Origin of the sequence: Streptomyces hydrogenans, from assembly GCF_014656075.1 — a bacterium.
Lineage (GTDB): Bacteria > Actinomycetota > Actinomycetes > Streptomycetales > Streptomycetaceae > Streptomyces > Streptomyces hydrogenans.
In genome coordinates, this window is the sequence record NZ_BNBS01000065.1 from 1 (window position 1) to 46418 (window position 46418).

Sequence of the window (46418 nt, forward strand, 5' to 3'; positions counted from 1 at the left end):
GTCGTAGTAGTCGCCGGCCGGGCCGCCGGTGCGGGGCTGAGCGCCGCCGTCGTCGAGGCCGAGGAGGGCGGCGGCGAGTGCTCCTACCGTGCCTGCGTGCCGAGCAAGGCCCTGCTGCGCCCCGGCGCCGTCCGGGCGGAGGCCCGCTCGGTCGACGGGGCCCGGCAGACGGTCACGGCGGACCTCGACCCGGCGCGCGTCCTGGCCCGCCGGGACCGCTTCACCGGGCGGGGTGACGACACCGGCCAGGCCGACTGGCTCGACGGCGCGGGCGTCACGCTCGTCCGGGGACACGGACGGCTCGCCGGCGAGCGCCGGGTCGAGGTGACCGGGGCCGACGGCACCGTCCGTGCCCTGCGGGCCCGGCGCGCGGTCGTGGTCTGCACCGGCACGGAACCCGCGCTTCCACCGGTCGAAGGGCTCGACCGGATCGGTGTGTGGACCAACCGGCAGGCCACCACCGCCGACGCGGTGCCCACCAGGCTCGTCGTCATCGGCGGGGGAGTGGTCGCCTGCGAGATGGCGACCGCCTGGCGCTCGCTCGGCGCCTCCGTCACGCTCCTCGTCCGCGACCAGGCCCTGCTCACCGACTGGGAGCCGTGCGCCGGCGAAGAGGTCACCCGGGGGCTGGGCGATCTGGGCGTCACGATCCGCTTCGGCGTGTCGGCCCTCCGGGTCGCCCGTGACGCGCACACGCGCACCGTCACCGTGGAGACCGACGACGGCACCGCCCTCGTCTGCGACGAGGTCCTCGCCGCCGTGGGCCGCCGCCCGCGCACGGCGGACCTCGGACTGGAGACCGTCGGACTGCCCGTCGGAGACTGGCTTCCGGTCGACGACACCTGCCGGGTCACCGCCGTCGCGGGCGACTGGCTCCACGCCGTCGGCGACGTCAACGGGCGCGCGCCGCTGACCCACATGGCCAAGTACCAGGCCCGTGCCTGCGCCGCCGCGATCGCCGAACGGGCCGCGGGCCGGCCGGCCGATCCCGGAGGCCGACAGCCGTGGAGCATCAGGGCGGGCCACGCGGCCGTGCCCCGTGCCGTCTTCACCCGCCCCGAGGTCGCGAGCGCCGGTCTCACCGAACGCGCGGCGCGCGAAGCCGGTCTCGCCGTCCGCGCGGTGGAGTACCGCACCGACGACGTCGCCGGCGCCGCGCTCCACGCGGACGACTACCGCGGCTTCGCCAAGCTCGTCGTCGACGAGAACCGGGGGGTCGTCGTCGGCTGCACGCTCACCGGTCCGATGGCGACCGAACTCATCCACACGGCCACCGTGGCCATCGTGGGCGAGGTCCCCCTGGACCGCCTCCGGCACGCCGTGCCCGCCTTCCCGACGGTGAGCGAGGTCTGGCTCCGGCTCCTGGAGGCGTACGGCCTCTGAGGCACCGCCCCCTCCCGCGCCCCGCTCGACCGAACCCGCGCGGCCGACCCGCCGACGTCCCACCACCACCCGCACACCCCCGAAGGAGTACCCCTCATGAAGAACCGTCCGGTCCTCGAACCCGCCGCTCAGGCGTTCGCCGACGCCACCGCCCAGCCGCCGTACCTCTACCAGATCCCCGTGGCCGAGGGCCGCAAGGCCGTGGACGACGTCCAGAACGGCGACGGCGTCCCCCTGCCCGACGTCGACGAGGAGTGGATCACCGTCCACGGCGGTCCGACCGGTGACGTCCGTGCCCGGATCGTCCGCCCCCGCGGCGCCACCGGCCCCCTCCCCGTCATCCTCTACCTCCACGGCGCCGGCTGGGTCTTCGGCAACGCCCACACCCACGACCGGCTCGTCCGCGAACTCGCCGTCGGCACCCGGGCGGCCGTGGTCTTCCCCGAGTACGACCTCTCGCCCGAGGCGCGCTACCCCGTCGCGATCGAGCAGAACTACACCGTCGCCCAGTGGGTCGCCCGCGAGGGCCGCCACAAGGACCTCGACGGCACCCGGATCGCCGTCGCGGGCGACTCCGTCGGCGGCAACATGAGCGCCGCCCTCACCCTCATGGTCAAGCAGCGCGGCGACGTCACGCTGCTCCAGCAGGTCCTCTTCTACCCGGTCACGGACGCGAGCTTCGACACCGAGTCGTACCACCGGTTCGCCGAGGGCTACTTCCTGCGCCGCGACGCCATGAAGTGGTTCTGGGACCAGTACACGACCGACGAGGCCGAGCGCGCCCAGATCACCGCCTCCCCGCTGCGCGCCTCCACCGAGCAGCTCACCGGCCTGCCGCCGGCCCTGGTCGTCACGGCCGAGGCGGACGTCCTGCGCGACGAGGGCGAGGCGTACGCGGACAAGCTCCGCGCCGCCGGAGTGCCCGTCACCGCGCTGCGCGTCCAGGGCACCCTCCACGACTTCGTGATGCTGAACGCGCTGCGCGAGACGCGGGCCGCTGAACTCGCCATCGGTCTCGCCGTCGACACCCTCCGCAAGGCCCTCGCATGACCGGGCCGTCGACCAGCATGCCGGTGGCGGGCCTCGTGCCCGCCCCGCGCCGGGAGCACGCGCACGCCGACCTCCTCGTCCGCAACGCCAAGGTCTTCACCGGTGACCCCGACCGCCCCGAGGCCCGCGCCGTCGCCGTCCGCGACGGCCGGATCACCGCCCTCGGCGACGACCACGACCTCGGCCACCTCGTCGGGCCGGGAACGAAGGTCGTCGACGCCCTCGGCCGCCGGGTGGTCCCCGGCCTGAACGACTCGCACCTCCACGTCATCCGGGGCGGCCTGAACTACGTCCTGGAGCTGCGCTGGGACGGCGTGCGCAGCCTCCGCCACGCCCTGGCCATGCTGCGCGAGCAGGCCGGCCGCACCCCGAAGGGGCAGTGGATCCGGGTGGTGGGCGGCTGGACCGCCGAGCAGTTCGCCGAGCGCAGGATGCCGACCGTCGCCGAGCTGAACGCCGCCGCCCCCGACACCCCGGTCTTCGTCCTGCACCTGTACCAGTCGGCCCTGATGAACCGGGCCGCGGTCAAGGCCGCCGGGTTCACCCGGGAGACCCCCGACCCCCGGGGCGGGCAGATCGTCCGGGGCCGGGACGGCGAACCCAACGGCGTCCTCCTCGCGGCGCCGAGCGCCCTCATCCTCTACTCGACCCTGGCCAAGGCGCCCGCCCTCGACGAGGCCGACAAGCGGACGTCGACGCGCCACTTCCTGCGCGAGCTGAACCGCTTCGGACTGACCTCCGCGGTCGACGCCGCCGGCGGGTTCCAGAACTTCCCCGACAACTACGCGACGGTCGTCGACCTCGCCAGGTCGGGGGAGCTGACCCTCCGGATCGCCTACCACCTCTTCCCGCAGACGGCCGGGCAGGAACTCGCCGACCTGAAGCGCTGGACCGAGACGGTCAAGCCCGGGGACGGCGACGAGTGCCTCCGGCTGAACGGCGCCGGGGAGAACCTGACCTGGGCCGCCGCCGACTTCGAGAACTTCTCCGAGCCCCGGCCCGAGCTCGCCGCGGGCTACGAGACCGAGTTCGAGCAGGCCGTCCGGCTCCTGCTGGAGAACGGCTGGGGCTTCCGGCTCCACGCCACGTACGACGAGACGATCCGCCGCGACCTGGCCGTCTTCGAGAAGCTCGCCGCGGAGGGCCTCTTCCCCGGCGGCAACCGGTGGCTGTTCGACCACGCGGAGACCGTCTCGGCCGGCAGCCTCGACCGGATCGCCGCCCTCGGCGGCGCCGTCTCGGTCCAGAACCGGATGTCCTTCCAGGGCACCGCGTTCCTCGGCCGCTACGGTGCCGAGGCCGCCGCCCACACCCCGCCGGTGCGGGCCATGCTCGACCGCGGCCTGACCGTCGCCGCCGGCACCGACGCCACCCGCGTCTCCTCGTACAACCCCTGGGTCGCCCTCCACTGGCTGGTCACCGGGCGCACCGTCGGCGGCACCCGGCTCCACCCGGCCGGGAACCTGATCGACCGGGAGACCGCCCTCGGCCTCTACACCCGGGGCGGAGCGCTCCTCACCGGCGAGCAGGACGTCAAGGGAACCCTCCGGGAGGGCGCGTACGGCGACCTCGCGATCCTGTCCGACGACTACCTCACCGTGCCCGAGGACGTCATCCCCGACATCGAGTCCGTCCTCACCGTCGTCGGCGGCCGCGTCGTCTACGCGACCGCCGAGTACGAGGGTCTCGACGAGGCCGTCCCGCCGGTGAGCCCCGAGTGGAGCCCCGTGGCCCGCTTCGGCGGCTACCAGAGCGGCGCCCACCAGGCATCGGCCGTGGCCGAGGCCGTCGCCGAGTCCGAGCGGCACCGCCGGTGGCGCGTCGCGCGCGGCTCCGTCCCCGAGACGACGCCGTCCTTCGTCGACCCCTGCTTCGACCACTGAGACCACCGAAGGAGAGCCCTCCGATGACTGCCGCCTCCCCGGCCGCCGACGGCGGCGAACCGGACCCGGCCGCGCCCCCGGGACGCCGATTCGAGCCGGACCTCCGGTCGATGACCCGGATCAACCTGCGGCCCATCGCCTCACCCATGCCGCTCGGCTTCTTCACCATCGCCATCGCGTCCGTGATGACGGGCTGCCTCCAGCTCGGGATCCTCGGCGAGGAGGCCCGCACCGCCGTCGCCTTCACGGTGCTGCCGGCCTTCGTCCTCCAACTCCTGGTCAGTTTCCTGGCCTTCGGCGCCCGTGACGTGATCGCGGCGACCCTGATGGCGGTGTTCGCCGGCAGTTGGCTGCCCTACTCCCTCATCATGCTCACCGACGCGGCCGACGGCCTGAAGGTCCTCGGCGTCTTCAACCTGGCGCTCCTCTGCTTCGGCGCGCTGATGACCGCCGTGACCGGGCCCAAGCGGGCGCTGTGGCTCGTCCTCGCGGTCTCCCTGCCCCGCTGGGCGGCCACCGGCCTCGCCGGCGTCACCGGCGCCGAATGGCTGACCCGCACCTCCGGGGCGCTCGGCCTGCTGGTGGCGGCCGTCGCGACGTACACGGCGTTCGCCCTCATGCTCGAGGACATGCGCAGCGAGCAGGTCCTGCCCATCGGCCGCAGCGGCCCCGCCCACCACGCCGTGGAAGGCGACCTGGCCGTCCAGCTCCGCAACCTGGAACGCCAGGCGGGCGTGCGCCGCACGCTCTGACCCCGACCCCCCGCCCCGTGACACGCGACCCCTCAGGAGCATCCATGGAACCCCACGTCAGCGACCGGCCCGAGAAGTCCCGGTACGAGATCCTCGCCGGTGACGACGGCACCGAGACCGCGGGCTTCGCCGAGTACCACCTCTCGGACGGCGAGATCGCCTTCATCCACACCGAGATCGATCCCCGCTTCGGCGGCCAGGGGCTCGGCGGGCTGCTCGCCCGCGGCGCCCTCGACGACGCCCGGGCCCGCGGGCTGCGCGTCCTGCCGTACTGCCCCTTCATCCGGGGCTGGATCGGCAAGCACCCCGAGTACGCCGCGCTGGTGCCCGAGGAGCGCCGCGCCCGCTTCGGCCTGTGAACCGTCCCGCGACCGGCTTCCGCGCCCTCACCGGGTGAACTTCGAACGATTGGTCTATGTCGTTCGAAAGCTGTAGCTTTCCGAAACGCCCGCCGAGCACCTGCGGCGGGCGATCGGAGGAAGCACACCCATGAGGTTCGGCGCGAGGCTCGCGCTCGCCGTCACCACCCTCGCCGTCACCGCCACCGCCTGCGGCGCCCCGCAGGACAGCGGTTCGCGGTCGCGCACCACCGTGGACTGCGCACCGTACGCCCGCTACGGAGAGCACCCCGGCACCACGGTCACCGTCTACGCGGAGAACCGGGACCGGGAGGCCGATCTGTTCGAAGAGACCTGGGCGGACTTCGCGGACTGCACGGGAATCCACGTCTCGTACGAGGGCGACGGCGAGTTCGAGGCGCGGATCCAGGTGCGGGTGGAGGGCGGGAACGCGCCCGACGTGGCGTTCTTCCCCCAACCCGGTCTCCTGGAACGCTTCGCGAGGGACGGGAGGCTCAAGCCCGCGAGCGCCGGCGTCGCCGCCCTCGCGCGGCAGGGCTGGTCGGCCGACTGGAACAGCTACGCGACCGTGGACGGCACCCTCTACGGCACCCCGCTCGTCGCGAACGTGAAGTCGTTCGTCTGGTACTCCCCGACGTTCTTCCGCGACAAGGGACTGGCCGTCCCCCGCACGTGGTCCGAGCTGATGGCCCTGACGGAGAAGGTCGCGGCCTCGGGCGTCAAGCCCTGGTGCGCCGGCATCGAGTCCGCCGAGGCGACCGGCTGGCCCGTCACGGACTGGATCGAGGACGTCCTCCTGCGCCGCCAGGGCACGCGCGTCTACGACCAGTGGGTCGCCCACGAGATCCCGTTCGACGACCCGCGGGTGATCGACGCCATGGACACCGTGGGGTCCCTCCTCAAGAACGACCGGTACGCCAACGGCGGCTTCGGCCCGGCCCGCTCCATGGCGTCGATCTCCTTCCAGGAGGCCGGCACCCCGGTCCTCTCCGGCGACTGCGCCATGCACCGCCAGGCCTCGTTCTACGCCGGCCTCTGGCCGGACGGCACCGAGATCGGACCGGACAAGGACGTCTACGCCTTCCTCCTGCCGGGCGCCGACCCGGCGAGCCGCCCCGTCCTGGGCGGCGGGGTCTTCACGGCGGCGTTCGCCGACCGCCCCGAGGTACGGGCGTTCCAGGAGTACCTCGCCTCCGCGGACTTCGCGAACGCGCGGATGAGGAAGGGCCCGTTCGTCTCGGCGAACAGGGGCGTCGACCCGGCGAACGCCGCGACCCCGGTCGACAGGCTCTCGATCCAGCTCCTCCAGGACCCCAGGACCCAGTTCCGGTTCGACGGCTCGGACCTGATGCCGGCGTCGGTCGGCGCGGGCACGTTCTGGAAGGGAGCCGTCGACTGGATCGGCGGCGCCAGCACCCGGCAGGTCGCCCACTCCATCGAACGGTCCTGGCCGGGCCGCTGATGTCGTTCGACGCCGTCGCCCAGCAGCCCAAGCTGCTGTACCTGCTCCAGGGCCTCGCCGCCTTCGCGGCGGTGATCGCCCTGATCCTGCTCGCGTTGCACCGGGGACCGGCACGGAGGAGGGCCGCGGCCCTCCTCCTGCTGGCCCCGGCGCTGCTGCTGCTCACGGTCGGACTCCTCCTGCCCGGTCTGCGCACCCTGGCGCTGTCCTTCACCGGCGACGGGGGAGAGACGTGGGCCGGCCTCGACAACTACGTGTGGATGTTCACCGACCACCGGGCGCTCGTGGCGCTGCGCAACACCCTGGCGTGGGCGGTGCTCGTCCCGACGGCGTCGACCGCGGTCGGCCTGCTCTACGCGGCGGCCGTCGCGCGGTCGCGGTTCAGGGCGCCCGCGCTGGCGCTCGTCCTGATGCCGATGGCGATCTCCTTCGTCGGCGCGGGCGTCGTCTGGAAGTTCGTCTACGCCTACCGGCCCCCGGAGGCAGGCCAGATCGGACTGCTGAACCAGCTCGTCGTCGCCCTCGGCGGCGCACCGCGGCAATGGCTCGTGGACTCCCCCTGGAACGTCCTCTTCCTCATCGTGGCGATGGTGTGGACGCAGGCGGGCTTCGCGGCCGTCCTGCTGACCGGCGCGATCAGGGCCGTACCCCGGGAGCCGACCGAGGCCGCCCTGCTCGACGGGGCGTCCCCCCGGCAGGTCTTCCGGCACGTCACCCTGCCGTCGATCAGGCCCACCCTGCTCGTCGTGCTCCTCGCCCAGGCGATCGGCACCCTCAAGGCGTTCGACATCGTCAAGACCATGACCGGCGGACAGTTCGACACGGGCGTCCTCGCCCACGAGATGTACGACCAGGCGTTCCGCTACGGCGAGACGGGCCGCGGCGCGGCGCTCGCCGTGCTCCTCTTCCTCCTCGTCACCCCGTTCGTGGCCCACCAGGTCCGGGCGCGGCGGAGGACGGGGTGAACGGCGTCCGGGAGCGCCTGGCCTCCCGCGCCCTCACGACCGTCGCCGTGCTGATCGCGGTCCTCTGGACGACACCGACCCTCGGTCTGCTGCTCTCCTCCTTCCGCCCCGAGGCGGAGGTCAAGACGACGGGCTGGTGGACCGTGTTCGGCGCGCCGCACCTCACGCTCGACAACTACGGCGAGGTGCTGTCCGGCGCGGGCAACGGGTCGGGGCGGCTCGCGGAGCACTTCGTGAACTCCGTCGTCATCACCGTCCCCTCGGTGCTGTTCCCCCTCGTCCTGGCCTTCCTCGCCGCGTACGCCCTGGCCTGGATCGACTTCCGGGGGCGCGACGCGCTCGTCGTCGGCGTCTTCGCGCTCCAGGTCGTGCCGCTCCAGATGGCGCTCGTCCCCCTCCTGAAGCTCTTCTCCGAGGGCTGGCTGTTCCTGCCCGCGTGGCACCTCACCGGCCCCGCGCGGTTCGGCCAGGTCTGGTTCGCCCACACGGCCTTCGCCCTGCCGTTCGGGGTGTTCCTCCTGCACAACTTCCTGGCCGCGCTGCCCCGGGAGCTGATCGAGGCCGCCCGCGTCGACGGCGCGTCGCACCGGACCCTGCTGCTCCGGATCGTGCTGCCACTGGCCCGCCCGGCCCTCGTCGGCTTCGCCGTCATCCAGTTCCTCTGGGTGTGGAACGACCTCCTCGTGGCCCTGACCCTGTCCGGCGGAACCGCCGAGACCGCGCCGATGACGGTCCGGCTGGCGAGCCTGGCCGGGACCTACGGCAACGACTGGCAGCGGCTCACCGCGGGAGCCTTCGTGGCCGCGCTCGTCCCGCTGCTCGTCTTCTTCTCCCTCGGGCGGCACCTCGCCCGCGGACTGCTCGCCGGATCGGTCAAGGGATGAGCCCCCGACGGCCCGAGGAGGAAGGCGTGGCGGCAGGACCGAGCCGGCCCGGTCTGCGAGGCCGCGAAACCGAGCTGAAGCGGCTGCGCGCCCTGGTCGAGGCGGTGCGCGACGGCGAGGGAGGCGCGATCGGGCTGCTCCTGGGCGAGCCCGGGATCGGGAAGACCGCGCTGCTCCAGGAGGCCGTCTCGCTCGCGCGGGCCCACGGATTCGTCGTCAGCCACGGCCACGCCGAGGAACTGCACGAACTGGCACCGCTCGCCTCCCTGGCCTCGGGCCTCCTGCACGGCGACCCGCCGCTGCTCTCCACCACGGACTTCGCGGACCTCGCCGGCCACCACGACCAGCGCATCTGGCTCGTCGAACGACTGGCCCAGCTGATCGAGGAACGCTCGGCGGACACCCCCGTGCTGATCGCCGTCGACGACGTCCAGTGGGCCGACCCGCTGAGCCGCTTCGCCCTGAGCGTCCTGCCGGCACGACTGCTCAGCTCCCCGGTCCTCTGGCTGCTCACCGGCCGGGAGGACCCGGAGCTGTACGGGCAGGGACCGGCCACGACGACCCTCCCGCTGCGACCGCTGTCCGGGACGGCCCTGGCCGAGCTGGCACGCGACGTCCTCGGCGGCGACGTGCCCGCGCGGGTCGAGGAGCTCCTCGACGGGGCGGGCGGCAACCCCTTCCTCGCGGCCGAGATACTCTCCGGCGTCGCGGCGACGGGCGCGGTCGGAACGGAACCGCCCGAGCGGCTGGTCCTCGGCGTCCGCGGCCGACTGGCCGACCTCCGGCCGGACACCCTGCACTTCCTGCGGATCGGCTCCGTCCTCGGCCGCGCGTTCTCCCTCGCCGACGCCGCTGCCCTGAGCGGCCGACCCGCCTCGGGACTCAGCGCCGAGGTCGACGAGGCGATCGCCGCCGCCCTCCTCCACGACGACGGCGAACGCCTCCTGTTCCGCCACGACCTGGTCCGCCAGGCGGTCTACGCCGACCTCGCCCCCTCCGTGCGCCGCGCACTGCACCGGGAGGCCGCGAGCCGGCTCGTCGCGGCCGGCCGGAGCTCCGCCGACGCGGTCCCGCACCTGCTGAAGAGCGCCGAACCGGGCGACCTGGAGGCGATCGGCCTGCTCGGTACGGCCTCCGAGGACGTGAGCACCGTGCTGCCCGACCTCGCCGCCGACCTGGCCGTACGCGCCCTGGAACTCGTCCCGCCCCGAGCGCCCCTGGCGTACGAGGTGGGGGAGCGGGCCATCGTCGCGCTGACCCGCGCGGGCCGGTACACGCGGGCACGGGCCACCGGCGACGCGCTGCTCGCCCGGCAGCCGCCCCTGGACGTCTTCGCCCGCCTGCAGTGCGTCCTCGGCGACACGCTGTGGCACCTCGACGACGTCCACGAGCTGACCCGCCGCACGACGACCGCGCTGGCAGCCGTCACCGACCCGGCGATCCGCGCCCGCCTGACCGCCCGGCAGGCCCTGGCCCGGTCCCGCGGAAGCGACCTCGACGCCGCGCGCGAGACCGGCGAACGGGCGCTCGCCGAGGCGGAGCTGGCCGGCGACCGGGAGGCACGGGTCCTCGCGCTGTGGGGCCTCGGCGAGATCGCCCTCAACGCCGGCGACTGCGCCGCCGCCCTCGCCCACCACACGGCGCTGAGCGTGTTCGACCCGGCCTTCCTCACCGAGGAGGCCGTCGCCCTGATCCACATGGACGACTTCGACGCCGTGCGGCGGCTCCTCCGGACGGCGGGCGACGTGCCCCCGCGCCCCGCCATGCTCAGCTGGACCCAGGGAACCCTCAACATGGGGCTCGGGCGGCTCGACGACGCGGACGCCGACCTCGTCACCGCCGAGCGCCTCGAAGCCGACCTCCAGGTGCCCGGCAACCTGGTCAACATCCGCGTCAACCGCGGCCTCCTCGCGCTGCTGCGCGGCGATCGCGAGGCCGCGCGGGAACACCTGGACGTCATCCGGGCGACCGTGGCCGACCGGCCGAACACGGGCAACCACGCCGCGCACCGGTTCCTCGAGGCCGTCGTCGCCGACGCCGACGGCGACCACCCGGCGGCGGCCGAACACGTTCGGTCGGCGCAGCGCGACCACCCCTTCCTCCGCTGGCGGCTCCTGCGCCCGCACGTCGTCCAGGCCGTGCACATCGCCCTGCGTGGCGGGGACCGGAAACTGGCCGAGGACCTCGCGGCCCAGGCCGCCGCCCACGCCACCCGCAACCCCACCGTGCCGACCGCCCGCGGGACGGCCGCCCACGCGTCCGCCCTGGTGCACGCCGACCCCGCGCTCCTGGAGCGGGCGGTGGACATCCTCCTGGGCGGCCCCCGGCCGCTGGCCCTCGCCGCCGCGTCCGCCGACCTCGGGCGGGCGCTGCTGGCCTCGGGCGACGCCACGGCCGCGACACCCGCCCTGACCAGGGCGCACGACCTCTACACCCGGGCCGGGGCGGACGCGGAGGCCGACCGGGTCCGGACCGCGCCGGAACGGACGACCGGCCGCCCCGGCCGGCGCACCGGACGCCTCCGGCCGCGCACCGAGCAGGGCTGGGACGCGCTCACGGCCTCGGAGCGCAAGGTGGCCCGGCTGATCGCCGCGGGGCACACCAACCGCTCGGCCGCCGAGGCCCTCGTCGTCTCCCCGCACACCGTCAACACCCACCTCGCGTCGATCTTCCGCAAGCTCGCGGTGCGCTCACGGGTCCACCTGGCCCGGATCGTCCTGGCGGAGGACGACGCCGGATCGGCCGACGACGACTGAGCGACCTCTGCGCCCCCGTGCAAGGCACGGTGCGCGGGACGGCAACAGCGGGTGCGGAACCGGTCCTAGCGTGACGGACACACCGCGCCGCTCCGACGCGCGGACCCGTCCACCCGAAACGAGGGAACCCCATGCCGTACATCACCGTGGGCCAGGAGAACACCACCCCCATCGAGCTGTACTTCGAGGACCAGGGCGCCGGCCGGCCCGTCGTCCTCATCCACGGCTTCCCGCTCGACGGCCACTCCTGGGAGCGCCAGAGCGCCGCACTGCTCGACGCCGGCTACCGCGTGATCACGTACGACCGCCGCGGCTTCGGCCGGTCCTCGCAGCCGACCACCGGCTACGACTACGACACCTTCGCCGCCGACCTGAACACCGTGATGGAGACCCTCGACCTGAACGACGCCGTCCTCGTCGGCTTCTCCATGGGCACCGGCGAGGTCGCCCGCTACGTCGCCACCCACGGCTCCGGCCGCGTCGCCAAGGTCGCCTTCCTGGCCTCCCTGGAGCCCTGCCTCCTCAAGAGTGACGACAACCCGGACGGCGTCGCCCCGAAGGAGTTCTTCGACGGCGTCGTCGCCGCCGTCAAGGCCGACCGCTACGCCTACTACACGGCCTTCTTCAACGACTTCTACAACCTCGACGAGAACCTGGGCTCCCGCATCAGCGAGGAGGCCGTCCGCCACAGCTGGGACACCGCGGCCGCCGGCGGCTCCTTCGCCGCGTCCGCCGCGCCGGCGACCTGGTACACCGACTTCCGCGCCGACATCCCCGCCGTCGACGTCCCGGCCCTGATCCTGCACGGCACCGCCGACCGCATCCTCCCCGCCGAGGGCACCGCGCGCCCCTTCCACAAGGCGCTGCCGTCGGCCGACTACGTCGAGATCGAGGGCGCCCCGCACGGCCTGCTGTGGACCCACGCCGAGGAGGTCAACACCGCCCTCCTCGCCTTCCTGGCGAAGTGACGCCGCACCGCTGACCCGCCGGGTGACGCCGGAGCCCCGGCGTCACCCGGCGGGAACCGGACCCCGTCCCCACCACCGTGTTCGCGGCCCCGACCCCCGGGCCGGACGCCGCCGGCCCGGTGCGCGTGGTTCATACTGTTCCGCCGTATGAGCGTGAACCGAGTGACGACAAGGACCGTTCCCGAAGGGCTCGACCGGGCACGGACGCCCCTCCGGGGCAGGGACGCCGAACTGGCGTCCATCGAGGAGCGGCTCGACGCGCTCGGCCGGGGCGAAGGCGGGATCGTCCGCCTGGAGGGCCCCGCCGGAATCGGCAGGTCCAGGATGCTCGCCGAGGCCGCCGCGGCGGCGAGGGGGCGCGGGACCCGGGTGTACGAGGGGGCGGCGGACCCCGACGGACAGTTCGTCCCGCTCGGCCCGCTCCTCGAAGCCGTGCTCTCCGGCGAGGAACCGCTGTCGGGCGCCCAGCGCCTCCGCGACCTCGCCACCGCACCCGGCCAGCGGTTCTGGCTGCTCCAGGAGCTGGGCGACCGCCTGCGGGAGGCGGCGCGGAACGGACCCCTGCTCGTCGTCCTCGACGACCTCCAGTGGTGCGACGACCTGACCCTGCTCACCTTCCACACCCTCGCGGCGGGACTCTCGTCGCACCCGATCCTGTGGCTGGTCGCCGTGCGCGCCGGCAGCGTGCCGTCCGCGGTGCGGACCACCCTGGACAGGATCCGTCGGGCGGGCGCCCACGAGCTGGCCCTCGGACCGCTGGGCGACCGGGCGGTCGCCCGGATCACCGAGGACGTCCTCGGCGCCCCGCCCGGCCCCGACGTCCTCCGTCTCGCCCACCGCGCCGAGGGCGTGCCCCAGCTGCTGGTCGAGCTGCTCGGCTCGCTGCGCGAGGAGGTGGTGACGATCGACGACGGCACGGCCGGGCTGCCGGCAGGACCCCCCGCCCCACGGGAACTCCCCTCCGTCGCGCGCCGCCTCGACCAGCTGTCCGACGAGGCGCGGGAACTGGTGCGGACGGCCGCCGCCGTGGGCGGCACGGTCACCGTCGCGCTCCTCGCCGAACTGCTCGGCAGGTCCTCGGCCGCGCTCATCACCGCCGTGAGGGAAGCCCTCGACGCCGATCTGCTCGCCGAGAGCGGCGACCACCTCGCCTTCCGCCACGACCTGATCCGCGAGGCGGTGGAGGCCGGCCTTCCCCTGCCCGTGCGCCGGGCCCTGGGCCGTCAGGCCGCCGGGCCGCCGCCCGGGAGGGCGCAGGGGGACACGGCGGAGGCCGGGACGACGGCGCCGGGGGGCACCGCGGAGGCCGACCGGCTGCGCGCCGAAGCGGCGGAACTCGCGGCCACCGCCCCCGGACCCGCCGCCGAGCGCAGCCTCAAGGCCCTGGAGCTCACCGCGCCGCACGCCCCGGAGAGGCCGCGGATCGTCGCCGAGACGATCCCGCTGCTCTGGCAGACGGGCCGGGCCGCCCAGGCGCGTGAGCTGGGAGCCGCCGCCCTGGCGGCCGGCGGTCTCGGACCCGAGGACGAGGCGTTCCTCCGCCTCGCCCTGGCACGCCTCGCCGTCCAGTTCGACTTCTCCGAAGCCGTCCGGCAGGCCCGCGCCGGGGCGGAACTGCCCGGGACGTCCCTGGCCGTGCGGGGACGGCTGCTCGCCATGCTCGCCGTCGGCCTGTCGATGTCGGGCGAGCACGCGGCGGCCGAACGGGTCGCCGCGCAGGCATGGGAGACCGCGGCGCGGGTGGGGGACCGCACCGCCGAGGCCACGCTGACGACGGTCCGCTCGGCCGTCGGCTTCCACCGCATGGACCTGGCCGAGGCGTTCCGGCAGGCCGAGCGCTCCGCCGCGCTGGCCGACGCCCTGGGCGTCAGCACCTCCCTGTGGCTGCCGGAGGGCCTGTGGCACGCCCTCCTGGCGAACACCACCGGACGCACCGCCGAAGCCCTCGCCCTCGCGGACGAGGGCATCCGCATCGCCGGGGAGCAGGGCCGGACGGCCGCCACCCGCATGTGGCTCATGACCCGCACCCGCGTCCTCCTGGAGACCGGACGGCTGTCGGACGCCCGGGCCGACGCGGAGGCCGCGTCCCCGGCCGCCGGCGACCCCGGCCCGGGCAACCTCGCCGACGTCACGCTCCGGTACGTGATGCTGCGCGTCGCCCTCCACACCGGCGACCGGCGGACCGCGGAGGCGTACGCGGCGGAGGCGAGGCGGATGCGGAGCGACGCCGCTCCCGTCGTCCGGCACTTCGGCACCTGGATGCTGGCCCTGATGGCCGACTTCGAAGGCCGGCCCGACCGCGCCATGGCCGAACTGGACGCGGTGATGACGTCACCCGCCGCGGACCGACCCGCCTACGCCGGCCTGATCGACCCGGCGGACGCCCCTGCGCTCGTCCGCATGGCGCTGCGGGCGGGCCGCCACGACCGGGCCGCGCAGGCGGTCGCCCTGGCCGAGAGGCGGGCCGTGCTCAACCCCGGCCTCCCGTTCCTCGCCGCCACCGCCTCGCACGCGCGGGGGCTCCTCGACAACGACCTCGGCCCGCTGGTGCGCGCCGTCCGGCTGTACGAGGACTGCCCCCGGGTACTGGCCCGGGCGTCGGCGCTGGAGGACGCCGGACGCAAGCTCGCGGCCACCCGCAAGCCCGAAGCGGTGCCGTACTTCGAGAAGGCGCTCGCGCTCTACGCGCGGGCGGGCGCCGAACGGGACGTCGCACGCGTCCGCCGGCGCCTGCGGGCCGCGGGGGTCCGCAGGCGGCCCTCGCCGGCCCGACTCGACGGCGCATGGCCCGAGTTGACGCCGGCGGAGACACGGGTGGCACGGCTCGTGGCCCGAGGGCTGACCAACCGGCAGGCGGCCGAGCACCTCTCCCTCTCGCCGCACACGGTGGGCACGCAGCTGCGCCGGGCCTTCACCAAGCTGGACGTCTCCTCACGCGCCGAGCTGACCCGGCTGGTGCGGCACCGTGACGACGGAGAGTAACCGCTTCGTATACCCCGTGGGCGTCGTGGCAATGGACGATTCATGCGATGTGCCGACGTCGTCGTTTCCTCAGACTGATCAAGAACCGCGGAATGCCGAAGTCCGCGGGGTGACCGATCGAGAGAGGAACCGCGCATGACCGCAAGGCCCCGGCGAGCCCGCCCCGCCGGCCCCGAGCAGGCCGAGGAGCCGGCGAGAGCGGCGTGAACCCGCGCTCCGCCCTCACGCGTCCACGGCCAGGAATCACCATGAACCCCCCACTGATGTCACCCGCGCCCGAACGGGTGCTCCCGCGGGCGACCGCTCCGGTCCCCCTCCCCTCCCGCTCGGGACGGCTCGTCCAGATGCTCTCCGCGATGCCGGACGCGGACGACCGGAACCACGTCTACCTCGGCGTCCACGTCCGCGGGCCCGTCACCGTCGTCGACCAGCGTGCCGAGACCCCGCTGGAGCCGCACGACCTGGTCTTCTGCGACCCGGCCCGACGGCACCTGCTGCGCTTCGGCGAGGACTGCCGGATGATCTTCTTCCGGGTGCCCCGCTGCTATCTGGGCGCCACGGAGTCGGAGCTTGACCGGGTCCTCGGCGTGCCGGTACGCGGCGGCGAAGGCGTCGGCGCGCTCGTGTCCGGCTTCCTGACCGCGCTCGCCGCCGAGGCGGAGTCCCGCCGGTCCACGCTCGGGGACCGGCGCGCCCGCACGGCCGTCCACCTCCTCTCCGTCCTGGTCGTGGAGCTCCTCGAAGCGGACACGAGGGGCGCGGCCGAGGACGCGCCCGGCGACGAGCTGCTGTCCCGCGTCCACGCCCACATCGAGGAACACCTGATGGATCCGGACCTCTCACCGGAGTCGATCGCCCGCGCCCACCACATCTCCGTCCGGTACCTGCAGAAGCTGTTCCAGAACGACGGCAGCACGGTGAGCCAGTGGGTGCGCCGGCGCAGGCTGGAGTCCTGCCGGTTCGAGCTGGGCCGCTCCACCCGGAGGATCACGATGGCCGCGATGGCGCACCGCTGGGGCTTCAGCAGCCCCTCGCACTTCAGCCGCACGTTCCGCGGCGCCTACGGCATGAGCCCGAGCGCATGGCAGGCGCTGGCGACCTCGGCCTTCGCGCCGGCGACCGACGACGCCCGGAACGGGCACGGGCGTTGAGCCGCGTGCGCGGCGTGACCCCGCCGTCGTCCTCGTACGGGACGACCGGCCGCGGGGACGACAGACGGATGGTTTCCCCGGACGGGGAGGAAAGAGGAGTGGTGCACGGGAAGCAGTCCTTCGGTGCCGTTCTGCGCGGTCTGCGGCAGCGGGGCCGTCTGACGATGGAGGAACTGGCCGAGGCGTCCGGTGTGAGCGTCCGGGCCATCGGCGACATGGAGCGGGGGCGCAGCCTGGTCCCGCAGCGGCGCACGGTGGTGGCGCTGGCGGAGGGGCTGGGGCTCGCGGACGACGAGCGGGAGGCGCTGCTGACCACGGCCCGCGCGGCCCGTCCGGCCCGCACGGGCGCGGTGGCGGGAACGGCCGTGCCGCCGCGCTCGGTGGGGGACTTCACGGGGCGCGGACCGGAGCTGGCCCTCCTGCGGTCGGCCGCGGAACGCGCCCCGGCCGGCCGGGCGGCGTCGGTCTGGGTCGTCTCCGGTCCGCCGGGGTGCGGGAAGACGACGCTGGCGCTGAAGGCGGCGGCTGATCTCGCGGAGGGCTTCCCCGACGGCTGTTTCGTGGTGGACCTGCACGGGGTGGACGGCCCCGTGGACACGGGCGAGGCGCTGCTGAAGCTGCTGAAGGCCCTCGGAGTGCCGGACCGCCGCCTGGCGAAGGAGGACCACCAGGGCCGCGCGGGGCTGCTGCGGGCACTGCTGGGCGAACGCCGGTGCCTGGTGGTGCTGGACAACGCCCGCGACGAGGCGCAGGTCCGTGCCCTGCTGCCGGCAGGTGGGCGGAGTCTGGTGCTGGTCACCAGCCGGCGGCCCCTGACCGGTCTCGAGGACGTCGACCGCCTGACGCTGTCGGAGATGGCGCAGGAGGAGGCGGTCGATCTGCTGCGCCGGATCCTGGGCGAGGAGCGGGCGGACGCGGAAGCGGCGGCCGTGGCGCGGGTGGCGGAGCTGTGCGGGCGCCTGCCGCTGGCCCTGCGGGTGGCGGGGAACTGGCTGACGGTCCGTTCCGGATGGACCGTCGACCACCTGGCCCGGCGCCTGGCCGACGAAGAACGCCGGCTGGGCGCGCTGGCCGCCGGCGACGTGTGCGTGGAGGCGGCGTTCGAACTGTCCTACCGTCAGCTCACCGCCCAGGCTGCGCGCATGCTGCGGTTGCTGAGCCTGGTTCCGGGGCCGGACATGACCGCCGCCCACGGTGCCGCGCTGACCGCCACCGACGTCTTCGAAGCCGAGGACGTGATGGAGGAGCTCACCGAGGCCGGCCTGCTGCGCGCCACCTTCACCGGTCGCTACCAACTGCACGACCTGCTGCGGCTGTTCGCCCGCGCCCGGCTGGCCCGCGAGGGGGGCCCGGGCGAGCGGGAGGCGGCCGACGGCCGGCTGCGCGCCTGGCTCCTGGAGACGGCCGTGGTCGCCGGCCGCTGGTACAAGCCCGAGTACGGGGCGCCGCCTTCCTCCTGGCGGGGCCTCGTCCCGCTGGAGAGCGCCGAGGAGGCCCGCGCCTGGCTCCAGGACGAGGCCCCCTCCTGGCTCCCCGCGCTGCGCGCCGCCGCCGCCGGGGGCGAGCACACCCGGGTCACCGAGACCGTCCATGCCATGGACTGGTTCTGCGACCTGTGGGTGCACTGGGGGCACTGGGTCGAGGTCTTCGGCCTGGCCGCCGAGTCCGCCGCCGCGCTCGACGACCCGTACATGCGCGCCTTCCACCTCAACTGCCTCTCCTGGGCCCTGTGCGTCTGCGAGCAACGTCACCGCGAGGCCGTCGCACGCGCCGACGAAGGGCTGGAACACGCCCGCCGCGCCCAGGACGTCCACCAGGAAGCCTCGGCCCTGATCCTCGCGGCCGGCGCGTACTGGGAACTCGGCGACGCCCGGATGGTCGCGGAGCGGGCCCTGGCCGCCCTCGACCTGTCGGAGGAAGCCGCCCACTACGGGGTCTGGCCCCAGGCCGCGCGCCTCTACGGAACCTCCCTGCGCATGCTCGGCCGTGCCGACGAGGCCCTCACCCAGTACCAGCGCGTCGTCGCCTTCCTCGACGCGCCCGACTCACCGGTGACCGGGCACGTCGCCGACATCTTCCGTACCCACACGACACAGGGACTCGGTCACGTCTACGCCGACCTGGGGCGGTGGAGGGAGGCCGTCGACCAGTTCCGCGAAGCCCGGCTCCGGTCGCGTCGCATCGGGATCGTCCACCGGGAGGCCGAAACGCTGCGGCATCTGGGAGAGGCCCTGATCGCACTGGGCGAGACCGAGGAGGCCCGCTCCTGCCTGCGCCAGCTCCTCGCCCTCGGCGACGGGGCCGACGACAGGGACCTGAAGGCCGCGCGGAAGCTCCTGGACACGCTCGCCGAGCGGGCGGCGCCGACGGCGGAGGGCTCAGCCCCGGTGCCGGTGCAGGGCGACGTGCACGGTGTCGAGCGCCTGGACGAGGGCGGCGCGGGCGGAGTCCGTGTCGCGGAGCGGGTCGAGCACCATGAAGTCGTGGATCGTCCCGTGGTAGCGCATGGACACCACCGGTACGCCGGCCGCGCGTAGCTTCGTCGCGTACGCCTCGCCCTCGTCGCGCACCACGTCGGCCTCGCTGGTGACCACCAGCGCCGGGGGAAGTCCGGCGAGCTGTTCCAGGGACGCCCGCAGGGGCGACGCGGTGACCTGGTTCCGCTGTCGTACGTCGGGCAGGTACTGGTCCCAGAACCAGCGCATGGTCTCACCGCCGAGGAAGTAGCCGGTGGCGAACTCACGGTACGAGGGGGTGTCGCAGCCGGCGTCGGTGACCGGGCAGAGCAGCACCTGCTGGAGCAGCCGCACCCCTCCGCGCTCCTTGGCGAGCAGCGTCAGCGCCGCCACCAGGTTGCCGCCCGTCGAGTCGCCCACGGCGGCCATCCGGCTTCCGTCGAGCCCGATCTCGCCGCCCCGCTCGCAGACCCACCGCGCGACGGCGTAGCACTGCTCGACGGCGATCGGGTACCGCGCCTCGGGGGCTCGCTCGTACGCGACGAACACCACGGCCGCGTCCGCGCCGAGGGCGAAGGCGCGCACCAGACGTCCATGCGTGTCGGCGTCGCCCAGGACCCATCCGAGCCCGTGCAGGAACAGCACGACGGGAAGCTCGCCGGCGCTGTCGGCGGGCCTGACCACCTGCACCCGTACGTGACCGGTCGGCCCGCCCGGCAGGGCGAACCACTCCGTGGAGACGGCTTCCGCGTCGAGGGGGTCGGGGGCGTCGCCCTGGACACGCGCGAGGTCCAGACGGGCCTGTTCCGGATCCTGGTCGCGCGCCGACGGCGGGCAGGCGTGCCGGGCCACGAAGGCCCGCGTCGGGTGGTCCAGGACCGGTCGAGGGGACGAAGGGACGAAGTCGGTCACACACGGTCTCCTGCCGGACGGGCTGAAGCGGAAGGGTGGCTCGGCGCACGGATCCCCGCTCGGGCGGCGGAACGCCGTGGGGCGACTCCCGGCGTTCCGCCGCACGCACGGGGAGAGCCGGGGAGGGACCTTACCCGCCGAACGGCGGGAGGCCGGCCCCGAGCCGGTCGGCGCCGGGCGCCGGGGCTCCTCCGAGGTCTTCCCGGGCGGTCCGCAGGGCGCGCCATTCCCGGGGGGAGACGCCGTAGGCGGCGCGGAAGGACCGACTGAAATGGGCCGGGCTCACGAAGCCCCACCGCTGGGCCACGGCGGACACCGTGGGCGCCGTCCGGCCGCGGCGGGCCAGCTCGCGGCCGCACTCCTCCAGACGCCGTTGCCGGACGAGCTGGCCGACCGTGGTCCCCTCGCCCTCGAACAGCCGGTGCAGGTACCGGACGGAGATCCGTTGCGCCCGGGCGATGCTCTCCGGCGACAGGTCCGGGTCGCCCAGGTTCCGGTTGATGTGGTCACGGACGCGCAGCACCAGATGGCTCGGCGCCTCCGCCTCCGCGCCGCCCGGGTGGGCCCGCTCCGCGATCAGGGTGGCGAACAGCTCGACGACGTTGCCGGCCAGCCGGTCGGCGACGGCCGGCGGGTAGCCGTCGGCGGGGGAGGAGGCCAGGGTGGCCAGGAACGGGAGCAGCATCGCGCCGAAACCGTCCCCGGTGCCGATGGCGTTCCCCGTGACCCGCCGGATGTCGCCGTCCGACACGCCGAGCGCGCGGCGCGGGAGCTGGAAGACGTGCGTGGCGAACCGCCGCGGGTAGTCGAAGGAGTACGGCCGGGTCGTGTCGTACACCACCAGGTCGCCCGCCCCCACCTCGGCCCGCCGGCCGTCCTGGACGAAGGTGGCCGTGCCGGACACCTGGACACCGACCGCCACCAGCGCCTCGGACGACCGGGCGATCAGCTCCGGCGTGCGGCTGACCCGCTCCGCGTCGGCCTCCACGGTGGACACCTGGAGATACCCGAGACGGTCGGTGGCGATCCGGCCGTCGAACGGCCCGTCGCCCCGGGGGGCGACCTCCATCGGGACCAGCGTCCTGCTCACCGCGTCGTTCCAGTACGCGACCTTGTCCTGGTCCGGCACGGAGGCGGTCGTCAACACCACGCTCAATTTCTCTCCGCTCAGGGAAGTGACTCCGGGGCCGCCCCGGGCGGGAACGGGACGCCGCACCACCCGGAAGACGACGGCCGGGGAGGGCTCGTCACGAGGCGGCGACCTCGTCGACGCGCCACCGGACCGCCTCGGCGAGGCCCGGGTTCCCGCCCGCACGAACAGCCAAGCAGCGGACCGTCGCCGTCTCCAGGCAGAACCACAGGCAGGAATCGGCGGAACGCGACCACCGCGTGCCCGGGACCGGTGAGCGACGGAGCGGCGGACGGGGCTTCCCCGAGGCCCTCAGGCGCCGGCTTCCGGGGGCAGCACCTTCCGCAGGGCCTCCACGGCGTGGGCCCGGTGGTCGTCCAGCCGGGCGAGGACGGACGGCCGGTCGGACGCGCGCAGGGCGTCGAGGACGGCGCGGTGCTCCCGGACGGCCTGGGCGCGGTGCTCGGGGTCGGTGTAGTAGAGGGAGCGGTAGGCGTCCGTGGCGTCCCAGAGCGTGGTGATCATGCGCACCAGCCGGGGCATGCCGCAGGCGTCGATGAGGGCGAGGTGGAAGCGGCGGTTGGCCTCGGCCATCGCCGTCACGTCCCCCGCCCCGGCGGCCCGTTCGACCTCGTCCTGGATCGCGGCGAGGGTGTCGGCGAGGCCCTCCGCCCCGAGTTCCATGGCCCGGCCGACCGCCTCGGTCTCCAGCAGGGCGCGGATCCGGTAGATCTCCTCCAGGTCGGCGAAGGACAGCTCGGCGACGAAGTAGCCCCGGTGGACGTGATGAACCACCAGGCCCTCGGCCTCCAGGGTCTTGAGGGCCTCCCGGAGCGGCACCCGGCTGACCTCCAGGCGGGCGGCGAGGGCGTCCTGCCGTATGGGCGCGCCCGGGCGGAGCGCCCCGCTGGTGATGGCGCCCCGCAGCTCCTCCAGGACGAACTGCTGCGCCGTCCGGGGCCGTCGCCTCTCCACCGCTCCGCTCATCGATCCGACCTTCCGCCGCGTGTGCTCGTGGACCGGCGGCCTTCGTCGCCGTCGGTGACCGTCATCTTCCTACGGATCACAGACCCGTGTTCGAGTCGTCCACCGGGGTGACGCCGGCCAGGATCTCGTCGGTGTGCTGGCCGAGTCGCGGGGGCGCGGAGCGGTACGAGGGCGGGGTGGCGCCGAAGCGGACGGGGTGCGCGACCTGCCCCGGCCCGGCCGCGTCGCCGGGGAGCCGGGCGTCGAGCCCGAGCCGGTCGGCGAGCGCGAACGCCCCGGCCAGGTCGTTGATCGGTCCGCAGGGCACGCCGGCGGCGGTCAGCTCCTCGAACCAGTCGTCGGCGGTCCGCGCCGCGAGGGCGCCGGAGAGCTCCGCCGTCAGCGCGTCGCGGTGGGCGACCCGGGCGGTGTTGGTGGCGAACCGCTCGTCCCCGGCCAGCTCCGCCCGGCCGATCCGCTCGCACAGCGCCCGGAACTGCCGGTCGTTGCCCACCGCCAGGACCAGCGGCCGGTCCCGCGCCTCGAAGACCTCGTACGGCGTGATGCTCGGGTGCCGGTTGCCCATCGCGCGCGGCACGACACCGGCGCCGAGGTGGGCGGCGGCCTGGTTGGTGAGGGCGGAGAGCAGCGAGCCGAGCAGCGACACCTCCACGCGCTGGCCCTCGCCGGTCCGCTCCCGGTGGCGCAGCGCCGCGAGGACCCCGAGGCCGGCGTGCAGTCCGGTGATGACGTCCACCAGCGCCACCCCCGCCTTCGTCCCCCGGCCGCCCGGTTCGCCGGTGACGCTCATCAGGCCGCCCATGGCCTGCACGAGCAGGTCGTATCCGGGCAGCGCCGCGCCTCCGTCGGCGCCGAAGCCGGTCACCGAGCAGTAGACGAGGCCCGGATTGGTCCGGCGCACCTCCTCGAAGCCCAGGCCCAGCTTCTCCATCGTGCCCGGCCGGAAGTTCTCCACCAGGACGTCGGCCCGGTCGACGATCGACCGCGCCGCCGCGAGGCCGTCCGGGTCGGCGAGGTCGAGGGCCACGGACCGCTTGTTGCGGTTGACCCCCAGGAAGTAGGTGGCCTGCCCGTCCGCGAACGGAGGGCCCCAGGCCCGTGTGTCGTCCCCGCCGTCCGGCCGCTCGATCTTGATGACGTCGGCGCCGAGGTCCGCCAGGAGCATCGTCATGTACGGCCCGGCGAGGACCCGGCCGAAGTCGGCGACGACGATGCCGGAGAGGGCGCCGGGCGCGGGGAGTTCCTGGGGGTGGTCGGTGGGCATTCCGCGCTCCCTCGTGACGACGTCGGGCCAGGGGCACCGGGGACGGGACCCCCGGGCGGGGCTTCCGGAGGCGGGACCCCGGAGAGCGGATCCCGGGATTGGATCCGATCGGGACCGTAGGGGGCGGAGACCGGATTTTCAATACTGGATCCAAAATCCAATCTGCGGCTACGCTTCGGCTCGCCACGCCGAGCACGACCCTCGTCACAGCCGCCAGGAGGCCGCCCGTGAAGTCCTCGCCGTCCACCGCCACCCACCCCCTCGCCCTCCTCGCCGTCGACGGCCTGCTGAGCGACGAGGAGCGCGCGATCCGCGACACCGTCCGCGCCGCCGCCGACCGCGAGCTGCGCCCGCACGTCGCCGGCTGGTTCGAGAAGGGCGAGATCCCCGCGCGCGAACTGGCGCGCACGCTCGGCGAGCTGGGCGTCCTGGGCATGCACCTGGAGGGCTACGGCTGCGCCGGGACGAGCGCGGTGGCCTACGGCCTCGCCTGCATGGAGCTGGAGGCCGTCGACTCCGGGCTGCGCTCGCTCGTCTCCGTGCAGGGCTCGCTCGCGATGTACGCGATCTGGAAGTACGGCTCCGAGGAGCAGAAGCAGCGGTGGCTGCCCGGGATGGCCGCCGGCGAGTACATCGGCTGCTTCGGCCTCACCGAGCCCGACGCCGGCTCCGACCCGGGCGCCATGCGCACGAACGCCAAGCGGGACGGCTCCGACTGGATCCTCAACGGCACCAAGATGTGGATCACCAACGGCTCCGTCGCCGACGTCGCCGTCGTCTGGGCCCGGACCGAGGAGGGCGTCCGCGGCTTCCTCGTCCCGGCCGGCACGCCCGGCTTCAGCGCCCCCGAGATCACGATGAAGCTGTCGCTGCGGGCCAGCGTCACCGCCGAACTGGTCCTGGAGGACGTCCGGCTCCCCGCCGATGCGATGCTCCCGGAGGCCCGGGGCCTGTCCGGCCCGCTCGGCTGCCTCAACGAGGCCCGTTTCGGCATCGTCTTCGGCGCCCTCGGCGCCGCCCGCGACTGCCTGGAGACCGCGATCTCCTACGCGAAGGACCGGACCGTCTTCGCCCGCCCCCTCGCCTCCTACCAGCTCACGCAGCAGAAGCTCGCGGACATGTCCGTCGAACTCGGCAAGGGCATGCTGCTCGCCCTCCACCTCGGCCGCCTCAAGGACGCCGGCGAGCTGACCCCCGAGCAGATCAGCGTGGGCAAGCTCAACAACGTGCGCGAGGCCATCGCCATCGCCCGCGAGTGCCGCACGATCCTGGGCGCCAACGGCATCACCCTGGAGTACCCGGTGCTGCGCCACGCCAACAACCTGGAGTCCGTCCTCACCTACGAGGGCACCAGCGAGGTCCACTCCCTCGTCATCGGCAAGGCGCTCACCGGCGAGCAGGCCTTCCGCTGACCGTGCGAGGAGCCCGTCGGGGCGGCCCCTCCGGGGCCGCCCCCGCGCGGCTCAGCCCGCGGTCACGCGCGCCAGGAACCCGTCCAGGTTCCCCGTGGCGCGCTCGACGCGCTCCTCGACGGAGAGGGTCTCCTCGTGACGCAGCCCGCGCAGCTTCGGGACGCGCTTGCCGCGCAGGTAGAGCGAGCACGCCAGGTCGGCGCAGATGTAGATGCCGACCGTGTTCCCCTCCCGCCCCCGGGGTCCCGCCAGCGGCGCCGCCAGCAGCGTCACACCCGACGAGGCGTGCGGCGTCAGGCAGATCTGGCACAGGCTCGTCTTCACGGCACTCGTCCGGCCCGCCGCGGGCACCCGCAGGGACACCCCGAGCGGGCCGTCCTCGCGGCGCACCACGAGATGGGCCCGCAGCGGCGCCCCCGGATCCACCCACCCCAGGAAGTCCAGGTCCTCCCAGGGCGTCTCGGCGAAGTCCAGCGGCAGCTTCAGCCGCGCGGCGTCCCCCTTCGTGGCGTTCACGAACGACGAACGGATCTCTTTCTCAGTCAACGGTTCCACTCGTTGGACCGTACAGGCAGATCCGCGGCCGGGGCATCCGGATATCCGAGGGCCGCATGACCGGGCCCGCCTGCCCGGACACGCGTCCACGGGGCCCGGAAGCGGAACCCGGCCTCAGGCCACCCACTCCGGCAGCGCCGGGTCCGTGAACCGCCCCGGCGCCCCCTCCAGGGCCGCCGCGAGCCGCTCCGCCGCCGTCTCGTAGACCTCCTCCGGCAGCGTGTACGGGATCCGCAGCCGGTGCTCGTGCGTGCCCGGATCGACCCCGAACCGCGCCCCGCCCTCCACCCGCACCCCGTGCCGCAGGGCCCGTGCCGCCAGCTGCGTCGCCACCGGCCGCCCCAGGTCGATCCACAGGCACATCCCGCCCGGCGGCACCGACCACCGCCACTCGGGCAGGTGCCGGGCCAGCGCGGCGCCGAGCGCCTCCCGCCGCTGCCGCAGCTCCGCCACGCGCGCGTGCACGATCGGCTCCAGGCGCCGCATCAGCGCCACCGCCACCAGCTGGTCCAGCACCGAACCCGACAGGTCGGCCGTCACCCGGGTCCGCGTCAGCTCCGTCACCACGCGCGCCGAGGCCCGCACCCAGCCCACCCGCATCCCGCCCCAGCAGCTCTTGCTCAGCGAGCCGATCGACACGATCTGCTCCCCGCCCCCGGCCCCCGCGGACGCCGCGAAAGGCGCCGGCGCCGGAACGTCGAGCGCCATGTCCGTCAGCGTCTCGTCCACCACCAGCCACGTGCCCGTCGCCCGCGCCGCCCGCGCCAGCTCCCGGCCCTGCTCGCGCGGCATCAGGCGCCCCGTCGGGTTGTGGAAGTCCGGGATCAGGTACGCCAGCCGCGGCGCGGTCTGCCGCAGCGCCGCGTCCACCAGCCCCGTGTCCCAGCCGCTCTCCGTGACCGGCACCGGCGTCACCCGCATCCCGCGGCCCCGCATCGCGTCCAGCGCGTTGGTGTACGAGGGGTTCTCCGCCAGCACCCGGTCGCCCGGCCGCCCGAACTGCGCGAGCACCAGCGACAGCGCCTGCTGCGCCCCCGTCGTGACCAGGATCTGCTCGGGCCGCGTCGGCAGCCCCCGCTCGGTGTACCGCTCCGCGACCGCCGCCCGCAGCTCCGGCAGGCCGTACGGGTGGTAGCCCGGCGCGGCGGCGTACCGCGGCAGTTCGGCGGCGGCCTCCGCCAGCGCCTCCGCGAGCTCGGCCCGGGGCCCGTGCGGCGCGGCCAGCGCGAGGTCGATCACCTCGCCGGCCCCGTCCGGGAAGGCGCCCAGGGAGGTCGGCGCCTGCCCGTCCGGCAGTGCCGTCCACGTCCCCGCGCCCCGCCGGCTGTGCGCGTACCCGCTCTCCCGCAGCAGGTCGTACGCCCCCGTCACCGTCGTCCGGCTCACCTCCAGGACCTGCGCGAGCTCCCGCTCGGCGGGCAGCCGCAGTCGCAGCGCCACCCGCCCGTCCAGCAGCGCCTCCCGCACGGCCCGCGCCAGCTCGCGGTAGCCGAACCGGCCCTCCGGCGGCGGGGTGAGCAGGGAGGCGAGCTGGCGGCCGGACAAGGTCCGGTCCGCGGTGTGGACCACACGGGCCTCTGCCATGCCAATCACTCCTTATTGGCTCTGCTGTCCGGGCCAATAAGCCTACAGACTCTCGACAGTGGCCTGGTGCGGCGTCCGACGAGGCGCCCCCGGCCCGCCTTCCCGCACCGCACCCAGCAGAGGAGCACGACGATGACCCCGCACTTCACCGACCGCGACGAGCGCCTGTGGCAGCGGCACGCCGAGGAGCGCCCCGCCCGCCCCCTGCCCGTGGGCGCCTGGCTGCGCACCCTGCGCGCCACGCTCCGGACCCACCGGCCCGCCTCCCGGACCACCGAGGGCGCCACGTGAGCGCCGACGGCCCGCCGCCGGGCCGGTTCGTCGTCGGCGTGAGCGGCTCGCCGCCGCCTTCGACGAAGGGCTCGGCGGCGGGCCGGACGGCGCGGACGCCCGTACCCGGGGAGCCGGGTACGGGCGTCCGCGCGGAACCGGGGTCTCAGGCCACGGGCTGACCCGGGCCGGGGGCCGGCGAGGTGGCGGTGCCGGAGGGGTTCAGCGGCAGGCCGGAGGGCGAACTCGCCGCCGCCGAACGGCCGTCGGTGTCACCGCCGGCCGTGGAGCCGGTCGTGTCGTCCGTCGTCGTGTCCGTCGTGGTGTCGGTCCCGTCGGTCGTCGTGGCCCCGTTGTTCGAGGGGGTGTCCGGCGTGCCGGAGGGAGTGTCCGACGGGGTCTCGGTCGTCGGCGTCGTGGTGTCCGTCGTGGTGTCCGTCGAGGGGGACGGCGGCGGGGTCGTCTGCGTCGGGGAGAGCGTGGACGGGCAGGGGGACGGCGTCACGCCGTCGATCGGCGCCGGCGTCTCGTCGCCGGTCACCACCACGCACGGCGGCGGCGAGGTCGGGGTGCCCGAAGGCGACGTGGACGACGCCGACGGCGAGGTGGTGGTCGGTGTGGGCCGGGGCGGCGGCGGGGTCGGCTTGTCGTGGCGGCCGGTGTCGCCGTGCTTCCGCGCGAACCAGGAGTCGTCCTCGGGGTCGTACACGACGAAGACGTTCACCACGGTCACCGACGGTGCCACGACCACGACCTGCGAGGCGTTGTAGCCCGGCCACGGGGTGCCCGTCGTCCGCGGCCGCTGCTGGGGCACCGGCTCGGTCAGCGGATTGCCGCAGGCGCAGCGGACCCGGGGCACGCCCCGATCGTCGACGAGCACCGCGGTGCCCGCCTGGAGGGTCGCCTGGTAGGTGGTGGCGGCGCCGTCCTTGAAGCCGTGGTTGGTCACCCGGGTGTCCACCCGGAGCTGGAGCGGGGTCAGGGAGCGGAGGTAGGCCGGCACGGCGTTCGCGTCCAGGCTCAGGACCTTGGCGAAGGCGGCGTTCTTGGCGGGCTCGGCGCCGAGGTAGCGCACCTGCCGCTCCACGTCGCAGCTCGCCACCTGCTGGGTGCCGCCGTACAGGCCGGCCGTGGAGCCCGGCACCCGCGGGGTGGTGCTCTCCGCCGTCCCGGTGCGCGGGGCCAGCGAGGCGGTCCCCGAGGCCTCGTCCTTGCGGGCGGTGGAGGCGGTGAAGGGGTCGGGGCCGGAGGCGGAGCTGTTCTGGAGGAAGACCTCGCCGCTGCCGCCCGAGCCCGCGGTGTCGCCCTTGTCGTCCGAGCGGCTGACGAAGACCACGGTCAGCGCGACGGCGGCCACGACGACGGCGGTCAGCGCGGCCACCTTCGGTACGGACCGCCACCACGGGGTCCGCCCGCCGCCCGGACCGCCGCCGTCGCCCGCGCCGTCTCCGCCACCGCCACCGCCTCCGCCGCCCCCGGAGCCGTCGTACGGCGGCGTGGTCGGCGGGCCGGCCACCCCGGGGCGGGTGGCCGCGCCGGAGAGCGGTCCCGAGGGCGGGCCCGTGGGGGGACCGGTGGGCGGGACCGACGGAGGGCCGGACGGCGGCGGTTGGGAAGTCACTTTTTTCCCTTTCTTCCGTTCGGCGCCATTCTGGGTGCCGTGCGGGTGCCCCGCACGGCAGGCTCCGCCGTCAGGGTGCCGGGCGAGCGGGGCGAGCGGCGCCCCGGCAGGTCGCCCGAATCATCAACTGATGGAGCGTCAGTTATTGACGGTTCATCAGCTCGGTCACAGAATGCGGGTCACCCGACGGAGGGATCGCCCGTGTTTCGACCGTTGCGCGTCGTCGTCGCCGCCGCGTCCGCCCTGCTCCTCGCCACCGCCTGCAACTCCGCCTCCAGCGGCGGAACCGCCGCTTCCTCCGTCCGTGGAGTGACCGCCGACACGATCAAGGTCGGCGGCATCGTCTCCATGACGACCGCCAGCGGCTACTCCAAGAAGGACACCGACCTCGGGGCCAGGGCCCGCTACGACCGGGCCAACGCCGAGGGCGGGATCAACGGGCGGAGGATCGAGTACCTGGGCGCCGAGGACGACGGCCAGGACCCCGCGAAGAACCTGGCCGCCGCCCGCAAGCTCGTCCAGCGGGACCAGGTCTTCGCCGTCTCCCCGATGAGCTCGGTGACCTTCGCCGGAGCCGACTTCCTCGACGCCCAGAAGGTGCCGACGGTCGGCTGGGGCACCCTCCCCTCCTTCTGCGGCCCCGCCCACATCTACGGCTTCAACGGCTGCCTCGTGCCCATGCCGGGCGGCACCCTCAACCAGACCTGGCCCGAAAGCCTCGCCGCCGTCCTCGGCGGCGCCCGCGGCAAGTCCGTCGCGCTGATCGCCGGCGACAACGACGCCGGGAAGTTCGGCATCCGCACCTTCACCCAGGGCTTCAAGGCCGCCGGCTTCCAGGTCCCCTACGCCAAGGCCGTCGTCCCGGCGACCTCGATGCCCAGCGACTGGTCCGCCTACACCAAGGAGATCCTCCGCTCGGGGCCCGGCGGCGGCGCGCCCGACGCCGTCGTCTCCGTGATGCAGACGCCGTACAACATCGGCCTCTTCACCGCCCTCAAGCGTTCCGGCTACAAGGGCGTCCTCTCGGACCCCACCGACTACGACCCCGGGCTGCTCGCCAAGGACGCGACCAAGCAGGCCCTCGACGGGGTCCACGTCCTCCTCCAGTTCCAGCCCTTCGAGTCGGACAGCCCCGCGATGCGGCAGTTCAAGGACGACATCAGGAAGGCCGCCGGAGGCAAGGACGTCCCCCTCAACATGCACATGATGACCGGCTACATGAGCGCCGACCTCTTCCTCGCCATCGCCGCCAGGGCCGGCAAGGACCTCACCGTGGACTCCTTCCAGAAGGCCGCCGACGGCTTCTCCGACACCGGCACCCTCGTCGGCGACCGCGCCGAGCCCAGGGGGAAGAAGGAGAGCTTCGGCTGCGGGGCGCTCGTCCGGCTCAAGGACGGCCGCTACGAGGTCGCGGTCCCCTTCAAGTGCTACCCGCCGATCCCCTTCGCCTGAGGAGGCGCGGCACGTGGGTGACCTGCTGGGCTTCGTCCTGAGCGGACTGGTCTCGGGCGCGCTCTACGCGCTGCTCGCGACCGGTCTCGTCCTCTCCTCCTCCGCCTCCGGGCTCTTCAACTTCGCGCACGGCGCCACCGCCTACCTGTGCGCGCTGGCCTTCTACGAACTCCACTCCGGCTTCGGCTGGCCGGCCGTCCCCACCGCACTGCTCCTGGTCCTCGCGGTGGCGCCCGGCCTCGGCTGGGCGCTGGACCGGCTGATGTTCAGAAAGCTCGCCAAGGTCGGCGAGACGGCGCAGATCGTCGCCACCATCGGCCTGCTCGTCGCGCTGCCCGCCGCCGGACGGTGGGCGGTCGAACTCCTGGAGCGGGCGGGCGCCCCCGTACTGCCCGCCGAGAACCAGTTCGGCCTGCCCGGCGTCGGCCCCAGCCCCGCCGTCTCCTGGCAGCCGCTCGACGGCGTGGGCATCGACTCCGACCAGCTCATCACCTGGATCGCCACCGCCCTCGCGGCGGTCGCCCTGTGGGTCCTGATGCGGCACACCCGGCTCGGCCTGCGGCTGCGCGCGGCGGTCGACGACCGCACCCTGACCGAGCTGCGGGGCATCAGCGCCGATCGGCTCTCCTCGATCGCCTGGATGCTGTCGTCCGGCCTCGCGGGCCTCGCCGGCGTCCTCGCGACCCCGCTCCTCGGGCTCTCCGCCCACGACTACACGCTGTTCCTGTTCGTCTCCGCCACGGCGGCGGTCCTCGGCCGCTTCCTCTCCGTGCCCCTCGCCTTCGCGGGCGGCCTCGGCCTCGGCGTCCTCCAGAACCTGGTCGCGGGATACGCGTCGTTCACCGACGACCTCACCGGCTTCCGCACGGCCGTCCCCTTCCTCATCCTCTTCGCCGGCCTCGTCGTCCTCACCCGGCGCGGGCGGGCCGCCGGCACGGCCGCCGCCGTCCCGCCGCCGGTCGACTACCTCGCCGGCCGGGGCCGGGGCCGTCGCCGGGGCGCGTGGGTGGTCGCGGCGGTCCTGCTCGGCGCCGCGTTCTACACCGTCACCACACCCTTCTGGAGCGGGATCCTGGCCCAGGGGCTCGCCATCGGGATCGTGTTCATGTCCTTCACCGTCGTCACCGGCCTGGGCGCCATGGTCTCGCTGGCCCAGGCGACGTTCGTCACCGCCGCGGCCCTGGTCGCCGGCCTGCTCATGAGCCACGGCTGGCCCTTCGCCGCCGCCGCGGCCGCCGGCACGGCGCTGGCGGCGCTGCTCGGCGCGGTCGCCGCGCTCGCCGCCCTCCGGCTCGGCGGCAGGGCCCTGGCCCTGGCCACCCTCGCCCTCGCCTTCCTGGCGGACCAGGTGCTCTTCCAGCTCGGTTGGCTGCGCAACGGCGACACCGGCTGGGAGATCCCCCGCCCCGTCGCCGGCCCGGTGGACCTCGGCGACGACCGCGCCCTGGGCCTCGCCCTGGTCCTGCTCAGCGCGCTCGCCGTCGCCGCCCTGACCTGGCTGCGCGGCTCCCGCTGGGGCCGGGCCATGCTCGCGGTCCGTTCGGCCCCCGAGGCGGCCGCCGCGTCCGGGGTGTCGGTCGTCCGCACGAAACTCCTGCTCTTCACCGTGTCGGCCGGCCTCGCGGGCTTCGGCGGAGTCCTCTACGCCTCCTACAACACCCGCGTCACCGCCACCGACTTCACCGCGATGACGGGCCTGGTGTGGCTGGCGGTCGTCGTCGCGGCGGGCGTCCGCAGACCACAGTTCGCGGTGGTCGCCGGGCTCGTCTTCGCCGTCGTGCCCCACCTGATGACGCAGTACGTGACCGAATCCGCCCATCTGCCGGTGATCCTCTTCGGCCTGGCGGGACTCGCGCTGGCCAACGACCCGGACGGCTACTGCGCCGCCCTGCCGTCGAGACGGGCGGCCCGCCGGGCGGCGACCGGGCCGGGGGAGCCGCAGGGCCCGTCCGCGAAGGGGGAGCCGGAGCCTAAGGCGGGACCGGTGCCGCGGGCGGAGCCCGTACCGGAACCGGGTCCGGAGCCGGGCGGCGTACCCTCGCCCCGCCCTCCCGCACCCGCCATCGGCGGCGGGCTCGCCGAGGCGGCGCCCGCGCTCGAACTGGGCGGAGTGCACGCGGGGTACGGCGGCGCGCCCGTCCTCCACGGCGTGGACCTCGTGGTGCGCGGCGGGGAGGCACTGGTGCTGCTCGGGCCCAACGGGGCCGGCAAGTCCACCCTCTGCCGGGTGGCGGCCGGACTGCTGCGCCCGGCGGCCGGGCTCGTCCGCGTACGGGGCGGGGACGCCACGCGCGACACGGCGGTCGCCCGGGCGCGCCGGGGCGTGCGGCTGGCCCCCGAGGGGCGCGGGATCTTCGCGGGCCTCTCGATCGACGAGAACCTGGCGCTCCAGCTGACGGAGCCGGACGACCGCGACGCGGTGTACGCGCGCTTCCCCGCGCTCGCCGCCCGCCGCACCGTCCTCGCCGGATCGCTGTCGGGCGGCGAGCAACAGCTCCTGGCCCTCGCCCCGCTGCTCCAGCGGCCGCCGGCCGTCCTCGTCGCCGACGAGCCGTCCCTCGGACTCGCCCCGCGCGTCGTCGACGAGGTCTTCGGCCTCCTCGCCGAACTCCGCTCCCACGGCACGGCGCTGCTCCTCGTCGAGGAGAAGGCCGCCGAGGTGCTCGGCATCGCCGACACCGTCGCCTACCTCGCACAGGGCGAGATCGCCTGGTCCGGTCCGCGCGCCGAGGTGGACCGGGACCGGCTCGCCGACGCCTACCTGGGAACGGGAGCCCGCCGATGAGCGCCCCTCTGCTCCACGCGAGCGGGATCGACGTCCGCTTCGGCGGCGTCCACGCCCTGCGCGGCGTCACCCTCGCCGTGCGCCCCGGTGAGGTCTGCGGCCTCATCGGGCCGAACGGCGCGGGCAAGACGACGCTCTTCGACGTGCTGTCGGGGATGCGGCGGCCGGACGCGGGCACGGTCGCGTACGACGGCGCGGACATCACCCGCAGGTCCCCCGTCTGGCGGGCCCGGCACGGGATGCGCCGCACCTTCCAGCGCCAGCAGCTCTTCGGCCAGCTGACCGTCGCGGACAACCTCGTCGTGGCGCGCGACTGGCGGGGCGGGACGCGGGCCGGGGCCCGGCACCGGGAGCGGGCCGCCGCCGTTCTCCACGACTGCGGCCTCGACGCGCTCGGCGGCGCGTACGCGGGCGGGCTGCCCGTCGGACAGGCCCGCATGGTCGAACTGGCCCGCGCGCTCGCCGACCCTCCCCGGGTGCTGCTCCTGGACGAGCCCGCCTCCGGGACGACCGCCGACGAGCGGCGGCGGCTCGCGGCCGTGATCCGCCGGACGGCCGAGGAGGAGGACTGCGCGGTGCTGCTCGTCGAGCACAACGTGGCCTTCGTGATGGAGCTGTGCTCCCGCGTCGTCGTGCTCGACCTGGGCCGGGTCCTCGCCGAGGGCACGCCCCGGGAGGTGCGCGCGGACCCGGCCGTGCGGGAGGCGTACCTCGGCGCCGGGGCGCCGCGGGAGGGCTGAGCGCCCGCCGTGACGGCGGTGGTCAGGCCGCCGCCGCGTCCCGGACGGCCTCGACGACCGCGGCCGAGAAGGCGTCGAGGTCGTCGGGCCTGCGGGAGGTGATCAGGGGGAACGGGCCGTCGGTGTCGACGACGACCTCCCGGTCGACCCAGCGGCCGCCGGCGCCGGAGAGGTCGGGCCGCATCGACGGGTAGGAGGTCAGCTCGCGGCCCGGCAGGAGGCCCGCGTCGGCCAGCAGCCAGGGGCCGTGACAGATCGAGGCCACCGGCTTGCCCGCCGCGGCGAACGCCGCCACGAGCCGCCGCGCGTCCTCGTCGGTGCGCAGGGTGTCGGCGTTGACGGTGCCACCGGGCACCACCACCGCGTCGAACCCCTCGGCCCCGACGTCCGCCAGACGCGCGTCCGGCCGGACCTCGGCGCCGGGCCGCCGGTCGGAGACCACGGTCTGTACCGGCTTCTCCTCCTGGGCGGCGACCGTGACCCGGGCACCCGCCTCGCGCAGCACGGCCACCGGATCGCGCAGCTCCCGCTCCTCCGTGCCGTAGTTCGTGGTCAGCACCAGGACGTGCCGTCCGTCCAGCCGCGACATGGCCGACTCCTTCCGTTCGGTGGCGTACGCCGTCGCCCCAGCGCCTCACCGCTCACCGCGGCCTCAAACCCGGACGTCACGCGAGGCCCTCGCCCCCGGGCCCCGCACCGGCCCGGCCGCCCTCAGCCGATCGACCGGAGGAACGCCCGGGTCCGCTCGTGCTCCGGGTCGTCGAGCAGCCGCTCCGGGGCATCGGACTCCAGCACGCGGCCCTCGTCGAACATGAGGATCCGGTGCGAGATGTCGCGGGCGAAGCCCATCTCGTGGGTGACGCAGAGCATCGTGATGTCGGTGCCGGCCGCCACGTCCCGCAGCACGTCCAGGACCTCCGCCACCAGCTCGGGGTCGAGCGCGGAGGTCACCTCGTCCAGGAGCAGCAGCTCCGGGCGCATCGCCAGGGCCCGGGCGATGGCGACGCGCTGCTGCTGGCCGCCGGAGAGCCGGGTGGGGTGCTCGTCCTCCTTCTCGGCGAGACCGACGAGTCCGAGGAGGTCCCGGGCGCGCGCGGCGGCCTCGTCGCCGTCGAGGCCCAGGACGTGCCGGGGCGCCTCCATGACGTTGGCGAGGACGCTCATGTGCGGGAAGAGGTTGAACTGCTGGAACACCATCCCGACGCGCCGGCGGCGCGGGGCCAGGTAGCGCTCGTCCGCCGGGACGAGCTTGTCGCCCGCGCGGCCCGACGGCATGTGGGAGTACGGCTCGCCGTCCACGTGGACGACGCCGTCCGTGACCCGCTCCAGCGTCATCAGCAGCCGCAGGATCGTCGTCTTCCCGGAGCCGCTCGGGCCGATCAGGGTCACCCGCTCGCCCGGCGCGACCGCCAGGTCGAGCCCGTCGAGGACTGTGTGGTCCCCGAACCGTTTCGTCACCCGGGCGAACCGCACCTTCTCCGGTCCGTGGTCGGTCTCAGTGGGCAAGGCGGGCCTCCAGTCGGCGGACGAGCACGGACGTCGGCCAGCTCGCCAGCAGGAAGACGGCGGCGGCCAGGGTGAAGCTCTCCAGATAGGCGAAGTGGGTGCTGCCGAAGGTGCTCGCCTCGTGGACCATCTCGTTCACCGTGATGACCGAGAGGAACGGCGTCTCCTTGAACATGGAAACCGCGTAGTTGCCGAGCGCCGGAAGCACCTTCCGCACGGCCTGCGGCAGCACCACGGCCCGCCACACCCGGCGGCGCGGCAGCGACAGCGCCGTGCACGCCTCCCACTGGCCCTTCGGCACGGCGTCGATGCCGGCGCGGTACACCTCGGAGAGGTACGTGGCGTAGTGCAGCCCCAGCACCAGCACCCCGAGCGTCAACGGGTCCAGGCCCGGCACCAGCACCCAGGCGGCGAACAGCTGCACCATCACCGGCGTCGAGCGCACGAACGAGGCCAGCGCCCCCACCGGCAGGGCGATCCACCGCGGCCCGGAGCGCTGGACCAGGGCGACGCCGAGCCCGGCGACCACCGCGACCGCGAAGCCGAGGACCGTCGCCAGCAGGGTCACGCCGAAGCCGGACAGCACGACGGGCAGCGCGGCCCGCGCCGCGTCCATGTCCCACATCACGCACCACCGCCCACGACGCCGAGCCGGGCCTTCGCCCGGCGCTCCAGCGCGTTCATCCCCGCCCCGAGGAGCGCGGCGACGGCGAAGTACACCAGGAGCAGCAGCAGATAGGCGGCGGCCGTCCCGCCGGTAGCGGCCCGCAACTGGTCGATCTGGAAGGTGAGGTCGGTGACCGTCACCAGGGACAGCAGTGGGGTCGCCTTGAGCAGCTGGATCAGCAGGTTCTTGAACGGCGGGACCATCAGGGCGTACGCCTGCGGCAGCACGATCCTGCGCAGGCGCAGCCCGGGCCCCATGCCCAGCGCGATCGCCGCCTCCGTCTGGGCGGCGGGCACGGCCGCGATCGAGCCCCGCACCACCTCCGCGCCGTACGCCCCGTAGTTGAGCCCGAAGGCGAGCACCCCGCAGGCCATCGGCTCCAGCCGGAAGCCGAGCATCGGCAGCGCGAAGAAGAGCCAGAACAGCTGGACGTAGAGCGAGGTGCCGCGCAGGAACTCCACGACGACGCGGGCCGCGCCGCGCACCACGACGGCCCGGGAGCGGGCGGCCAGGCCCAGGCCGAAGGCGACGAGCAGCGCGAGGGCCGCGCCGAGCACCGTCGCCTCCAGGGTCACCAGGAGGCCCTGGCCGATGCTCGGCAGCGCCCGGCCCAGCTCGGAGAGGAACACGGCCATGCCGGAGCCGGTCATCCCGCGCACAGCTCCGCGGTGCGCAGGGTGCGCGGTGGCACCTCGCGCTCGGTGAAGCCGTACTTCCCGATCAGCCCCACGTACCGCCCGGGGTCACCGGTGATCCGCGCCAGCTCGTCGTCGAACGCCTCCCGCAGCGAGACGGCGCCGGTGCGGAAGACGGCGCCGCCGGGGCTGTACTGCTTCACCCCGTCGATCACCGGCACGAACGGCTCCAGGACCTCCACGGCGGCGCTCCCGTTGGTGCGGGCGAGCCAGCGCAGCGAGATGCCGGTGAGCGCGAAGGCGTCGATCCGTCCGGCGAGCAGCGCGTCGAGTCCGTCCTGCTGCTTGCCGACGGACACCACGGCCCCGTCCCGGACGCCCGCGGCCTTCGCGTAGCCGCCCTCGACGGCGGCGGTCAGGACGCCGACCCGGACGCCCTTCGCCGCGCAGGACGCCAGGTCGCTCAGGCCCTTCGGGTTGCCCTCGCGGACCATGAGCGCGGTGGGGGAGACGAACTCCGGCTCGGAGAAGGCGACCTTGGCGCAGCGCTCGGGGGTGATGGCCATGCCGGCGCTCACCACGTCGAACCGTCCGGCGAGCAGCCCGGGGATGAGGGCGCCGAACTCGGTGAGGGTGGGCCGGAGTTCGGGGATGCCGAGGGCGGTGAAGATCTCCCGGTGGAGGGTGGGCGCCTCCCCGGCGAGTTCGCCGCCGTCCTGGAAGCCGTACGGTGCCTCGCCGGCGAAGCCCACCCGGACGTGGCCCCGCTTCCGCAGCGCCGTCAGCAGGTCCGCGTCGCCGCCCGGGGCTCCGGTGCCGGGCTCCGTGCGGCTGCACGCGACGAGGGGCGCGGAGACGGTGAGCAGCCCGCCGAGAACGGCGGCGCGGGACAGCAGGTTTCTGCGGGAGAGGTGCGTCGTCATGTGCGTCCTTTCGCGGGGGCCGGTGCTCAGCCGAGGGGCGTGGTGTCCCGGGCGGCGATGTAGGAGGGGCGGCGGACGGGGGCGGCGAAGGGCAGCTCCGGCGCGTTCTCCACGCTGTTGAAGACGAGGAAGACGTTGCTGCGGGGGAAGGGGGTGATGTTGTCGCCCGAACCGTGCAGCGCGTTGCAGTCGAACCAGACGGCCGACCCGGCGTCGCCGGTGAAGTGCTCGATCCCGCAGGCCTCGGCGAAGGTCGTCAGCGCCTTGTGCGAGGGGGTGCCGGCGTCCTGCATCCGCAGCGACTGCTTGTAGTTGTCCTTCGGGGTCTCGCCGGCGCAGCCGAGGAAGGTGCGGTGCGAACCCGGCATGATCATCAGGCTGCCGTTGGTGGTGAAGTTCGGGGTCAGCGCGATCGACACCGAGACGGCCCGCATCAGCGGCAGCCCGTCCTCGGCGTGCCAGGTCTCGAAGTCCGAGTGCCAGTAGAAGCCGCTGGCGCCGAAGCCGGGCTTCACGTTGATCCGCGACTGGTGGAGGTAGACGTCGGAGCCGAGGATCTGGCGGGCCCGGTCCACGAGCCGGGGGTCGCCCGCGAGCCGGGCGAAGACCTCGCTGATCCGGTGCACCTCGAAGACGGAGCGGATCTCCCGGGAGCGGGGTTCGACGATCGCCCGGGCGTCCTCGCGGATCTTCGGATCGGCCACCAACCGGTCCAGCTCCGCGCGGAGTTCGACGACCTCCTCGGGGGTGACGAGGGCGTCGACGGCGAAGAAGCCGTTGCGCTCGTAGTCCTCCAGCTCGCGCGGCCAGAACGGCCCCGGCGTGCCGGGCTCGGACCAGACGACGGGCTCCTTGCGGTAGACGAGGGCCTCCTCGGTGCCGCGGGTGGGGTACGGGTCGACGGGGCGGGCGGGGGCGGTGGTCATCGCGTGCTGGCCTTTCTCGTACGTACGGGGGAGGGGCGGGGCGGTCAGGCGCCCTCGGGCTCGGTGAGCAGCGGGTACACGCCGTTCTCGTCGTGGTCCTCGCGGCCGGTGACCGGCGGGTTGAAGACGCACAGGCAGCGGAAGTCCTCCTTGACCCGGAGGGTGTGCCGCTCGTGGCCGTCGAGGAGGTACATCGTCCCGGGGGTGATCGTGTACGTCGTCCCGGTCTCGTGGTCGGTGAGTTCGGCCTCGCCCGCCGTGCAGACGACGGCCTCGACGTGGTTCGCGTACCACATGGCGGTCTCCGTCCCGGCGTACAGGACGGTCTCGTGGAGGGAGAAGCCGACGCGCTCGCGGGCGAGGACGATGCGCTTGCTCTCCCAGGTGCCGGAGGCGGACTTCACGTGCCGCTCGGTGTTCTCCAGCTCCGCGAAGGTGCGGACGATCATGGCGGTGGCCTTTCCGTGCGGTGAGTCGGGTGGTCTCAGGCGGTGTGGCGGACGGCGCGGGCGAGGATGCCGAGGCCCTCGTCCAGCTCGTCGTCGGTGACGGTCAGCGGCGGCAGCAGCTTGACGACCTCGTCGCGCGGCCCCGACGTCTCGACGAGCAGGCCCAGTTCGAAGGCGCGCCGGCAGACCGCCGCGGCCCGCTCCCCGTCCTCGAACTCCAGGCCCCACACGAGCCCCCGGCCGCGCGGCGCGGCCTCCGTGCCGAGTTCGGCCAGCGCCGCCTCGACGGTGGCGGCCCGCCGCAGGGTGCGGTCGCGGAGCGTGCCGTCCCGCCAGTACGTCTCCAGGGCGGCGGTCGCGGTGACGAAGGCCGGGTTGTTGCCGCGGAAGGTGCCGTTGTGCTCGCCGGGCCGCCACATGTCGAGCTCGTCGCGGAACAGGCAGAGGGACATCGGAAGTCCGTAGCCGCTGATCGACTTGGAGAGGGTGACGATGTCCGGGGTGATGCCGGCCTCCTCGAAGGAGAAGAAGTCACCGGTGCGGCCGCAGCCCATCTGGATGTCGTCGACGATCAGCAGCATGTCGCGGCGGCGGCAGAGGTCGGCGAGACCGCGCAGCCACTCGGCGCGGGCCACGTTCACGCCGCCCTCGCCCTGGACGGTCTCGACGATCACGGCCGCGGGGTGGTCGAGACCGGAGCCGGAGTCTTCGAGCAGCCGCTCGAACCAGAGGAAGTCCGGCGTCACGCCGCCGAGGTAGTGGTCGAACGGCATCTGGGTGGTGTGGGTCAGCGGCACGCCCGCCCCGGCGCGTTTGCCGGCGTTGCCGGTGAGCGCGAGGGAACCGAGGGACATGCCGTGGAAGGCGTTCGTGAAGGAGACGACCGTCTTGCGGCCGGTGACCTTGCGGGCCAGCTTCAGCGCCGCCTCGACGGCGTTGGTGCCGGTCGGGCCCGGGAACATCACCTTGTAGGGCAGGCCGCGGGGTTCGAGGACCGCCGAGCGGAAGGTCTCCAGGAACCGCCGCTTCGCCGTCGTCGACATGTCGAGGCCGTGGGTGATGCCGTCGCTCCCGAGGTAGTCGAGGAGCGGGCGCTTCAGCGCGGGGTTGTTGTGGCCGTAGTTGAGGGACCCGGCGCCGGCGAAGAAGTCGAGGAAGGGACGGCCGTGCTCGTCGAAGAGGCGGCTGCCCGTGGCGCGTTCGAAGACGGTGGGCCAGGCACGGCAGTAGCTGCGCACCTCCGACTCGACGGTCTCGAAGACGGTGGGTTCGGTATCGGCGATGAGCGTCATGCGGGACTCCAGTACGTGGGAGAGGGGGGAGCGGCGGACGGTCGCTTCAGAACGCCAGCGGCGCGATGCGGTGCAGCACCTCGGACTCGTGCCCGGGGGACGGGAACGCGGCGGCGGGGAAGAGGACCGTCCGGCTCACGCGTGCCCCGTGCCGGCGGGCGTACGCGCTGAACAGGCGCTCGGAAGCGAGGTTGTCCGGTGTGATGGTCGTCTCCACGGCGTTCAGCGCGTGGGTGTCGGCGACCCGCTCCGAGAGGTGGTCGAGGAGCGCCCCGGCGACCCCCTGCCCCCGGTGCCCGGCATCGACGGCCACCTGCCAGACCAGCAGAGTCCCCGGCGCGTCGGGCCGGAGGTAGCCGGTCACGAAGCCCACCGGCCGGCCGGCCGCGTCGCGGGCGACGGCGGAGGTGTCGGCGAAGTCCCGGCACCACAGGAGGTAGCTGTAGGAGGAGTTGACGTCGAGCGTCTCGGACTCCCGTGCCAGCCGCCAGAGTTGGGCGCCATCGCCGACCCGCGGCCGTCCGATGGTCCATCCCCGAGCAGAGACCGGCGCTTCGTCCCGGACACGTTCCGGTGCTGTGTGAGCTGTGGTCATGGGCGCCGAAGTTACCCAGCGCAGCCGTGAACTTCCTTGGCCGGCGGGGTTTCACGGGAGCGTGATCCGTGTTATGGCCCGACGGTCATGCATCGGAGACCGGACGATCACCTCACATTTTCAGGGGTGTGAAAAGTTGGAAAGCGGTGCAAAACCTTCGTTCATAACGACGACGTAACACCTTCCGACCGTCTCACGCCGATGCCGGAGCGTTACCTCATCGACAGCCGACACCCCGTTTGGCGGAGCCGAATCCGGTTAGGGATGCCTCGTATGGGCCCGCGTTCACACAGCGTCACCAGAGGCGCGGCGCTCCCTCGCAGGCCCTCCGGACGGACCGCACCCGCAGGCGGAGCCGCCCGGCCCGGACTAGCGTGGTCAGGGTGAGCACCAGGCTCCCCCACACCCCGCCCCCCGCCACCGGCCCGGGCGCCCCCGGCGACGCCCCCGCCCCGGCGGGGCTCCGCATCGCCGGCCAGGCCCTCGCCGCCGTCGTCGCGGGCTACGTCGCCATGGGCGTCACCGCCGCCCTCGGCCTCTGGGCCGCCGGCGCGTCCGACCTCCCCGGCGGATTCGCCGCCGTCCTCGCCGCGGTCGTCGTCATGGCCGCCGGCGGACAGGTCGAGATCGTCGGCTCCGCCGGCTCCCTCGCCGGCGCCCAGGGCGAACTCACCGCCATGCCCCTCACCGTCACCCTCGTCGGCGCGCTCGTCACCGGCGCCGTCTTCCTCCGCCCGCTGCGCCACCACGCCGTCGCCAGGACCGGCGACCTCGCGGAGCGCGCCGCGGCCGTCACGGTCCTGTGGCTGGCCGGGCTCGCCGGGCTCAGCGCCGCCGCCCGCCACGACTTCCCCCTCGACCTCGGCGTCGGCGACTCCCAGGAACCCCTCGCCGACCTCTTCGGCGAACTCATCGACGCGGCCGATCCCAGCGTCGGTTTCCGCACCCTCGTCGGCCCCACCCTCGGCTACGGCCTCCTGTGGATCCTCGGCGTCCTCCTCGTCGCCCTCCTCGTCTCCCGCCGCAGCCCCCTCCCCGCGCGCCTGCTGCGCCACCAGGAGGCCGTACGCCCCGCCGCCTCGGCGATGCTCCTGCTGCTCCTCGCGTACGTGGCCCTCGGCCTCGTCGTCGGCCTGGTCGTCGCCGCCACCAAGGGCCACGCCGCCGAGACCTTCGCCGTCCTCCTCCTGGGCCTGCCCAACGTCAGCTGGCTCGCCCTCGGCGTGGGCATCGGCGGCTCCTGGGAGGGCACGGTCGACGGCCCCTTCGGCCTGCCCATGCCGCAGGTCCTCGACGCCGTCCTGCGACAGGGCGGCGACGGCACCGACCTGTCCACCGTGGACCTCCCCTCGCTCGCCGCCCAGGACGCGCGCGCCTGGTGGCTGCTGCCCATCGCCGCCGTCCTCGTCCTCGGCGCCGCCTTCGTCGCCGCCGTACGCTCCCCGGCCCACGTCCGGCCCTGGCAGCACGCCCTGCACTGCGGCGTCGCCTTCGCCCTGACGATGCTCGCCGTCGCGCCCCTGACCCTCGTCGAGGCCCGCTTCGGCCTCTCGGTCCTCGGCATCGGCGACCTCGCGGGCCTCGGCGGCGAGGTCGTGCTCCGCCCCCAGGTCTGGCGCACCGCCGGCTTCGCGCTCCTCGCCGGCCTCGTCACCGGCTTCCTGGCCGGCATGCTCGCCACCGGCGTCCGGCACAGGGGCCAGGTCCCGCCGGGCGGCGGCTGAGCGGTCCGGAACACGGATCCGCGCCCCTCACGACCGCCGGAACACCGGACCCCGCCCTCACGACCGCCGGAACGTCGACCCGTCCCCCTCACGAGCGTCGGAACACCGGACCCCGCCCTCACAACCGACGGAACACCGGCCGTGCCCACGCCGGGGGTTGCGGCGGCGGGCTCGGCGCACGGGGGCCCGGCCCGCTCGACCACTCCGGGTCGCCGCCCGGGGCGGACGCGAGGGCCGCCCGCAGCTCCGTGACGAACTCCAGGCACGTGCGGTACCGCTCCTCGGGCGTCTTGGCCAGCGCCCGCGCGAACACCGCGTCCGCCCCCTCCGGCAGGCCCGGCCGGTGCTCGGCCAGCGGTGGCGGAGGGTCGTACTGCTGGGCCCACAGCACCGCCCAGTCGGTCTCCCGGCGGAACGGCGGCACCCCGGTCAGCGTCTCGAAGACCACGCACGCCAGGCTGTACACGTCACAGCGCCCGTCCACCGGCTTCCCCGAGATCTGCTCGGGCGCCACGTAGTCGAGCGTGCCGACGAACTCGCCCACCGTCGTGAACCCGGTCAGCGACAGCGACTTCTTCGTCAGCCCGAAGTCGGTCAGGTAGACGTGCTCCGGATGGTCCCGGTCGGTGCCCTCCGCGACCAGGATGTTCCCCGGCTTCACGTCCCGGTGCACCAGGTCGTGGGCGTGCGCCGCGTCCAGCGCCGACGCGACCTGCGCCGCGATCCGGCCCGCCGTCGCCGGCGGCAGCGGACCCTCCCGCGCCAGCAGCGCCACCAGGTCCTGCCCGGCCACGTACCGCATCGCGATGTACAGGACCCCCTCCGTCTCGCCCGCCTCGAAGACCGGCACGATGTGCGGGTGGTCGATGGAGGCGGCCACCCGTGACTCGTGCGCGAACCGCCTCCGGAAGGTGTCGTTGCGGGCCAGCTCCGGCGCGAGCAGCTTCAGCGCGACCGTCCGGTCCAGCCGCAGGTCCCGCGCCCGGTAGACGACGGCCATCCCGCCGCGCCCGATCTCGGCCTCCACGCGGTAGCCCGCGATCTCCTTGCCGGCCAGCCCCGACGGCCGGCCCGCCGGGAAGCCGGTGTCCCCGGCCCCGCCCGCGCCCGCCATCAGCGCTCGTCCTCCGCGTCAGGAGGCCGGTCCACGACCCGCGTGGGCGGCGGCGCGGCCGCCTGATCCACCTGGGGCACGACCTGCGTCGGCTCGTACGCGACGGGCGAGGGCTCCGCCTCCGGTACGGGTTCCGCGGCCGAGGGCTCCTGGGCGGTCCGGGAGGGCCCGGCGGAGGCCGCGTACGTCGCCAGGCCCACCCCGTCGCAGAACACCCAGCGCTCGTGCTCCGCGTCGTACAGCCACACCGACTCCCCGTCGACGACCATCCCGACCCGCAGGCCGCGCGTCCGCCGCCGGAACACCTCCCCGTCCGCCCGCCCCGCCGTCAGCTCCTCCACGGCCCGCCGGTACCGGCCCAGCGCGTCCTCGGCGCGCGCGATCAGCGGCCGGGGATCGGCCGTGCGGGCGAGCGCCGGGCCGGCCGCCGGCGGGTCGTCGGGGACGGTCACCAGGAGCCGCGCGTCCACCCACGCCGACCAGCCGTTGGAGCAGAGCACCCGCCCCCAGTCGCCGGTCCGTTCCGTGAGCCGCACCGGCAGGAAGGCGTCCAGCGGCACCGTCGGATAGCCCGGATCGGGCGTCTGCCAGGCGGGCAGCCCCCCGCGCGGGACGACGTGGGTGGGGCTGAAGTCGAGATCGGATCCAGGATCCCGGATCCCGGATCCGGAGCCGGGCCCGAAGGCCGCGCCGGGGTCGGGGACGCTCACGGCCTCACCTCCTGATCGCCGTCACCGGCGCATCACGACGGGTTCGTGACGGCGCAGCAGCCGGGACACGGCGATGCCGAGGGCCAGACAGAGCACCACCAGCATGCCCATGTCGAAGAGCCAGGCCGTCACCGTGTGGTCCATCAGCGGATCGGCGGTCTTCTCGCTCGGCGCCACCGTCCCGATGTCGATCGTCGCACCCATCGCCGCGAACGCCCACCGCGACGGCACCAGCCAGGCCAGCTGCTCCAGGACCGGCGTGCCCCGCACGTTCAGCAGCGCGCCGCAGAACACCACCTGGACGATGGCGAGGAGGACGAGCAGGGGCATCGTCACCTCCTCCTTGCGGACCAGCGCCGACACCAGCAGCCCGAGCATCATCGCGGTGAAGGCGAGGAGGGCGACCGCGAGCGTGATCTCGACGAGCGCGGGCATCAGCACGCCCTTGCCGTCGGGCACGTTGAGCGGCACGCCGACCAGGGCGACCAGGGTCAGCACCACCGCCTGCACGACCGTGACCGTGCCGAGGACGACGACCTTGGAGGCGAGATAGGCGGAGCGGGACAGGCCGACGGCTCTCTCCCGGCGGTAGATCGACCGCTCCTTCACCAGCTCGCGGACGGCGTTCGCCGCGCCGGTCAGGACGCCGCCGACACAGAGGATGAGCAGCACGTTCAGGGTGGACTCGGGGTTGAGGCTGCCCTCGGACAGGGCCCGGGCCATGGCGCCCATGACGAACGGCAGCGCGACCATGATCGCCAGGAAGGTGCGGTCGGCGGCGAGCGCCGCCGTGTAGCGCCGCACCAGCGTCCGCAGCTGGCCGCCCCAGCTCTGCGCCTTCGGCGGCGGGGCGGGCGCGCCCGAGGGCGCCTCGGAGGCCCCGGCGCCGCCGGGCACGGGGGCGTACGGCCGGACCGTCGCGTCCTCGATGTACCGCCGGTGGAAGCGCGAGCCCCGGTACTGCCCCGCCCAGTCCCGCTCCCGCTCCGTCTCGAACGCCTCGAACGCCTCCGGCCACTGGTCGAAGCCGAAGAACGACAGGGTGTCGCCGGGCGGCCCGTAGTAGGCCACCCGGCCGCCCGGGGCGAGCACCAGGAGCCGGTCGCACACGTCGAGGCTGAGCACGCTGTGGGTGACCACGACGACCGTGCGCCCGTCGTCGGCGAGACCGCGCAGCATGTGCATCACCGAGCGGTCCATGCCGGGGTCGAGCCCGGAGGTCGGCTCGTCGAGGAAGAGCAGCGACGGCTTGGTCAGCAGCTCCAGGGCGACGCTCACCCGCTTGCGCTGCCCGCCGGAGAGGCTGTGGATCGGCTGGTCGGCCCGCTCCGTGAGCCCCAGTTCGCCGATCACCTCCTCCACGCGCGCGTGGCGCTCGGCGGGCGCCGTGTCCCCGGGGAAGCGCAGCTCGGCCGCGTACGCGAGGGCGCGCCGGACGGTCAGCTGGAGGTGCAGGATGTCGTCCTGCGGGACGAGCCCGATGCGCTGGCGCAGCTCGGCGTAGTCCCGGTAGAGGTCGCGACCGTCGTAGAGGACCGTGCCCCGGTCGGCGGGCCGCTGCCCGGTGAGCGCGCCCAGCAGCGTCGACTTGCCCGCCCCGGACGGCCCGACGACGGCGAGCAGCGTCTTCTCGCCGACCGGGAACGACACCTCGTCCAGCAGGGTCTTCCGGCCGTGGTCGACGGTGACGGCCAGCTCCTGCACGTCGAGCGAGATCTCGCCGGTGTCCGTGAACTCGACCAGCTGCCCGCCGGCCAGGCAGAAGGCGCTGCGCCCGATGCCGACGATGTCGGCGGCCGTGACCCGGACCGGTTCGACGACGGGACGTCCGTTGAGGAAGGTGCCGTTGTGGCTGCCCAGGTCGTGGATCCAGTAGGTCCCGTCGGGCCGGGCGAGGAGTTCCGCGTGGTGCCGGGAGACCACCAGATCGGCGACGACGACGTCGTTGTCCGGCGCCCGCCCGATCCGCACGGTGTGCTCCGGCAGCGGACGGATCGCCGTCGGCCGCCGGAAGGTCCCCGTGGCCCCCGGCCGCGAGACCCCCGCGGGCCGGGGCGTCCCCGCCGCGGGCCCGGCTTCCCGCGCCGCGTGCGCGGGTGCCGGCTCCGCGGGCGG

Annotated in this window: 37 protein-coding genes and 1 pseudogene; 19 read left to right on the plus strand and 19 right to left on the minus strand. The window is 74.4% G+C overall.

Annotation, left to right across the window (positions count from 1 at the left end; all coding sequences use genetic code 11):
- The 13 genes and pseudogenes from IE321_RS24995 to IE321_RS25055 form a co-directional block, all read left to right on the plus strand.
- Positions 1 to 1383: dihydrolipoyl dehydrogenase family protein (locus IE321_RS24995; protein WP_190224603.1), on the plus strand; the 1383-nt coding region annotated here is incomplete at its 5' end.
- Between the two features lie 96 nt (positions 1384 to 1479).
- Positions 1480 to 2433 carry an alpha/beta hydrolase gene (locus IE321_RS25000; RefSeq protein ID WP_190224604.1) on the plus strand — a complete coding sequence of 318 codons (954 nt, stop codon included), beginning with the start codon at positions 1480 to 1482 and terminating at the stop codon, positions 2431 to 2433.
- The gene (locus tag IE321_RS25005) at positions 2430 to 4316 is read left to right on the plus strand and encodes an amidohydrolase (protein WP_190224605.1); all 1887 of its coding nucleotides are present in this window, start codon (positions 2430 to 2432) and stop codon (positions 4314 to 4316) included. Before IE321_RS25000 ends, IE321_RS25005 begins: the two co-directional genes overlap by 4 nt.
- A 23-nt stretch (positions 4317 to 4339) precedes the next feature.
- Positions 4340 to 5068 carry a GPR1/FUN34/YaaH family transporter gene (locus IE321_RS25010; protein WP_043220114.1) on the plus strand — a complete coding sequence of 243 codons (729 nt, stop codon included), beginning with the start codon at positions 4340 to 4342 and terminating at the stop codon, positions 5066 to 5068.
- 44 nt (positions 5069 to 5112) lie between these two features.
- The gene (locus tag IE321_RS25015) at positions 5113 to 5427 is read left to right on the plus strand and encodes a GNAT family N-acetyltransferase (protein WP_043220116.1); all 315 of its coding nucleotides are present in this window, start codon (positions 5113 to 5115) and stop codon (positions 5425 to 5427) included.
- A gap of 130 nt (positions 5428 to 5557) precedes the next feature.
- The gene (locus IE321_RS25020; protein WP_190224606.1) at positions 5558 to 6889 is read left to right on the plus strand and encodes an ABC transporter substrate-binding protein; all 1332 of its coding nucleotides are present in this window, start codon (positions 5558 to 5560) and stop codon (positions 6887 to 6889) included.
- The gene (locus tag IE321_RS25025; protein WP_190224607.1) at positions 6889 to 7854 is read left to right on the plus strand and encodes a carbohydrate ABC transporter permease; all 966 of its coding nucleotides are present in this window, start codon (positions 6889 to 6891) and stop codon (positions 7852 to 7854) included. Before IE321_RS25020 ends, IE321_RS25025 begins: the two co-directional genes overlap by 1 nt.
- Positions 7851 to 8738 (plus strand): carbohydrate ABC transporter permease, encoded by an 888-nt coding sequence (locus IE321_RS25030; protein WP_190224608.1) that lies wholly within the window; start codon positions 7851 to 7853, stop codon positions 8736 to 8738. Before IE321_RS25025 ends, IE321_RS25030 begins: the two co-directional genes overlap by 4 nt.
- Positions 8735 to 11494: a helix-turn-helix transcriptional regulator gene (locus tag IE321_RS25035; RefSeq protein WP_190224609.1), complete on the plus strand. Its 2760-nt coding sequence runs from the start codon at positions 8735 to 8737 to the stop codon at positions 11492 to 11494. The genes IE321_RS25030 and IE321_RS25035 overlap by 4 nt, the downstream gene beginning before the upstream one ends.
- A 131-nt stretch (positions 11495 to 11625) precedes the next feature.
- Positions 11626 to 12462 carry an alpha/beta fold hydrolase gene (locus IE321_RS25040; protein ID WP_190224610.1) on the plus strand — a complete coding sequence of 279 codons (837 nt, stop codon included), beginning with the start codon at positions 11626 to 11628 and terminating at the stop codon, positions 12460 to 12462.
- A gap of 147 nt (positions 12463 to 12609) precedes the next feature.
- Positions 12610 to 15444, plus strand: coding sequence for a helix-turn-helix transcriptional regulator (locus tag IE321_RS25045; protein ID WP_190224611.1), 2835 nt, complete (start codon positions 12610 to 12612; stop codon positions 15442 to 15444).
- Positions 15445 to 15692: 248 nt separating this feature from the next.
- Entirely contained in the window at positions 15693 to 16595 is a 903-nt protein-coding gene (locus tag IE321_RS25050; protein WP_226653052.1) for a helix-turn-helix domain-containing protein, read from the plus strand.
- Positions 16596 to 16663: 68 nt separating this feature from the next.
- Positions 16664 to 18874, plus strand: a pseudogene (locus IE321_RS25055) (tetratricopeptide repeat protein); the annotation flags it as partial.
- Positions 18875 to 18973: 99 nt separating this feature from the next.
- On the opposite strand, the gene IE321_RS25060 reads toward IE321_RS25055, so the two are convergent.
- From IE321_RS25060 to IE321_RS25075, 4 genes are all read right to left on the minus strand, one after another.
- Positions 18974 to 19963, minus strand: coding sequence for an alpha/beta hydrolase (locus IE321_RS25060; protein ID WP_190224613.1), 990 nt, complete (start codon positions 19961 to 19963; stop codon positions 18974 to 18976).
- Between the two features lie 130 nt (positions 19964 to 20093).
- A complete protein-coding gene (locus IE321_RS25065; RefSeq protein ID WP_190224614.1) occupies positions 20094 to 21119 on the minus strand; it encodes an AraC-like ligand-binding domain-containing protein in 1026 nt (341 codons plus the stop codon).
- A gap of 285 nt (positions 21120 to 21404) precedes the next feature.
- Entirely contained in the window at positions 21405 to 22079 is a 675-nt protein-coding gene (locus IE321_RS25070; RefSeq protein WP_190224615.1) for a GntR family transcriptional regulator, read from the minus strand.
- A gap of 76 nt (positions 22080 to 22155) precedes the next feature.
- A complete protein-coding gene (locus IE321_RS25075; RefSeq protein ID WP_190224616.1) occupies positions 22156 to 23343 on the minus strand; it encodes a CaiB/BaiF CoA transferase family protein in 1188 nt (395 codons plus the stop codon).
- Positions 23344 to 23570: 227 nt separating this feature from the next.
- Between IE321_RS25075 and IE321_RS25080 the strand changes: the two genes are divergently transcribed.
- Positions 23571 to 24755, plus strand: coding sequence for an acyl-CoA dehydrogenase family protein (locus IE321_RS25080; RefSeq protein WP_190224617.1), 1185 nt, complete (start codon positions 23571 to 23573; stop codon positions 24753 to 24755).
- Positions 24756 to 24806: 51 nt separating this feature from the next.
- Here IE321_RS25080 and IE321_RS25085 read toward each other — a convergent pair whose 3' ends face one another.
- Together IE321_RS25085 and yczR are read right to left on the minus strand one after the other, a co-directional pair.
- The gene (locus IE321_RS25085) at positions 24807 to 25310 is read right to left on the minus strand and encodes an FBP domain-containing protein (RefSeq protein WP_043220140.1); all 504 of its coding nucleotides are present in this window, start codon (positions 25308 to 25310) and stop codon (positions 24807 to 24809) included.
- Positions 25311 to 25424: 114 nt separating this feature from the next.
- Positions 25425 to 26894 (minus strand): MocR-like transcription factor YczR, encoded by a 1470-nt coding sequence (gene yczR / locus IE321_RS25090; protein ID WP_190224618.1) that lies wholly within the window; start codon positions 26892 to 26894, stop codon positions 25425 to 25427.
- Between the two features lie 132 nt (positions 26895 to 27026).
- On the opposite strand from yczR, the gene IE321_RS25095 reads away from it, so the two are divergent.
- Positions 27027 to 27185, plus strand: coding sequence for a hypothetical protein (locus tag IE321_RS25095; protein ID WP_190224619.1), 159 nt, complete (start codon positions 27027 to 27029; stop codon positions 27183 to 27185).
- Between the two features lie 145 nt (positions 27186 to 27330).
- Here IE321_RS25095 and IE321_RS25100 read toward each other — a convergent pair whose 3' ends face one another.
- Positions 27331 to 28680, minus strand: coding sequence for a DUF6777 domain-containing protein (locus IE321_RS25100; RefSeq protein ID WP_229916532.1), 1350 nt, complete (start codon positions 28678 to 28680; stop codon positions 27331 to 27333).
- A 306-nt stretch (positions 28681 to 28986) separates the two neighbouring features.
- Between IE321_RS25100 and IE321_RS25105 the strand changes: the two genes are divergently transcribed.
- Genes IE321_RS25105 through IE321_RS25115 form a run of 3 tightly spaced genes read left to right on the plus strand, consistent with a single transcriptional unit; the run spans position 28987 to position 33762 of the window.
- Complete coding sequence (locus IE321_RS25105) at positions 28987 to 30237, plus strand: ABC transporter substrate-binding protein (RefSeq protein ID WP_190224620.1); 1251 nt, start codon at positions 28987 to 28989, stop codon at positions 30235 to 30237.
- Positions 30238 to 30250: 13 nt separating this feature from the next.
- Positions 30251 to 33022 (plus strand): ABC transporter permease subunit, encoded by a 2772-nt coding sequence (locus IE321_RS25110; protein ID WP_190224621.1) that lies wholly within the window; start codon positions 30251 to 30253, stop codon positions 33020 to 33022.
- Positions 33019 to 33762, plus strand: a complete 744-nt coding sequence (locus IE321_RS25115) for an ABC transporter ATP-binding protein (RefSeq protein WP_043220151.1) — start codon at positions 33019 to 33021, stop codon at positions 33760 to 33762. Before IE321_RS25110 ends, IE321_RS25115 begins: the two co-directional genes overlap by 4 nt.
- Before the next feature lie 22 nt (positions 33763 to 33784).
- Here the strand turns inward: IE321_RS25115 and IE321_RS25120 are convergent, their stop codons facing one another.
- From IE321_RS25120 to ectA, 9 genes are all read right to left on the minus strand, one after another.
- A complete protein-coding gene (locus tag IE321_RS25120; protein WP_043220152.1) occupies positions 33785 to 34351 on the minus strand; it encodes a type 1 glutamine amidotransferase domain-containing protein in 567 nt (188 codons plus the stop codon).
- A gap of 122 nt (positions 34352 to 34473) precedes the next feature.
- Entirely contained in the window at positions 34474 to 35268 is a 795-nt protein-coding gene (gene ehuA / locus IE321_RS25125; protein ID WP_190224622.1) for an ectoine/hydroxyectoine ABC transporter ATP-binding protein EhuA, read from the minus strand.
- Positions 35258 to 35893 (minus strand): ectoine/hydroxyectoine ABC transporter permease subunit EhuD, encoded by a 636-nt coding sequence (gene ehuD / locus IE321_RS25130; protein WP_043220155.1) that lies wholly within the window; start codon positions 35891 to 35893, stop codon positions 35258 to 35260. Before ehuD ends, ehuA begins: the two co-directional genes overlap by 11 nt.
- Positions 35893 to 36570 (minus strand): ectoine/hydroxyectoine ABC transporter permease subunit EhuC, encoded by a 678-nt coding sequence (gene ehuC / locus IE321_RS25135; RefSeq protein WP_043220277.1) that lies wholly within the window; start codon positions 36568 to 36570, stop codon positions 35893 to 35895. Before ehuC ends, ehuD begins: the two co-directional genes overlap by 1 nt.
- A gap of 11 nt (positions 36571 to 36581) precedes the next feature.
- Positions 36582 to 37493, minus strand: coding sequence for an ectoine/hydroxyectoine ABC transporter substrate-binding protein EhuB (gene ehuB, locus IE321_RS25140; protein ID WP_043220156.1), 912 nt, complete (start codon positions 37491 to 37493; stop codon positions 36582 to 36584).
- Between the two features lie 26 nt (positions 37494 to 37519).
- Positions 37520 to 38419 (minus strand): ectoine hydroxylase, encoded by a 900-nt coding sequence (gene thpD, locus IE321_RS25145; protein ID WP_043220159.1) that lies wholly within the window; start codon positions 38417 to 38419, stop codon positions 37520 to 37522.
- A 44-nt stretch (positions 38420 to 38463) separates the two neighbouring features.
- Positions 38464 to 38868 (minus strand): ectoine synthase, encoded by a 405-nt coding sequence (locus IE321_RS25150; protein ID WP_043220161.1) that lies wholly within the window; start codon positions 38866 to 38868, stop codon positions 38464 to 38466.
- A 35-nt stretch (positions 38869 to 38903) separates the two neighbouring features.
- On the minus strand, positions 38904 to 40160 hold the full coding sequence (gene ectB, locus IE321_RS25155) for a diaminobutyrate--2-oxoglutarate transaminase (protein ID WP_190224623.1): 1257 nt from the start codon (positions 40158 to 40160) through the stop codon (positions 38904 to 38906).
- A 46-nt stretch (positions 40161 to 40206) separates the two neighbouring features.
- Complete coding sequence (ectA, locus tag IE321_RS25160; protein ID WP_190224624.1) at positions 40207 to 40755, minus strand: diaminobutyrate acetyltransferase; 549 nt, start codon at positions 40753 to 40755, stop codon at positions 40207 to 40209.
- A gap of 374 nt (positions 40756 to 41129) precedes the next feature.
- On the opposite strand from ectA, the gene IE321_RS25165 reads away from it, so the two are divergent.
- Positions 41130 to 42479, plus strand: a complete 1350-nt coding sequence (locus IE321_RS25165) for a streptophobe family protein (protein ID WP_190224625.1) — start codon at positions 41130 to 41132, stop codon at positions 42477 to 42479.
- 118 nt (positions 42480 to 42597) lie between these two features.
- Here IE321_RS25165 and IE321_RS25170 read toward each other — a convergent pair whose 3' ends face one another.
- The 3 genes from IE321_RS25170 to IE321_RS25180 all read right to left on the minus strand — a co-directional run.
- Positions 42598 to 43593 (minus strand): serine/threonine-protein kinase, encoded by a 996-nt coding sequence (locus IE321_RS25170; RefSeq protein WP_190224626.1) that lies wholly within the window; start codon positions 43591 to 43593, stop codon positions 42598 to 42600.
- Positions 43593 to 44252, minus strand: a complete 660-nt coding sequence (locus IE321_RS25175; RefSeq protein ID WP_190224629.1) for a hypothetical protein — start codon at positions 44250 to 44252, stop codon at positions 43593 to 43595. The genes IE321_RS25170 and IE321_RS25175 overlap by 1 nt, the downstream gene beginning before the upstream one ends.
- Before the next feature lie 72 nt (positions 44253 to 44324).
- On the minus strand, positions 44325 to 46418 hold a 2094-nt coding region (locus IE321_RS25180; protein WP_190224627.1), incomplete at its 5' end, for an ATP-binding cassette domain-containing protein.

Coding starts and splice junctions, on each gene's coding strand:
- IE321_RS25150 (WP_043220161.1), bottom strand. CDS start 38,868: ATGATCGTCCGCACCTTCGCGGAGCTGGAGAACACCGAGCGGCACGTG.
- thpD (WP_043220159.1), bottom strand. CDS start 38,419: ATGACCACCGCCCCCGCCCGCCCCGTCGACCCGTACCCCACCCGCGGC.
- IE321_RS25045 (WP_190224611.1), top strand. CDS start 12,610: ATGAGCGTGAACCGAGTGACGACAAGGACCGTTCCCGAAGGGCTCGAC.
- IE321_RS25075 (WP_190224616.1), bottom strand. CDS start 23,343: ATGCCCACCGACCACCCCCAGGAACTCCCCGCGCCCGGCGCCCTCTCC.
- ehuD (WP_043220155.1), bottom strand. CDS start 35,893: ATGTGGGACATGGACGCGGCGCGGGCCGCGCTGCCCGTCGTGCTGTCC.
- IE321_RS25020 (WP_190224606.1), top strand. CDS start 5,558: ATGAGGTTCGGCGCGAGGCTCGCGCTCGCCGTCACCACCCTCGCCGTC.
- IE321_RS25170 (WP_190224626.1), bottom strand. CDS start 43,593: ATGGCGGGCGCGGGCGGGGCCGGGGACACCGGCTTCCCGGCGGGCCGG.
- IE321_RS25120 (WP_043220152.1), bottom strand. CDS start 34,351: ATGTCGCGGCTGGACGGACGGCACGTCCTGGTGCTGACCACGAACTAC.
- ectA (WP_190224624.1), bottom strand. CDS start 40,755: ATGACCACAGCTCACACAGCACCGGAACGTGTCCGGGACGAAGCGCCG.
- ehuB (WP_043220156.1), bottom strand. CDS start 37,493: ATGACGACGCACCTCTCCCGCAGAAACCTGCTGTCCCGCGCCGCCGTT.
- IE321_RS25050 (WP_226653052.1), top strand. CDS start 15,693: ATGAACCCCCCACTGATGTCACCCGCGCCCGAACGGGTGCTCCCGCGG.
- ehuC (WP_043220277.1), bottom strand. CDS start 36,570: ATGGCCGTGTTCCTCTCCGAGCTGGGCCGGGCGCTGCCGAGCATCGGC.
- yczR (WP_190224618.1), bottom strand. CDS start 26,894: ATGGCAGAGGCCCGTGTGGTCCACACCGCGGACCGGACCTTGTCCGGC.
- IE321_RS25070 (WP_190224615.1), bottom strand. CDS start 22,079: ATGAGCGGAGCGGTGGAGAGGCGACGGCCCCGGACGGCGCAGCAGTTC.
- IE321_RS25035 (WP_190224609.1), top strand. CDS start 8,735: ATGAGCCCCCGACGGCCCGAGGAGGAAGGCGTGGCGGCAGGACCGAGC.
- IE321_RS25040 (WP_190224610.1), top strand. CDS start 11,626: ATGCCGTACATCACCGTGGGCCAGGAGAACACCACCCCCATCGAGCTG.
- IE321_RS25025 (WP_190224607.1), top strand. CDS start 6,889: ATGTCGTTCGACGCCGTCGCCCAGCAGCCCAAGCTGCTGTACCTGCTC.
- IE321_RS25115 (WP_043220151.1), top strand. CDS start 33,019: ATGAGCGCCCCTCTGCTCCACGCGAGCGGGATCGACGTCCGCTTCGGC.
- IE321_RS25010 (WP_043220114.1), top strand. CDS start 4,340: ATGACTGCCGCCTCCCCGGCCGCCGACGGCGGCGAACCGGACCCGGCC.
- IE321_RS25015 (WP_043220116.1), top strand. CDS start 5,113: ATGGAACCCCACGTCAGCGACCGGCCCGAGAAGTCCCGGTACGAGATC.
- IE321_RS25000 (WP_190224604.1), top strand. CDS start 1,480: ATGAAGAACCGTCCGGTCCTCGAACCCGCCGCTCAGGCGTTCGCCGAC.
- IE321_RS25095 (WP_190224619.1), top strand. CDS start 27,027: ATGACCCCGCACTTCACCGACCGCGACGAGCGCCTGTGGCAGCGGCAC.
- IE321_RS25005 (WP_190224605.1), top strand. CDS start 2,430: ATGACCGGGCCGTCGACCAGCATGCCGGTGGCGGGCCTCGTGCCCGCC.
- ectB (WP_190224623.1), bottom strand. CDS start 40,160: ATGACGCTCATCGCCGATACCGAACCCACCGTCTTCGAGACCGTCGAG.